Source organism: Salinimicrobium sp. WS361, from assembly GCF_050750585.1.
Taxonomy (GTDB): Bacteria; Bacteroidota; Bacteroidia; order Flavobacteriales; family Flavobacteriaceae; genus Salinimicrobium.
Genome location: NZ_JBOJLM010000021.1, coordinates 1 through 52,799 on the forward strand (window position 1 = coordinate 1; position 52,799 = coordinate 52,799).

Annotated in this window: 45 protein-coding genes; 19 read left to right on the forward strand and 26 right to left on the reverse strand. The window is 40.3% G+C overall.

What is annotated here, in order from left to right; genetic code table 11:
- Window positions 1-15: 15 nt before the first annotated feature.
- The 8 genes from ACQ93I_RS15490 to ACQ93I_RS15525 all read right to left on the reverse strand — a co-directional run bounded on the left by ACQ93I_RS15490 (window position 16) and on the right by ACQ93I_RS15525 (window position 7,432).
- Window positions 16-2,319, reverse strand: a complete 2,304-nt coding sequence (locus ACQ93I_RS15490; RefSeq protein WP_431699309.1) for a TonB-dependent receptor — start codon at window positions 2,317-2,319, stop codon at window positions 16-18.
- A gap of 46 nt (window positions 2,320-2,365) precedes the next feature.
- Complete coding sequence (locus ACQ93I_RS15495; RefSeq protein WP_431699310.1) at window positions 2,366-2,683, reverse strand: hypothetical protein; 318 nt, start codon at window positions 2,681-2,683, stop codon at window positions 2,366-2,368.
- 1 nt (window position 2,684) lies between these two features.
- Window positions 2,685-3,002, reverse strand: a complete 318-nt coding sequence (locus ACQ93I_RS15500; RefSeq protein WP_431699311.1) for a DUF6787 family protein — start codon at window positions 3,000-3,002, stop codon at window positions 2,685-2,687.
- A 63-nt stretch (window positions 3,003-3,065) separates the two neighbouring features.
- Window positions 3,066-3,491, reverse strand: coding sequence for a DUF6146 family protein (locus ACQ93I_RS15505; RefSeq protein ID WP_266068210.1), 426 nt, complete (start codon window positions 3,489-3,491; stop codon window positions 3,066-3,068).
- 3 nt (window positions 3,492-3,494) lie between these two features.
- Window positions 3,495-4,106 (reverse strand): DUF937 domain-containing protein, encoded by a 612-nt coding sequence (locus tag ACQ93I_RS15510; RefSeq protein ID WP_431699313.1) that lies wholly within the window; start codon window positions 4,104-4,106, stop codon window positions 3,495-3,497.
- Window positions 4,107-4,223: 117 nt separating this feature from the next.
- Window positions 4,224-5,174 carry a D-2-hydroxyacid dehydrogenase gene (locus tag ACQ93I_RS15515; RefSeq protein WP_431699314.1) on the reverse strand — a complete coding sequence of 317 codons (951 nt, stop codon included), beginning with the start codon at window positions 5,172-5,174 and terminating at the stop codon, window positions 4,224-4,226.
- Between the two features lie 15 nt (window positions 5,175-5,189).
- Complete coding sequence (gene serC / locus ACQ93I_RS15520; RefSeq protein WP_431699315.1) at window positions 5,190-6,254, reverse strand: 3-phosphoserine/phosphohydroxythreonine transaminase; 1,065 nt, start codon at window positions 6,252-6,254, stop codon at window positions 5,190-5,192.
- Window positions 6,255-6,352: 98 nt separating this feature from the next.
- Window positions 6,353-7,432: an acyl-CoA reductase gene (locus tag ACQ93I_RS15525; RefSeq protein WP_431699316.1), complete on the reverse strand. Its 1,080-nt coding sequence runs from the start codon at window positions 7,430-7,432 to the stop codon at window positions 6,353-6,355.
- A 64-nt stretch (window positions 7,433-7,496) separates the two neighbouring features.
- Here ACQ93I_RS15525 and ACQ93I_RS15530 point away from each other — a divergent pair, with 64 nt between their 5' ends.
- The gene (locus tag ACQ93I_RS15530) at window positions 7,497-7,847 is read left to right on the forward strand and encodes a 4Fe-4S dicluster domain-containing protein (RefSeq protein ID WP_266068215.1); all 351 of its coding nucleotides are present in this window, start codon (window positions 7,497-7,499) and stop codon (window positions 7,845-7,847) included.
- Between the two features lie 96 nt (window positions 7,848-7,943).
- On the opposite strand, the gene ACQ93I_RS15535 is transcribed toward ACQ93I_RS15530, so the two are convergent.
- Window positions 7,944-8,372, reverse strand: a complete 429-nt coding sequence (locus tag ACQ93I_RS15535) for an FKBP-type peptidyl-prolyl cis-trans isomerase (RefSeq protein ID WP_266068216.1) — start codon at window positions 8,370-8,372, stop codon at window positions 7,944-7,946.
- Window positions 8,373-8,661: 289 nt separating this feature from the next.
- On the opposite strand from ACQ93I_RS15535, the gene ACQ93I_RS15540 reads away from it, so the two are divergent.
- The 3 genes from ACQ93I_RS15540 (at window position 8,662) to ACQ93I_RS15550 (ending at window position 10,589) form a co-directional block, all read left to right on the forward strand.
- Window positions 8,662-9,111 (forward strand): 3D domain-containing protein, encoded by a 450-nt coding sequence (locus ACQ93I_RS15540; protein ID WP_431699317.1) that lies wholly within the window; start codon window positions 8,662-8,664, stop codon window positions 9,109-9,111.
- An 11-nt stretch (window positions 9,112-9,122) separates the two neighbouring features.
- Complete coding sequence (locus ACQ93I_RS15545; RefSeq protein WP_431699318.1) at window positions 9,123-9,890, forward strand: phosphatase PAP2 family protein; 768 nt, start codon at window positions 9,123-9,125, stop codon at window positions 9,888-9,890.
- A gap of 66 nt (window positions 9,891-9,956) precedes the next feature.
- The gene (locus ACQ93I_RS15550) at window positions 9,957-10,589 is read left to right on the forward strand and encodes a CPBP family intramembrane glutamic endopeptidase (protein ID WP_431699319.1); all 633 of its coding nucleotides are present in this window, start codon (window positions 9,957-9,959) and stop codon (window positions 10,587-10,589) included.
- Between the two features lie 12 nt (window positions 10,590-10,601).
- Here the strand turns inward: ACQ93I_RS15550 and ACQ93I_RS15555 are convergent, their stop codons facing one another.
- A complete protein-coding gene (locus tag ACQ93I_RS15555; protein ID WP_255702456.1) occupies window positions 10,602-10,736 on the reverse strand; it encodes a hypothetical protein in 135 nt (44 codons plus the stop codon).
- A gap of 123 nt (window positions 10,737-10,859) precedes the next feature.
- On the opposite strand from ACQ93I_RS15555, the gene ACQ93I_RS15560 reads away from it, so the two are divergent.
- Window positions 10,860-11,690: an SMP-30/gluconolactonase/LRE family protein gene (locus tag ACQ93I_RS15560; RefSeq protein WP_431699320.1), complete on the forward strand. Its 831-nt coding sequence runs from the start codon at window positions 10,860-10,862 to the stop codon at window positions 11,688-11,690.
- On the opposite strand, the gene ACQ93I_RS15565 is transcribed toward ACQ93I_RS15560, so the two are convergent.
- The gene (locus ACQ93I_RS15565) at window positions 11,691-12,338 is read right to left on the reverse strand and encodes a hypothetical protein (protein WP_266068221.1); all 648 of its coding nucleotides are present in this window, start codon (window positions 12,336-12,338) and stop codon (window positions 11,691-11,693) included.
- 98 nt (window positions 12,339-12,436) lie between these two features.
- Between ACQ93I_RS15565 and ACQ93I_RS15570 the strand changes: the two genes are divergently transcribed.
- Window positions 12,437-13,765, forward strand: coding sequence for an aspartate kinase (locus ACQ93I_RS15570; RefSeq protein ID WP_431699321.1), 1,329 nt, complete (start codon window positions 12,437-12,439; stop codon window positions 13,763-13,765).
- Window positions 13,766-13,813: 48 nt separating this feature from the next.
- On the opposite strand, the gene ACQ93I_RS15575 is transcribed toward ACQ93I_RS15570, so the two are convergent.
- A complete protein-coding gene (locus ACQ93I_RS15575; RefSeq protein WP_431699323.1) occupies window positions 13,814-15,058 on the reverse strand; it encodes a glycosyltransferase in 1,245 nt (414 codons plus the stop codon).
- 75 nt (window positions 15,059-15,133) lie between these two features.
- On the opposite strand from ACQ93I_RS15575, the gene ACQ93I_RS15580 reads away from it, so the two are divergent.
- Entirely contained in the window at window positions 15,134-15,646 is a 513-nt protein-coding gene (locus ACQ93I_RS15580; protein WP_431699324.1) for a GreA/GreB family elongation factor, read from the forward strand.
- 104 nt (window positions 15,647-15,750) lie between these two features.
- Here the strand turns inward: ACQ93I_RS15580 and ACQ93I_RS15585 are convergent, their stop codons facing one another.
- The 8 genes from ACQ93I_RS15585 to ACQ93I_RS15620 form a co-directional block, all read right to left on the reverse strand.
- The gene (locus ACQ93I_RS15585; RefSeq protein ID WP_431699325.1) at window positions 15,751-18,321 is read right to left on the reverse strand and encodes a hypothetical protein; all 2,571 of its coding nucleotides are present in this window, start codon (window positions 18,319-18,321) and stop codon (window positions 15,751-15,753) included.
- A 13-nt stretch (window positions 18,322-18,334) separates the two neighbouring features.
- On the reverse strand, window positions 18,335-18,838 hold the full coding sequence (locus tag ACQ93I_RS15590) for a DUF4402 domain-containing protein (RefSeq protein WP_431699326.1): 504 nt from the start codon (window positions 18,836-18,838) through the stop codon (window positions 18,335-18,337).
- 3 nt (window positions 18,839-18,841) lie between these two features.
- Window positions 18,842-23,095, reverse strand: coding sequence for a PA14 domain-containing protein (locus ACQ93I_RS15595; RefSeq protein ID WP_431699327.1), 4,254 nt, complete (start codon window positions 23,093-23,095; stop codon window positions 18,842-18,844).
- Window positions 23,096-23,139: 44 nt separating this feature from the next.
- Complete coding sequence (locus tag ACQ93I_RS15600; protein ID WP_431699328.1) at window positions 23,140-23,955, reverse strand: molecular chaperone; 816 nt, start codon at window positions 23,953-23,955, stop codon at window positions 23,140-23,142.
- Between the two features lie 79 nt (window positions 23,956-24,034).
- Window positions 24,035-24,529, reverse strand: a complete 495-nt coding sequence (locus tag ACQ93I_RS15605; protein ID WP_431699329.1) for a DUF4402 domain-containing protein — start codon at window positions 24,527-24,529, stop codon at window positions 24,035-24,037.
- Between the two features lie 101 nt (window positions 24,530-24,630).
- The gene (locus ACQ93I_RS15610) at window positions 24,631-25,116 is read right to left on the reverse strand and encodes a DUF4402 domain-containing protein (protein ID WP_431699330.1); all 486 of its coding nucleotides are present in this window, start codon (window positions 25,114-25,116) and stop codon (window positions 24,631-24,633) included.
- Window positions 25,117-25,794: 678 nt separating this feature from the next.
- Window positions 25,795-26,292: a DUF4402 domain-containing protein gene (locus ACQ93I_RS15615; protein ID WP_431699331.1), complete on the reverse strand. Its 498-nt coding sequence runs from the start codon at window positions 26,290-26,292 to the stop codon at window positions 25,795-25,797.
- Window positions 26,293-26,847: 555 nt separating this feature from the next.
- A complete protein-coding gene (locus tag ACQ93I_RS15620; RefSeq protein ID WP_266068233.1) occupies window positions 26,848-27,708 on the reverse strand; it encodes an OmpA/MotB family protein in 861 nt (286 codons plus the stop codon).
- A gap of 323 nt (window positions 27,709-28,031) precedes the next feature.
- On the opposite strand from ACQ93I_RS15620, the gene ACQ93I_RS15625 reads away from it, so the two are divergent.
- Window positions 28,032-33,137, forward strand: a complete 5,106-nt coding sequence (locus tag ACQ93I_RS15625) for a translocation/assembly module TamB domain-containing protein (protein WP_431699332.1) — start codon at window positions 28,032-28,034, stop codon at window positions 33,135-33,137.
- 3 nt (window positions 33,138-33,140) lie between these two features.
- Complete coding sequence (locus ACQ93I_RS15630; RefSeq protein ID WP_431699333.1) at window positions 33,141-35,453, forward strand: BamA/TamA family outer membrane protein; 2,313 nt, start codon at window positions 33,141-33,143, stop codon at window positions 35,451-35,453.
- Here ACQ93I_RS15630 and upp read toward each other — a convergent pair.
- A complete protein-coding gene (upp, locus tag ACQ93I_RS15635) occupies window positions 35,450-36,109 on the reverse strand; it encodes a uracil phosphoribosyltransferase (RefSeq protein WP_431699348.1) in 660 nt (219 codons plus the stop codon). The genes ACQ93I_RS15630 and upp overlap by 4 nt on opposite strands.
- Before the next feature lie 253 nt (window positions 36,110-36,362).
- Between upp and ACQ93I_RS15640 the strand changes: the two genes are divergently transcribed.
- Window positions 36,363-36,752, forward strand: coding sequence for a nuclear transport factor 2 family protein (locus ACQ93I_RS15640; RefSeq protein ID WP_431699334.1), 390 nt, complete (start codon window positions 36,363-36,365; stop codon window positions 36,750-36,752).
- Between the two features lie 134 nt (window positions 36,753-36,886).
- On the opposite strand, the gene ACQ93I_RS15645 is transcribed toward ACQ93I_RS15640, so the two are convergent.
- Window positions 36,887-37,270, reverse strand: coding sequence for a hypothetical protein (locus ACQ93I_RS15645; RefSeq protein WP_423819016.1), 384 nt, complete (start codon window positions 37,268-37,270; stop codon window positions 36,887-36,889).
- A 159-nt stretch (window positions 37,271-37,429) separates the two neighbouring features.
- Between ACQ93I_RS15645 and ACQ93I_RS15650 the strand changes: the two genes are divergently transcribed.
- On the forward strand, window positions 37,430-38,095 hold the full coding sequence (locus ACQ93I_RS15650; RefSeq protein ID WP_431699335.1) for a hypothetical protein: 666 nt from the start codon (window positions 37,430-37,432) through the stop codon (window positions 38,093-38,095).
- 6 nt (window positions 38,096-38,101) lie between these two features.
- On the opposite strand, the gene ACQ93I_RS15655 is transcribed toward ACQ93I_RS15650, so the two are convergent.
- On the reverse strand, window positions 38,102-39,388 hold the full coding sequence (locus tag ACQ93I_RS15655; RefSeq protein WP_431699336.1) for an APC family permease: 1,287 nt from the start codon (window positions 39,386-39,388) through the stop codon (window positions 38,102-38,104).
- Between the two features lie 144 nt (window positions 39,389-39,532).
- Between ACQ93I_RS15655 and ACQ93I_RS15660 the strand changes: the two genes are divergently transcribed.
- Complete coding sequence (locus ACQ93I_RS15660) at window positions 39,533-40,000, forward strand: universal stress protein (protein WP_431699337.1); 468 nt, start codon at window positions 39,533-39,535, stop codon at window positions 39,998-40,000.
- 177 nt (window positions 40,001-40,177) lie between these two features.
- Entirely contained in the window at window positions 40,178-40,621 is a 444-nt protein-coding gene (locus ACQ93I_RS15665) for a cold-shock protein (protein WP_431699338.1), read from the forward strand.
- A gap of 65 nt (window positions 40,622-40,686) precedes the next feature.
- On the opposite strand, the gene ACQ93I_RS15670 is transcribed toward ACQ93I_RS15665, so the two are convergent.
- A complete protein-coding gene (locus ACQ93I_RS15670; protein ID WP_431699339.1) occupies window positions 40,687-42,558 on the reverse strand; it encodes a peptidase M61 in 1,872 nt (623 codons plus the stop codon).
- 301 nt (window positions 42,559-42,859) lie between these two features.
- Between ACQ93I_RS15670 and ACQ93I_RS15675 the strand changes: the two genes are divergently transcribed.
- Together ACQ93I_RS15675 and ACQ93I_RS15680 are read left to right on the forward strand one after the other, a co-directional pair.
- On the forward strand, window positions 42,860-44,974 hold the full coding sequence (locus tag ACQ93I_RS15675) for an elongation factor G (RefSeq protein WP_431699340.1): 2,115 nt from the start codon (window positions 42,860-42,862) through the stop codon (window positions 44,972-44,974).
- Between the two features lie 237 nt (window positions 44,975-45,211).
- On the forward strand, window positions 45,212-45,685 hold the full coding sequence (locus ACQ93I_RS15680; RefSeq protein WP_431699341.1) for a DUF1569 domain-containing protein: 474 nt from the start codon (window positions 45,212-45,214) through the stop codon (window positions 45,683-45,685).
- A gap of 89 nt (window positions 45,686-45,774) precedes the next feature.
- Here ACQ93I_RS15680 and ACQ93I_RS15685 read toward each other — a convergent pair whose 3' ends face one another.
- Complete coding sequence (locus ACQ93I_RS15685; RefSeq protein WP_431699342.1) at window positions 45,775-48,051, reverse strand: prolyl oligopeptidase family serine peptidase; 2,277 nt, start codon at window positions 48,049-48,051, stop codon at window positions 45,775-45,777.
- Between the two features lie 456 nt (window positions 48,052-48,507).
- Between ACQ93I_RS15685 and ACQ93I_RS15690 the strand changes: the two genes are divergently transcribed.
- The 3 genes from ACQ93I_RS15690 to ACQ93I_RS15700 all read left to right on the forward strand — a co-directional run bounded on the left by ACQ93I_RS15690 (window position 48,508) and on the right by ACQ93I_RS15700 (window position 51,250).
- Window positions 48,508-50,637, forward strand: coding sequence for a response regulator (locus tag ACQ93I_RS15690; RefSeq protein WP_431699343.1), 2,130 nt, complete (start codon window positions 48,508-48,510; stop codon window positions 50,635-50,637).
- A gap of 141 nt (window positions 50,638-50,778) precedes the next feature.
- Entirely contained in the window at window positions 50,779-50,967 is a 189-nt protein-coding gene (locus ACQ93I_RS15695; protein WP_431699344.1) for a hypothetical protein, read from the forward strand.
- 49 nt (window positions 50,968-51,016) lie between these two features.
- A complete protein-coding gene (locus ACQ93I_RS15700) occupies window positions 51,017-51,250 on the forward strand; it encodes a hypothetical protein (RefSeq protein ID WP_431699345.1) in 234 nt (77 codons plus the stop codon).
- 277 nt (window positions 51,251-51,527) lie between these two features.
- Here the strand turns inward: ACQ93I_RS15700 and ACQ93I_RS15705 are convergent, their stop codons facing one another.
- Entirely contained in the window at window positions 51,528-52,028 is a 501-nt protein-coding gene (locus ACQ93I_RS15705; RefSeq protein ID WP_431699346.1) for a DUF4251 domain-containing protein, read from the reverse strand.
- A gap of 198 nt (window positions 52,029-52,226) precedes the next feature.
- Between ACQ93I_RS15705 and ACQ93I_RS15710 the strand changes: the two genes are divergently transcribed.
- Window positions 52,227-52,793 (forward strand): 3-hydroxyacyl-CoA dehydrogenase NAD-binding domain-containing protein, encoded by a 567-nt coding sequence (locus ACQ93I_RS15710; protein ID WP_431699347.1) that lies wholly within the window; start codon window positions 52,227-52,229, stop codon window positions 52,791-52,793.
- Window positions 52,794-52,799: the final 6 nt, after the last annotated feature.

A 52,799-nucleotide genomic window follows, 5' to 3' on the forward strand; every position in this document is an offset into this window, starting at 1 on the left:
TTTTTTTGCTGGATTTTAAAATTGAAATCCTACTCCCAAAGATATATTTCTTCCCATGTTGGGTATACCATCAGGTTTTAATCTCGAAAGATGAGAGATGTAGGTTTTGTCCAGAAGGTTTGTTCCTGCCAGTTTCACCTGCAGCTCTACAGAATTTAAGGCTATAGAAGTCCCTATTCCCGCATTTAAAAGAGAATAACCAGCAGTTTCAGTCTCGAAAAGTCCGGTTCTGCTCTGATCAAAGACTGACTTTAAGCTAAGGCTTACATAAGCATCTTTAAATGTTTCTCCATCAGTAAGTTCTGCCCAAATTGTATTTTGAATAGATTGCGCCGGAATAAGAGGAAGATAATCCCCGTTATCCTGTTCTCCAATGACAAGCTCGTAATTACTTTCAAGGTGCAGCCAGTCGAGAGGGTGTGGATGAATATGCAATCCTACTTCTCCACCATAAAGTTTTGCATCGTGCTGCAGGTACTCAAAAACAGGATTTTCATCAATAAATTCTCCTGTGGGGTTTAAGAAAATGTAATTATTGATAGCATTGTAGAACCCGTTAGCCGAAACTTCAAAGTGCTGATTCCTGAATTCGAGCGCAAGATCTATCTGATAGTTCTGTTCGTTCTCCAAATCTGAATTTCCAATCTCGAACCTGTTGGTGCCGTGATGACTCCCATAAGAGGTGAGCTCGGCCAGGTTTGGAGCTCTGAATCCGGTGGCAAGGTTAAGCCTGGAGGTAAAATTAGAAGTGATATCCATCTTTACTCCCAAAGCACCATTATAACTGTTGAATTCCCTTTCTAAAGCCGGTACTTCAGTTTCGGTATCATGATTTTCATAAGCTTCAGAAGAAATTTTTCTGAAGTCGTACCGCAAGCCTGCCTGAAAATCTAATTTTTCAAGGTGGTAATGTGTGGTAGCGAGTACGCCGGCATCTGTGGTGCGGGCATCGGGGATCAGGATCTCCTCAGCCATGTTCTTGTTTGACTGGAACATCCCCTGCACCCCTACAATGGTCTCAAATTTTCCATGGGCCGGGAAATGATATTTTACATCATAATTAAGGGTTTCAAGGTGCATTTCGAGGGCTGGTTCTCCTTCTGCATGTCCTTCATGCTCTTCATGCTCTTCATGTTCCTCATGTTCCTCATGTTCCTCATGTTCATGATCTTCTTCATGCCCGTGCTCTTCATGGTGAGCATCTTCAAACTCTTTTCTGTTGTTAAAGAGGTAACCTATCTTCACATCCAGGCTTGACTCGTCAAAATAAAAAGAGTTGTCAAGGCTTAAAATATAGTTATCTATCTTCTGGTAAGGCAGCATTTTACTTTTTGAAGTGCTTTGAATTCCTATTTCTTCAGGAATTCCCGCAGTGCTGCTGTTGATGTTATAGCGAAGATCTCCTTTATAATTTTCATCCCGGTATCCTACACCACCTTTAAGATCGTATTCCGTAAAGCGGGTATTGGTGACTCTTCTGCCGTCTCCTGTTTCATAGTCGCTGTGCGTGGCAAGATTTCCACGAAGCAGGAATTTGAATTTTTCAGCCGATGTTTTCACACCTGCGTTAGCTTCAAAACCTTCGGTATTAGAATAATAAGCGGTTTCAGCATCAAATTCGGTTTCCCCCTGTGGGGCAAAACGTTCAGGATTCAAATACAAAACGCCGCCCAGGGCATCGCTTCCGTAGAGAAGGGAAGCAGGGCCTTTTATTACTTCTACGCTTTCAATACCCGAACTGCTCAAGCCCAGGCCATGTTCATCTCCAAACTGTTGGTTCTCCAGGCGTACTCCCTGCGCATAGACCAGCACCCGATTAGAGCTTAAACCGCGAATAACGGGCTTCCCTATAGAAGTACCTGTAGTAATGGTTTCAACGCCTGCAATCTCGCTTATGCCTTCGGTAAGACTGCTGGTTCCCGAACGTTCCAGACTTTCACGCGTTATCCGCTCTACTTTCATGACATTCTCGCTTTGCAGTTGATGAAAAGGAGTAGAGACAATGATTTCTTCCATCTCTATTGCAGTAGGAAAAAGCTTGATTTTAAGCTCCCCGGCACCCGGAAGTTCAAATTGGTAGGTTTGGGTACCATATCCCAGGGAAGAAATAACTAGAGAATAGTTGCCCGCTGTCAAATTATTTAATGTGAATTCTCCGGAAAGGCTGGTAATGGTACTTCGTTCTGGCTTTTGAAGCTGAATGGCAGCTCCTATTACAGGTTGCTCTGTATTTGCATCTATGACAATGCCTTTGGCTGAATATTGACTATAGCCGGTAGTGACTGCTAATAACAGCAGCCCAAAAATGATATTTTTCATGGGTATTTTAAATACGTTGTTAATTCAAAAAATGCTTCAGTAAATTTTACGCAAGGGCCGGGGGTGCTCTTAACGAGAAATGAAGTTTTTGAAACGTACTTAAATAGAGATACTCCTTCTTTAAGTGAAGGTTTTTTACTTGGGGTTCATACAATGACCACGCGACAGCAGGAGGGAAGGAGAAAGGATTTTGCTGAAAGTGAAATATATCACAATCTACAGTATCCTGATGTATATGAGATTCGGCGTAATGATTACAGGTATAATGCTGGTGGCCCGCAAAAATATGCGCTAGATCTACTGCCGAAGGGAAGAGGATCAACCCGGTAAACAGGACCAGTGATATTTTTTGCCACAGCTTCATGTTACTTCAGAATTCTGCCTAAGCCCATTCGGGAAAGCATATTTTTTTCAAATTGCCAGAAAAATCTGAATTGTCCAAAAAGCCAGCCATACAGTACCAGTAAAACCTGGTAAACCGGAAATATCATGAGAATGCGTAAGGCGTAATAACTAATTGCACCTATAAGATCTGCTGGAAAGCTCATGCGATTGAGCCCTATGAACTCCAAAACCGGTCGCGCTACGAACAGGGATGAGGAACCCGTAAGACCGAAAACGATGAAAATAATTAAAATTTGCCAGTTGGAAGAAATCCCCCAACGTTGCTTCAATTTGTTCATGCGGCAAATATAAAAAAGAATATTAATAAGTACGGCCCCGGGTGAGGTTTATACATATCTGGCTCACAATCTTGTAGGCACAGAAAACCGCTGATTGTATTTTTGGGAGAGGTAAACAAAGTAATTATACAGCTTGTAATTCACCTCGTAGCCGTAATTAATATCGGGGTCATAATTGATTTCCATCTCGTAAATATTCGGATTGTAAAGCTGAGGGCTGCGAACCCTACTGTTATAATCGGTAACCAGAAATTGGTTCTTGTTTTCGAGATAGCTAAGGGAGTGGTAACCTTCGGGCCGTGCCACAGAATTTAGAAAATAGGAATAGCCCGGATCAATTATAATGATCTCATATTCGAGACTATCATTGGCTATTCGCACTGTATCGTTTTGAACCCCGGCTTCTTCAGCGCCAAAGTTCCTGTTCTTCGTAGAAGAGCAGCTATAAATAACAAGTCCGGCAAAAAGTATGTACAGGAGGTTTTTCATGTCTTATCCTTTAAAGAAATCGCCCAATCCTTTGGACTTATCTTTACTACCAAAGATCTTGCCAGCAACGTCTTTAGCAATTTTTCCGCCTTTATCGGAATCCATAAAAGTCTCGAGCATAGATTGATCATGTGAGGAGTTAGTTCCCAGTACAGAACCCACAAGACTGGCCACGCCGCTACTGCTTTCAATATTGTCTTTCCTCTTTTGTTTCCCCAGGATACCCATGATCACAGGTGCAGCCATTTGCAGAAGTTTATTCACTTTAGCCGAATCCATTCCTATTGCTGAACCTACAGCCGAAGCTATTTTAGACTGGCTGCCGCCAAGTACATGACCCAGAATCCCCGATCCTTCTCCCAACAAACCTGAAAGTCCGCCACTGCCAATCTTATCGAGTACAGAGCCGTCATGTTTGTCTTTATTCAATTCTTTATTCAGGTTTTCTGCACCTTCCGAAGAACTTGTATTCTTTTTTAAGGCACCCATGATCATTGGTAGTGCCATACCAAGAGCCGATTTCACCTTATCTGGTGATTCATTTACTTCTTCACTGGATTTCTGAATAAATTCCTTTCCTTTTTCAGTGTCTAAAAAATCTAATATTGAAGCCATCTTTTTCTTTTTAATTTACGAAAAATAAGATGCGCTTCTAAACGGAAGCTGAGTTTTAACCAAAAAAAAATGCTTCCTTTAACAGAAGCATTTTAGATATTTATACTTAATAATCAGTTATTTGAGCATCTTTATGATCTCATCGGCCAGTTCATAGCCAATTCTTTCCTGGGCTTCTTTTGTAGCCGCACCAATATGAGGGCTAAGAGAAACGTTACCATTCATAAGTACTTTAATTGCCGGGCTCGGCTCCTGCTCAAAAGTATCGAGGCCAGCAAAAGCCAATTTTCCGCTTTCTAATGCTTCTATAAGTGCCACTTCATCTACTACGCCACCCCTGGATGCATTTATAATTCCGACACCATCTTTCATTTGTTCAAACTCTTCTCTTCCAAGAACAGGCTCCTTTTGGGCCGGTACATGAAGTGTTATAAAGTCTGAATCCTTTATAAGCTGGTCTACTGGCTCGGTCTTGATAGGAATTTTTATTTCCTGATGGTTATAAAATTCCAGGGTGATCTCTGCTTCCCCTTCGGTACTATCGCTGGCGATGACCTTCATCCCAATACCCAGAGCGATCTTTGCAACCTCTCTGCCTATTCGTCCAAAACCAATGATTCCAAGGGTCTTTCCGCGTAATTCGCGACCACCGGCATAGCTTTTCTTGAGTTCCTTAAAACGGGAATCTCCTTCGAGCGGCATATTCCGGTTGGAGTCGTATAAAAATCGCACTCCGCCGTAAAGGTGAGCAAACACCAACTCGGCTACAGAAGCCGAAGAAGCTGCAGGGGTATTAAACACATGCACTCCCTTGCTGCGGGCGTATTCAACATCAATGTTATCCATTCCCACGCCTGCACGGCCAATGATCTTCAAATTAGGGCAGGCATTGATGAGCTCCTTGCGCACCTTGGTGGCACTGCGAACTATGAGACCCGAGATTTCTTTTTCATTAAGGAAATTAGCCAGTTGCTCCTGGGCTACTTTGGTTGTTATAACTTCAAATCCGGCTTCTTCGAGTTGTTTTTTACCCCCCGAAGCAATACCGTCGTTTGCTAAAATTTTCATTTAAAAGATTTATTTTTAAGCTTTTCTTTCCAGTTCGCTCATCACGTCTACCAGCACCTGTACACTCTCAAGCGGAAGAGCATTGTACATTGAGGCGCGGTAACCTCCAACACTGCGATGCCCGTTAAGACCATTAATTCCTGCCTCTTTCCACATAGTGTCAAAAGTTTCCTTAAGGTCGTCGTTTACCAGGTTAAAAGTAGCGTTCATATTTGAACGGTCTGCCTTCTCTGCATACCCTTCAAAAAGGGGATTTATATCGATCTCTGAATAGAGAAGGTTTGCTTTCTTTTCATTTTGTTCTTCAACTCCGGCAATACCTCCATTGTTCTTAAGCCATCTTAAGGTGAGCATAGAAACATACACCGCATAAACTGCAGGAGTATTGAACATACTGGCTTTATTGAGGTGTACGCGATAATCCATCATAGAAGGGACTGACCTGTCTACCTTACCAAGAATATCTTCTTTTATCACCACAAGGGTAGTACCTGCAGGCCCCATATTTTTTTGTGCCCCTGCATAAATGAGGTCAAATTTAGAAAAGTCCATTTGCCGTGAGAAAATATCACTGCTCATGTCACACACAATAGGCTTCGGAGTATTCGGAAATTCCTTTATCTGCGTACCGTAGATCGTGTTGTTGCTGGTGCAGTGAAAATAATCTACATCTGAAGGTATAAAATAACCCTTTGGGATATATTTAAAATCTCTGTCGGCCGATGATGCCACTTCGGCAACCTCTCCAAAGAATTTAGCTTCTTTAATGGCTTTTGTACTCCAGGTACCCGTATTGAGATAAGCTGCTTTTGTTTTCAGCAGGTTATATGGAGTCATAAGAAACTGCAGACTTGCACCGCCCTGGAGAAAAAGGGCTTTGTATCCTTTGCCTTCCAGCCCCAGCAATTCTAAGGCCAGGTTGCGAGCTTCTTCCATTACATCAACGAAGTCTTTACTTCGATGTGAGATCTCGAGAATGGATAAGCCTGAGTTATTAAAATTTAATATTGCCTGTGATGCCTCCTCAAAAACTTCCTGTGGAAGAATGCAGGGTCCGGCACTATAATTATGTTTTTTCATACTTGTGTTTTAACAGTTACAAATATGAGAAAATCAAAAGCAATTTCCTGTTATTGAAATGATAATTTAGGACAACTTACAGCCGAAGATCGGGCTTTTTAGACTTCTTCGGTTAAAAAGTGGAGGGTGTCAACATTATCTGCATAATCCCAAAGTTGTGGATGCTGGGTATTGCCAAAACTTACTTCATTTTCAACAACTTCTCTTCCAACTACACATTGTATTTCTTCTTTGCGACTATCAAGTTCTTTTCTTACAGCTTCAAAGTCTTCATAAGTTTCATAGAACAGTGTGGCGATAGGGGAGTTCAGGGACTCGTCTTCTTTAAGAATAAGAAACCCGTTCTCCAGTAACTTGAACTGGCTCATTAAATATACTGCCTTGTTATAATCATAGTTGTTGGCATATTTCGCCTGATTTATAATAGGGTTCCAGCTGTATACAGCCTCAAAAAAGGCATTAAAGTCATAGTTTTTTGGAACATATAATTTGGAAACGTTTCTGCAGCCCAAACCGTAATACCTGAAAATATCTTCAGCCAGGGCCGAAAGTTCTTCGGAAGTTTCATTCCCGGTAAGCACAGCTACCGAATTGCGGTTCTTCCTGATGATGGAAGGCTTTCCGGCGAAATAATATTCAAAATAACGTGCGGTATTATTACTTCCTGTGGCAATAATTGCATCGAAATTTGTCATTTTTGACGCCCCATCAGCAGAATCGGGGAGAAGTTCAATCTTTTCCTGCCATTCAGGAGCAATTGTTTTGAGATAATCGGCTATTATGGGCAAAAGCAACTTATCGTTAGAAGATTGTTTCACCAGCACCTTGTGGCCGCTCACCAGCACCGAAATAAAATCATGAAATCCCACGAGTGGGATGTTCCCGGCCATAATTATTCCCACAGTTTTTGGCTCCACCTTAGAAAAATCATAACGGGAGAGCCATTTTTGAAGGTTATTTGAAGTGAGTGCCTCGCTCCATTGCTCTAAGCTAAAAAGCACATTTTCAAGGGTGAACCAGCCGTTGTGATGCACGGCTCCTTCTATCTTTTCCTTCAGCAGTTCAAAATAAGGATCATTATTTGGCACATTTGCATCCTTCTCAATTCCCTGTCTTTTAAACTGGTTTAAAAAACGTCCCAGGCTTTCCAACTTTTCTCTACGTTGCTCGATTGTCATCTCCTTATTTGTTTAAGAACGGATTTGGCTTTAAATTTGTGCAAATTTAGAACAAAAATAAGCTATGGCAATTATTATAACCGACGAATGCATTAACTGTGGCGCTTGTGAACCTGAATGCCCAAACACGGCTATTTATGAGGGTGCAGATGACTGGAGATATGCAGACGGAACAGATCTTAACGGAGACGTTGTTTTACCCAGTGGTAAGGCAGCAAACGCCAATGAAGCAAATGAACCGCTTAGCGATGAGATATATTATATAGTACCCGATAAATGTACCGAGTGTGTTGGTTTTCACGATGAACCCCAATGTGCGGCTGTGTGCCCGGTAGATTGTTGTGTACCCGATCCTGCTAATGAAGAATCACAGGAGCACCTTATGGCAAAGCAAAAATTTATGCACCACGATTAATTTTTAAACAATCGAGAAAGAGTCTGGAAGAAAGACTTGGTAAAAACAAAAAAGCCCGCAATATGCAGGCTTTTTTTATTTCTAATAGAAAGGTGATTATTTGATCTCTACTACTTCAAGATCAAAGATAAGATCTTTCCCTGCCAGTGGATGGTTTCCATCTACAACAATAGAATTCTCTTTTACTTCTTTCACCACAAGATTCATTTCACGGCCATCAGGGCTTTTAGAAACAAGTCCCATTCCGGGTTCCGGCTTAATTTCGTCAGGTAACTGGCTTTTGTCAACTTCCTGAATCAATTCCTCTCTTGGAGCACCATAAGCTTCTTCAGAAGGAATTTCAATTGTTTTCTTTTCACTCACTTTCATGTCGAGCAAACCATTCTCAAACCCGGGAATTAACTGTCCCTGTCCCATGGTAAATTCGATTGGTTCTCTTTCCAAAGAACTGTCGAAAACCTGGCCATCGGTAAGTTTTCCGGTGTAGTGTACTCTTACAGTGTCATTTGCTTTAACCTGACTCATAATAAATGTTTATTTTTTCAATTAAATATTCGGGAAATGGAAATTAAACAGAAAATAAAAAGGAAGGACCTTTACAGTGCTGAGGAATAACTCATTTCAAAAAAACAAAGATACCATTAATAAGATGGACGACCAAAGAAAGACCCTTTTAGTCCTTTTCTTCTGAAAAAAATGTGCAGCAGCTGAAAATAATCAGCAAAAAAATGAGTTTAGATACTTAATTTTAAAATCTCTCTTAAAAGAGGGTTAAGACTGAAGCCTTGAATTGTTTAATGCCTTATTTTTTATTATGTTGGTAACTATGTTCTCTGTAAAGCTTATTTTAAAGTTTCTGTTGCTGCCTGTAACGATGATGGTTGCGCTGGGAAGCTGTGAGGAAACTGAAGATGAAAAGCTCAATTTTGATGACTGGCAGAAAATTACAGTGACAGCCTCTGCCTATAATTCGTCAAAGCACCAGGGAGAAGGCAATCCTTTGATCACTGCCTGGGGCGATACTTTGAACCCTGAAGTGCAATCTATCGCCGTGTCACGAGATCTTATGAAAAAAGGGCTCGATTATCAGACTCCGGTAAAAATCGAAGGTTTTGACGGAGTATTTATAGTGAACGATAAAATGCACCCAAGATGGAGAAATAAAATCGACATCTATATGGGAGCCAATAAAGAAAAGGCCCTTAAGTGGGGTAGAAGAAAAGTAGAAATCGCTTTTCCCGCCAAAGATGAGCCGGGAGGATAAAAACAACTCTAATGGTACAGGTAACAAAAAAGTACATCAATGAATTTGTTGAATTTTTTAAAAAACGTGTTACCAGGAGTAATCCGGATTTTCCATTTTACCTCTTAATTTTTATTGCCTTTCTTGTCTTCGTTCTTGGTACAAACCTCTTTGTTGAACTGACCGAAGAAGTGCAGGGTGAAACTATAGATCACTTTGACAGCCGGGTTACAGATTATGTGACCTCCTTTAGGACTCCCGCTTTAAATCAATTTTTTCAATTCGTGACCGACCTTGGTGATGTATATGCTTATATAGTCGCCACTACCATTGCCGCTATTTTCTTCTTTTTTAAACTCCGGAACAAGAAATTCATATTTCAGCTTTTAGGGGTGCTTATATTATCAGCCCTGGCCAATATTGCTTTAAAGGAAGCTTTTGACCGTGCCCGCCCCACTATAGAGCACATGGTAGTAGTAGAGACTCTTAGCTATCCTAGCGGCCATGCCATGAGTGCAATGGCCTTTTACGGTTTCCTTACGTACCTGGTTTTTCAAATTAAAATGAGCAGGATACTTCGGGTATTCCTGGCCGTATTATTCATCTCCCTTGTCCTCCTTATTGGTCTAAGCAGAATCTATCTTGGAGTTCATTTCCCTTCTGATGTTATTGGAGGTTTTGTTGCCGGACTTATATGGGTGGCATTTTGTGTTATTCTTTTCAATATTATAGACCTTTTACGTCAAAAAAAGATGCGTAGAAATAAAGCTGAAGAAGAGGAAAATCTCGAAACCGGGTGATTAATTTCTGATTGATTAGGATTATAAATTTCACCTCAGTTTTTCTCTCTTTCATCCCATCTCTAAATGAGCCCAAAGATCATATACAATTCTACGCCCTACATGGTGGCAGAATTTATTGTTTTTTACGTCTTTTTCCCCTTCCTGGCTACCGCCTTTCTCGACGGTTGGTACAAGATCATTCCCCTGGTGCTCATCGCGCTACTTTTCCTATTTCTACTACTCAAAGATCCCACTTTTGACAGGAAGGTACTTACTACATTTAACAGGAAGTATTTAGGTAAGAGTTTTGGCAGGATGATCATTATCACCATACTTCTGGTGTGGTTTACTTTCTGGATCTTTCCAGATTTATTTTTAGTATATCCTGTAGAGAATTTCCAGAGCTATGTGATCACCTTCTTTTTATATCCCCTGGCATCAGTTTTTCCGCAGGAGATCATTTATCGGGTGTATTTTTTTCACAGGTACCATGAAGTAGTACCCGAAAAATACCTTTTAATGCTTAGTAATGCCATTGTATTTGGCCTGGCACATTTTATCTACGCCAACTGGGTAGCGCCCATCGCTACTTTTTTAGCCGGCTGGATCTTTATCTACAATTACTACCAAACACGAAGCCTGCTTAACGTGAGTCTGGAACATTATTTATATGGGCTTATCATGTTCACCATTGGGTTTGGTTACTTTTTTCAGTAGAAAAAAAAGGGCTTAGATCCCAAGGTTTGAAAGGAGCCACCATAAGATAATAAACACTATTATAGTTCCAAAACATCCACATCCGGTCTTTCCTCCCAGCTTTTTTGCTCCCCATCCGGCCAACAGGGCTCTAATGATCTTTCTCATAGCAATTCATATTTTAATTAAAAGTAGTAGGAAACTTACTTTGCAACGGCATGTTTAAGAAATTTTTAGTGACCTATAGTTTAAATGTATAAAAACAAAAATCACTATCTTGAAAAGAAAAAGATGAGACATTTCTTATTATTGATCCTTCTTTTCGGAATCACCGCGACAGCACAGGAACAGAACAAAACTCCCGAAATTAAACTAACAGGATTTAGCCATCCCGAATCAATAATCTTTGATGAAGGAACGGCGTATTTTTATGTTTCGAACATGGCCGACAAAGCAGAAGGTGACGGATTTATTTCAAGGATCTCCAGGAAATGGCAAGAACAGGAGCACAATTGGATCACAGGACTAAATGACCCTAAAGGACTTCTTATTTACGGCGACCGACTCTATGTAACCGACGTAACCACCATTGTTGAAATGGATCTGCATACAGGAGAGATCATAAGACGGATCCCTGTGGAAGGCGCAAAATCGCTGAATGATCTTGCAATAGATGAAGATGGAAATATCTTCTTTTCAGATCTTGCCGGGAACAGCATATATAAGATGAATCAAGCCGGGGAGGTAGAGCAGTGGCTTAACAGTCCCGACCTGGAGAGACCTAACGGACTATTTGTAACACCAGATAATATCCTGGTTGCTGCCTGGGGTGAAAACCAGAATGGTAATATTTTGAAAGTAGATCGTGGCACGAAAGAGATCAGTAAAATAACTGGAAACGGAATTGGTAATATGGATGGAATACAGTCCGCAGCTACCGGGAAATATTATATCTCAGATTGGGCAACGGGCAACATCTATAGTATAGATATGCAAGGAAATCTCACGAAAGAGTTTACTTCAGAAAAAAGCTCGGGAGATATTTTATATCTCGAAAATGACAAAAAAATGTATCTCCCAATGAACCATCAGAATGAAGTGTGGATCTACAACATGAAATGATCAGGAGGTTTTTATCTCGTTCATCAGCAAAAATGCCTGATTTACATATTCCTTCTCAAGGAAAATAGTGAAATAGTTAGATGTAGAAATAATTTCATAGACAGGAATTCCTTCATAAGCCAGAAGCTTAAAAATGTAAAAATAAAGTCCTACGGTCTTCGTGTTCTTTTCGGGCAGGGCAATGGTGATAGAAGAGAGTTCTTCAGAGATACTCACCAGCTGTTCTTCTTTAAAGATCTTCTCAATCACGGGCTGCAGGCTCGTAGACACCAAGAAATTACTTTCCTGAAAGTTACTTGAGTAGTTCAAAAATATCCCGGTTTGATCTTTAATAGCGTGTAGCAACTCAGCTTTTCGGGCAATAATGTTTTGAGAGTTCAGGTAGGTGTATTCCGTGATCCCCGAACGCACAATCATGTCGCCCAGCTCCCTGAAATTTTTGGTAGTAAACTTGCTCCTTTTGGGGTGGTACCGCCGTAGTGCCATAATTATAGAACCTTGCTTCACCGGTTTTCTCATTTCTTTTTCTACCTGTGGCTGCAAATCGGCAGCCAGAGAACTGAAATTAATGATGTTACGGGCAAGGGCATCATCCAAAAAAGGCTGATGCTTTATGATGTCATGGACACAGGTACTTATGGTTTTCATTGTTAAATAATATACAATTTGTACAAAGGTATGAAAAAGAAGTCATTTTTTTTAATCTGGCTTTTCCATCTAGTAATTATGCAGTCTGAAGTTAAGATATGAAAGTTTTAAAATTTGGAGGGACTTCTGTCGGCTCTGCGGAAAGCATTCGCAATGTAAAAAATATTATTCAGGGTCAAAAAGGCCGGAAGATTATTGTGGTCTCAGCCATGTCTGGGGTCACCAATATGCTGGTAGAATTATGTGAAACCAGGAAGAACGGTAAGCCTGAACAGGCTGAAGCCATCCTGCTGGAACTTAAACTGAAGCACCTGCAGCTTATTGAAGAGCTTATCGTTTCTCATGAAGCAAAACGCATGGCCGAAAATCAATTCCTCGAGTTGTATGAACAACTCGAAGAGGCGCTTCAGCAAAACCCTTTTTCAGATGCTGTTATCGTCACATTTGGGGAAACATTTTTGAGCCTTATTTTCTCGCATTACCTTGAAGAAGAGAGCGTGTTTAATACCCTCCTGGATGCCAAGAACTTCATGCATATCTCAAATGTGGAGAATCCAGAGATTGCCACTGTTCAAAAACTTATAAGGCAGAGCCTGCAAAGGGAAGTTACCAATGAAATTTATGTAACCCAGGGTTTCGTTAGAATTGATCGCAACAGGAACATAAGTACCCTAAACCGGGGAGGAAGTGATTATACGGCGACCATAATTGGAGCTGCTGTAAATGCTACCGAAGTACAGATCTGGACCGATATTGACGGATTTCACAATAATGATCCGCGTTACGTGTCCGAAACTTCGGCACTCACGAACCTTACTTTTGAAGAAGCTGCCGAGCTGGCCTATTTTGGCGCAAAGATCCTTCATCCACAAACGGTTTCTCCGGTAAAGGAAAAAGGCATTCCCATTTACCTGAAGAATACCTTTACCCCCGAAGCACCAGGAACCTGTATTTCAGATAAATATCACACTTTAGGACTTAAAGCTATTTCGGCAAAAGACGGTATCACAGCCATCAAGATCAAGTCTAATCGTATGCTTATGGCTCATGGTTTTCTTAGAAAGATCTTTGATGTCTTTGACAAGCATGAGACGTCTATAGACATGATCACGACTTCAGAAATCGCAATTTCCCTTACCATAGATAATCCCATAAACCTGGAAAAGATCCTTTCTGAACTCGACGAATACGGCGAGATCACCGTAGATTCAAATCACAGCATTATTTGTGTTGTGGGAGAAGGTGTGATCAATGACCATGAGACCTTCAGGCTGTTTGAAATCCTTAATGATCTTCCCGTGAGGATGATCTCCTACGGCGGTAGCAGCAACAACATTTCGCTGCTTGTAGATACTCAGAACAAAGTCAAGGCGTTGCAGCTTTTACACCAGAAACTTTTTGAAGAAAAGACATTAAAAGTAACCTAGTCGCTCAATTCGAGTTGTTAGTTTATTTGTTTGGAAGGAGTCGCCCGTTTACGGGCGATTCCTATTTTTGGCCTCTATATATTTTGAAAGATATTTTGTGCTATTCAAAGAATGATGCTGTAACATGAGTCCGGTGAAATTCGAATTTCTATGCTGCTGAAGTCTGCCGTTTAGCTCCTGAAGCCTTTCTTTAAACCTGCTGCGATGTTCTTCTTCTGAAAATTTTTCATTTAAGATCCTGAACCCTTTTTCCTGTGCTTCTTGCCAAATCATCTCGTTTTCATGAAGATTTACAGCCGCATTGGCAAATTCTGAAGGATCATCGCTTATAAAGCCATTCCAGGGAAGATCTCCGGCCATGCTTTCTGCTCCAACAGAGGTTGTGACCGTGGGCGTTCCCACCTGCATAGCATCTGTAAATTTCCCTTTTATACCCGCCCCAAACCTGATAGGCGCCAGGAGAACCCGTGCTTTCTCAATTTCTGTCTTTGCTGAAGTTGCCCGCCCATGTACAATAAAACCTTCTTTCTCGTTATGGAATTCCAGGATTTGCTGCGGAATATAGGCCCCAAAAATGTGGAGTTTTGCTTCCTTTAATTTATTTCTGATCAGTGGCCATATTTCAGTTTTTAAACGAACTACAGCATCCCGGTTGGGTTCGTGAAGAAAATTCCCGATGCTCACAAAGTCCTGCCGCTCCTGAAAATGATGAAGATCCGCTTTCTTTTCTTCGGAAATCTGTTTCAGCATAAATGGCAAATACAGCAATAGCTGCTGTGGCACTCCAAAAGTATGTTGAAGTAGATCCATCTCTGCTTCTGAAATGATAAGGCTTAGATCACATCTATAGATACTGGCAATTTCCCTTTTTGCCACATCAGTAAATAATGCTGAAGGAGAGAGGTCTTTTCCGGTTTTTGTGGCTTCCTGCCTCGCCTTGCGCAAAAAGTGCAGATCTTCGGTATCGAGGATCCTTATGGCTTCAGGACATACTTCAGCCACCCTCCAGCCAAATTGTTCTTCCATCATAAACCTGTCAAAAATGACAATTTCAGGAGATATTTTTGAAACAAATGCGTCGAAGCTCTTGTTGTTGAGCTCAATTTTTTCCGAAGCAATTCCGAAGGAAGAAAGATCGGCCATAAAATCGGTTTTTGCAGCCGTGGTAGCAAAGGTTACAGCATAACCTTCAGCAAGAAAAAATTCCAGCAACTGCATCATTCTGGCGCCCGCAGCCGAGGATTTTGGTTCGGGCCAAACGTAGCCAATGACTAAAAGGTGTTTTTGTGACATGCTCCAAAATTAACAGGTTTTAATAGACTTTTTGAATTGTGCCGTTAATTTGTGACCTTTAAGAAAAACAGAACAATGAGCCGCGGATTTGTAAAAGAAGAAGACCAGGAAGAAGCACCGTTTATACCCCCAAGAGCATCTTTGCCTGCGGGAGTGACCAATTACGTGACGCCACAGGGCCACAAACAGCTCCTGCAAGAGCGGGAATCCCTCGAAAATGAGAGAAAAGGACTTAATATTAGCAGCGATAAAGAGCGACGCCACGCCAAAGCAGTGATTGACGGAAAATTAAACCTGCTAAACGAGCGGCTTGCTTCTGCAAGAATCCTGGAACCACAGGATCAACCTGAAAATGAGGTGAGATTTGGTGCTACGGTCACTTTTAAGCCGCTAACTGGCCCGCTACATGGAAAAGAGCAGGTTTTTACTGTTGTGGGAGTAGATGAGGCAGATATTAAGCAGCGAAAAATAGCATTTTTGGCACCTCTTGCACGGGCACTGACCGGAAAAAAAGTGGGCGAGAAGGCGCAGGTGCAAATGGGTGGTGCGATGCAGGAACTTGAGATCATCAACATCACTTACTCGTAAACTAATTTCTCTTCTGAAAGGCTTATCCAAAACTTTGGTGAAAATTACCTTCCTAAAATGCCATTTTTGACACCCTAAGATTTCCAGCTTTCTGTAAGAATTAATTATTCGGCAGGAGAGAGGATGAATTCCAGCGTATCTTCAATATCGCCGTATTCATCAATTTCGATTTCAAAGTCAATTTTGTCGGGAGCCGCTTTATAGTTGAGGGTTTCGAGCTGTTGTGCATCAATTTCAGCAGTATATTTTCCGGGAGCAAGCCCCAGGTAGCTGAAATATCCGTCACCCTCACTTAATAATTCCGCAGCTTTATTTCCGTTTGAATCGATGATGTTTATAAGGATACGGCCCTGTCCGCGAAGGGAATTGCCGTTTTTGAAGTAGACCATACCACCAACTTCACCCATGACCTGTACCGGCACATAGATCTCTTTGAAGTGGTTGGGCTGCGTCTTCACCAGGATCTTGGGATTTGGGATCTTCCAGGCGATATTGTCGAGACTAAGAGGATCTAGTTCAATCATAAGGTCGATATAAGGCTGCAGCTCGGTAATTCGCAATACCGTTTCATCGTCGTTATAACTCACCCTGCCACTGCGGTTTTTAAGTCCAAGCCCTGCAACTCCCGGTTCCATAGGATCTTTTATCCCGTTTTGGTTGAAGTCCAGGAAGGGAATGATGCTGACTGCTGCACGAGACATTGCGGTACGGTTGCTGGCCGCGATATAGCCGGTATTGTCATCGAGCATGAGGCTACCCCTGGCCGATTGTACGAAAGAAGAATTTCTGTTCCCTATGCGTGAGGTGGCCGAAGTCTGAGCAAAATTAAATGCATAGCGCAAACCTACTTCAAAGATATGGGCATCTCTCAAAAAATTGTTTTCGTATGCAAGGTTAAGAAAGCCTTGTTTGAACATAGGTCGTTCCAGTTCGACAATCAGGTTATTGAACCTGTCCCTGCTAAAGTCATACTGAAGTTGAGGAGACAACAGGAACTTATAGGGTATGCGATAGGTTTGTGATAAAGAGCTGTAGATGGTTGGCTCTTTCATCCTGTCGTTATACAGACCATAAGATGTAAAGTTGGTACTCACGCCAAAAACCGCTCCCGATAACAGGAGCTGTGCAGTGGTGAACTCGGTGGTGGGCATTATGATCTGGTTCACACTAAAACGGCTAAACAAAGAAAAATGTTTTGTGCGAATAGGCGTAGAGAAGCTGAGTTTTCTTTCTTCCAGGTAATTGAAATTTACTGCGGTTTGATCTTCGTCGTAATTAATATAATTCAAATCTACCTGGAAGTTGCGCGGAGACTGATAGCTCAATAAAGCCTCTCCTTTAACGCCATACATATATTCACCAGAGAACAGCAGGCCTGAAGCAATTCTTGCTGAAGAGTTGACAAATGGCATTACTTCGCCACTTTCTACTTCCGAAAGATATTCTACCCCGCCGCCAATGGTTATGGCATTGTTTAAACCATAATTGAGATTAAGGCGGCTAAAGCGGTTCCAGTCGTCACTTTCTACAACCCCGGCGCTAAGGGTGTATTCCAGCTCATTTTTAGGCACAAAATTGTAAGGGATGTTAATCACCCGGTCTTCGGTCCTTTCTTCTCCCCATGGGCCATAAAACCGTAGATTCACAGCGGTATTACCATACATGAGCGGCACTTCAAAACTGTAAAACCCCGAAGCATCTGCCTCTGTAAATGATACGAGCACATTGTTAACATAAAGTTCAACCGTCCATCGCGGTTCAGTATAATCGCTGAGGAAATAAGTACCAAAGGACCTGCGGTTTTGGAGCGGACTATTAGTGAATTGCACCCCCGAAACCGGTGCAAAAAGGGAAGAAGTGGCCCGGCTAAAGATCCTCCCGGCGGTGACCTGGGACAGGTACTTGTTATCGGTATTTACATAGCGCCACTGGTAAAACTGGTTACGTGAGGAAAACGGCAGCCTGCTGGAATAATTGAGCATAAGATTGGTTTCCCCACCAAGAAACATGGTACCCAGCCCCAACGTAAGGCGATTGTCATTCTCGAAGTTGGTTTGCTGAGTAGTCACCACTCCCCAGTCTAAAGTACCGGGTTTAAAGAAGGGATAGCGGGCAGGTATAAGTGTATCTGGAACTACCACGCCCTTTACCCGGTCAAGATTTTCCCTCATCTTTTGAAGGCGCATTTCCTTCATCACCGGGAGCTCCTTATCAGTTTCAAGTTTTAGAGAAAGGCTTCGGAAGGAGAATTGGGTATCGAGGCCAAAAATGCTTCCGAAGAAAGCTGATTTAAGATACCTTACGGAAGGAGTGATCAAAACGTCATTTTTGGAGAGGCTGAAGCTTTCTCCTTTATATGTGATTTGTGGCTGCTCCCAGTTAATAGTATAGGTAGAATCGGGGTGAATGATGAATCCGCTTAGAATATTTCCATCGATTTCGTGCTTTATGTTTAGAATATCAAACAGCGTGGTAACCGGCAAAAATGCATCTTCCCCTTTTATCGCGATAGGAATTTCATAGGTGCCCAACCTGGGAATGTTCATTTCTACCGAAAGTTCGTCGTAATCGGGATAATCTTCTTGGGCGAATGCAGTGCCAAGGCCCAGGAATAACATGAGGGTTAGCCACAACTTCAGAACTTCAGAAAGAGAAAGACGAAAAGGAGAAAGCATTGTGGTTGGCTTGCTATTCGTGAATGAAGGTTAGGGTAAAAGTACCGTTGTAATTTCCTGCCGGGCCGGCCTCCCCACTGGGGATATTCAATTTTCCGCCTACAATAACTTCATGAGGATTACTGGTGGTAACAAAAGTTTGGCCTGTGCTAATATCAAAAAAAGGATCAATATTTAAGGTGACGTTGCTGCCTGCGGGTCCCGAAAGTAATATTTCACTTACAGGCTGAATTTGCAGAAGTGTTCCCGGATTGGCATAGACGTCAAAAATGGCATAATGAGGGCTGTTTCCCAGGTTAAGTAAATACACATCGGTATCGGCCGAACGATCGCCGTTTGGAGTGAGGATGACGTTGCCACCGGCATCTCCCACAATAAAAGCCCCAAAGTTAAGTCCCTGGGCATTTCTCACCTCTACACTCACGGGAATAGGCGGATGCTCCTGGGCAACTGCTTTGTGAAAGGGGATAATTAGCAGGCTGAAGCTAATGAATAAGAAGAAGCTTTTTCCCGTCATTTTCTACTCTTTAAAGATTACTTTTTTGGTTTGGCTTTCTTGTTCTGTTTCGAGCGTCACCAGGTAAATTCCGGCTGCCATGCCACTAAAGGTAAGTACATCTTTGCCCGAGCCTCTCTTGGCTTGAAGCACCTGGCCTGCCATGCTGCTAAGAATCACTTTTCCTTCAGCATTGTTAGGCAAATTCAGGTGTACCAATACCTGCTCATTTTTGGTGTATACGGTAAAATCTTCCATCGCAAGTTCCATTTGTGCAGGCGATAATTTTTCCGAAGAAAACATTAGTATAAACCTGTCGTTAATTTCTCCTTTTTGAGAGGTAAAAGTATAGCTGCGATCTTTATCAAGGTCTTTTAGGACATTCTTCTGGATATCTTTCAGATAAATATAAACAGAAGGAAAAAGATTGGTAGTTTCAGCAAGAGAAAGGCGCATTTCACCCGATCTTTCTGCTGAAATTCCCAACGGAATTTCCATAGTTTCAATAGAAGTTCCCGAAACTGCATTAATAGACAGTTTTTCCTGAAGTGCGGTTAAGCTGTAAACACTGGGAACATTAACGGCAGTATTCAGCAGTTTTTGGGCATCCATTTCCTTTTCAAATCCTGGGGTTGCGCCATTCTTAAAATAGATCACCGTGGCATCTGCCATTTCCTCTCCTTTAAAACCAGCCATTAATTTGATTTGAGGTACTTCAGCTTTATTTTTTGCCCTGTAATAGTTCGGTTCTGATTGATTGCCTACTCTATAAGCATTTTTGAACTGCAAGCTTGCTGTTGCGGGATAAACGCCATTGGCAGGATCACTCACCCTCACAAAAAAGCCCTGCATTGAAGGAATGACACTAGACGAACGCCCATCTGTAGAGATACCATCTATGTATGAAGTGTAAGTGCCGGTATACCTGTCGTCACTTCCAGCGGTAAAAAAGTGAATTGCATTGTCTATGCCGTTGAGACGGCCCACAATCAAATTCCAGTCAATAGGAGAAGGGTAGGGGTTGCCGACTAAATTAAAGCCATTGGTGTAGGTCCCATCGTTGTTTTCAAGGTCTACAGTTACAGCTCCATTATTAACCGTTCCCGAAAGTTGCAGGGTCAAAGATACTGCATTTCCCTTCGGATTAATTGCATAGCCAAATCCTGGATTGATCACGGTAGTAGCATCCAGATATTTCTCCCAGCCTGTAAGATCATTGCCCGAACCGTCTTGTCTATTTTCCAGGTATTGATAAAGATGTGGAAATCCGGTTGTGGCATCCTGAAGTTCGAAATTTGCAGCCAAATCTTCTACAGAAGAATTTTGAAAAGGACTGCTGAAGTATTTATAGCCAAAAGCGTTGGCGAGGTAACGCTGCATAGTGACACTGCCTGAAACAGAACCTGTACCACTTCCATCAATATATGCCGTTCCTGCTTCGTTAGAAACCAGCAGCAAGGCGTTACCAGTATTAAAATTACCCTGCTCTACCTTCAAAGAATTTAGGATCCTGATGTTTGCATTGGAGGTCACACCCGCGGGATTTTTAATATTTAGATTGAGAACATTGTCATTTTGAAAAGCTCCTGAAGAAATCTGCTGAGCAGTAGTGCCTTCAAACGAGACGCTGCCATTCTCTACGTTAAAATCACCGGAATTTACCAGGTCTCCGGCCATTCTTATCCAGTTACCATTGACAAGTACAGAAGCCCCAGACTCAATAGTAAGGTTTCGGGCAAGTGCATTCTGCCCGGTATTTACCTTAGGGTAATTTTGGAGTCCGTTGGGAATAAGGACGTCTGTCTTCAAAGTTGGTAGCGTATTACAGCTCCAGTTGGCTTTGTTGTTCCAGTTAGTATCTTCGGCACCGGTCCACACATTTTCTTGTGACACGCTTATGGTAATGGAGTGAACCTCATTATTGGTACATCCATTGGCATCGGTGATACTGGTTATTTTTACCGTAGTGTTTACAGTAGGAGAAAAGGGATAGGAAAGCGAAGGAGAGGACGAAGAGACTGAAAAAGCTGCTCCATTAATAGTTCCTCTTACCATCCACGGCGCTGTTCCTGAAAGTATTCCACTTAAGTTTACTGTTTGTCCTAAACAAATGGTAGTGTCTCCACTGGTAGGAGTTAAATTGGGACGCGGGTTAACATTCACCTCTACAACATTTGAGGTACTTGCCCCACAAACCCCAGAATTTACAACTCTTCTAAACCAGGTAGTTTTAGTAAGATTTCCTGGATTGTAATCTAAAGTGTTGTTAGTACCGGTAGCCGGGGAAAAACCACTTTCGGGTCCTGTTGTACTACTTTCCCATAAATAGGAATAAGTGCCACTTCCTCCTGCAGGTTGCGAACCATGTATTTGAGAAGCAGTACTGGCTGAACAAATATTACGTGTTTCTCCTGAATAATTAATGCTATTATTAGATATACTTAAAGGTTGTGGATTAATAACAACATTTGCTGTAGCAGAAGACACACATCCACTTGAATTTGTAACGGTATAGTTATAGTTACCGGGTACGAGTCCGGTTATTGTTTTATCAGTTCCCGATCCAGAAATTCCTCCCGGATTGATGGTCCATGATCCTGAAGGTAAACCGCTTAAGCTTACACTACCAGTTGCTGTTGTACAGGTGGGTTGGGTTACAGGGCCTACTACGGGTGCAGAGGGAGTTGCTGGTTGTGAGTTAATTACAACAGGTTCAGAAGAAAAGGAGGTGCATTTGCCGGTCTCAGAAAATAATTGAGATTGTGGAACGATTTGTTCTCTCTGGTTTCTACTGGTGGACCAGTAAAGTTCAGCTACTGCACCACCACCATTTTCATAGTACTCCAGAACAATGTCATATTTTACACCAGCAGTAAGACTTATAGTACCTTCATTAAAAGTGGCTGAATGGTCAGTCCAGTTATTAATAATTCGTATTCCATTTATCCATAACCTAATGCCGTCGTCACTTCTTGTTTTAAATGTGTAATTCTCGCTGTATAAAGGTTGAATTTTGCCCGACCACCTTACCGAAAAATTATCGCTATTGATAGGAGAACCAGGATTTCCACTTCCCCAGTCAAAGTTAACAGTAGCATCTGTACGTGTTAGAGAAGGAGTACCTGAGAGATACCTATTGTTAAAATATTCTGCTTTTAAACCAGTTGTAGTATTTGGAACATCAACAGTGTAAGTATAATTTCCGGGGGTAAGACCGGTAATGGTTTTAGTAGTTCCTGATCCTGTAATTCCTCCCGGATTAATCGTCCAGTTTCCTGAAGGCAAACCGCTTAGGGTTACGCTACCTGTGGCTGTTGAACATGTAGGCTGAATCACAGAGGACACTATTGGTGGAGGAGGGTTAGGAGGTGTATCAATTGTCACATTTGCTGAAGCAGGAGAAGTACAACCAGTTTCATTGGTCACTGTAAATGTATGCGTGCCGGCACTAAGTCCGGTAAAAGTTGTGTTTGTACCTGTTCCGGTCTTTGTTATTCCGCCCGGTGATTCTGCTATTGTCCAGTTTCCTGAGGGTAAGCCTTTTAATACAGCACTCCCTGTAGGTATTATACATGTAGGCTGTGAGATATTTTCAATAATTGGTGCAGCAGGTACTGTAGGTGGCGGATTAATAACCACATTAGCCGAAGCAGAAGAGGTACACCCATTGGCATTCATAACATTAAAGGTATGGGTGCCGGAAGTAAGTCCTGTGAAAGTTGTGCTGGTACCTGTCCCTGTCTTTGTTAGCCCCCCTGGAGATTCAGTTATTGTCCAGCTTCCTGTCACCGGTAAGCCATTCAATATAACACTTCCTGTTGATGTTGAGCATGTTGGTTGTGAAATGCTGCCAATGGCAGGAGATATAGGCCCGGCATAAATAGTGAAAGGATCAGAAGCTACTGAAGGTACGTCAGGATTTGTAGATCGAACACCTATTGTATAACCAGATCCAGGCGGAAATGCAGCAGGAGGAGTGATTTTCGCATTTAAAGTAATAGTCCATTCTCCAAAAAAACTTGTGCTTTTATCCGATTTAAACAGAGTATCATAAACAATCTTTCCTGACTTTTGTAACTCTATGTGATAATTAGTATTTGAATCAAAATTTCCAAAAATAACAGCTTTTGTAGCATCGAAAGTCACTTCTAATTGATCACTACACACAGGTGAACCTGTTACAATAGGCTTACTAATACTCTGCCCCTGCACCAAATAACTTCCCAGCATGAACAGGCATAAGAACAGAATGCGAACAGGGGGAGCCGATGTATTCATTATAGCAGAGAAAAATTGTATTTTATAGAAGTATCAAAGATATTTTATAACTCATATTCCTTTTTTGCGAGCGTTTTCCCATCTTCTTCAAAATAGGAAACTTCCAGTTTTCCCTGACTCAAATCAACCTCTCCGGCATTCCGTAATTCAAAAGAAAAGTTCCTTTTAGCGTTGGGCGTATAGACAGAGACGCCTTTTACCATTCCTATCTCTGTTGTCTTTCCTTTTGGGGAAACATGATCTACTTTAATATTGCCGTAAACCGACATATTTCCGCTGCGGTTTAACACCAATGATAACTGTGGAGTTTCAGCGTCTTTTTCAAATTGAATATTGGTTATATCAAGTTGAGTGGTAGATTCTCCCTGCTGAATTATTATAGGAATACTTATTCCAAAGACAGTTTTGATATTAATGGAAATCCCTTCGCTTTCTGCATCTTCTTCTGTTCCCAGGGCAGTTTGTTCTTCTACAGCTCTAAAATACATGTGAGAACGATATTCTCCCTGTTCCAGGTTTCCGGTGCGGGTGAGCTGCACTCTGATAGTCTGGGCTTCATTGGGAGCCAAAGTGATTTGTCGTGGAAAATACCTGAGAAAACCTTCAGCAAAACGCTGACCTTCCGTAGGAGTTTCCACCTGCTCAAAACTACCACTTTCAGTCATGTTGTAGTTAACGAAAGAAACCGCATAAACAGCAGTATCACTTCCCGTATTCGCAAGATTAATCTCCTGCGATCTTTGAGAACCGTCAAAAACAAGCCTTTTAGGCATGATCATTAGATCTCCCTGCCCAAAAAAGTTTTGAGGAAGTAAAAAAAGAGAAAGTAGGAGTAAAGTTAAGTGTAGTTTTATCTTCATGCGGGTTGAATTCTGTTGAAAATTTTACCTGCAACAAATGTAAGTAAAAGAAGACAAGAAAGTTAAGGAATTCCTAAAATTAATTATAGGAAACCGTTACATTAAACCCGGAAGAGTTGGTATAGAAACCGGATGCCTGATTGGCCTCAAGATGCAAGGTTGCTCCAATTTTTATAATGTCCGAAATTGTGCCTTCATCAGGTAGAACCACAAAGTTGCTAATTGAGAGTTGCTGATCGGGGTTTTGGCTATTGTATAAGATAAAAGATTCAGGTAGCGTAATAGCGTAATTATTATTACCATGAATAACCACTGCCTCTGCCGGATTTACAGTACCGGGAAAATTGCTCGATATCTGTACGCCCTGAGCAGTTCTTGAACCATCCGGGGATAAAATGACACTTCCGGGGGTGTAGGCGCTTATTACATTTCCAAAATCAAGATCTACAGTCTTGTCGATTTGGATAGGATCAATAACCGTAGCCCTGCTCGTGACTTTCGCAGAAGCCGATGCCTGACTAAAAGCCTGGGAAGACAACAGTAAAAGAAATAATATTAAAACTATTCTGTTCATTTGTGTCTGTAAAAACAGGTGCTTTATTATTGATACTTATCTTTATAATGAAAAAAACGCCGCCACAAGGGCGGCGTTTTTCTAAACTATATTTGTTTGTCTTATTCGTAAGCTACGGTAACTTCAACTTTTCCAGTATAATCTCCTTCAGCCTGGCTAGAGTTGACAGTTATTTTACCTCCAACATTTAATGTTTGATCTGCTCCGCTTCCCTGAACATTAGTGTTTCCTAAGCTACTAGTGAATTCAACCGGCATTACATCCCCAGCTCCAGTCAATTCAATTGAAGGAATGGTAATTTTATAATTGTAACCCTCTGCAGCTTTTACTGTGAACGAAGCTGCCTGAACACCTGTACTAGGAGCTAAAAGCTCATCATTACTTGCTGTTCTTTCATTATCTGTTGCAACAGTCACTGTACCTCCAGCTGAATTTCCAATAATTCGTCCAAAATTTAAGTCAGTTCCATCAGTTATGGAAATAGGACTTACAATTTCAGCATTAACTGTAGCTGTTCCTGAAGCCTTAGATTGTGCAAAAGTAGTTCCAGTGATAAGAGCGAATAAAATAAAAGTAATTTTTTTCATGATGTAGGTTTTTTTGGGTATTATAAATTTAATTTGGGGTTTCATTTATTTAACGATGCAAACTTACTCCCTAAAGAAAGCTCCTACAAAAAAAATCGATGACAGTGACAGAAACTCGTTGAAATACACTAATTATGATCCAAATCATATTTGGGATATATGCTGTAAAAGAGCCTATACAGCGGCTTACAATACTTAATTATTCTGAGAACCAGAAAATTAACTAGTGTTTCCCCCAAAATCTGATATATTAGTATTTTTTTGATGTTTTAACCCCAAATCAGTTTAAAGTTGATTTGCATAGGTCACATCAATTACTACCTGGACCAGAATTACAGTCACTACTATTATAAGGGTATAAAAAACTGTTCTGGCAATGTTCCCGATCGATTGTTTGGATAAATGTTTCACTTTTGGATAGATATACTTAATAATCTCTTTTTCTTTTGACGCAATAGCATAGTTGATCAAGCCAAACTGGCTCAATCTATGTGTAGGGATTATGTAAGTAGGGATTGTGATCTATATACAATAACTATAGATCAATACAAAGATGCACTAAATTGGAGAGCTATAAAATAATAATCGGTAGTTGGATAGAAAACTCGTTCAACTACGCAACCAAAATATTCCTGGGAAAATTCCTCCTTATTAGTTAGCAGGCGAGAAAAAAAAAGATTAATTGTAGTTAACCGTAACGTTCATAGGAGCCTTACTGTTGTAAACTCCCGGAGTTTGATGAGGATTAACAGCCAGGGTAGCACCCACGGTTATCATCTTAGCTCCTCCATCAAAATTTCCGTTTTCAGCTAAACTACTTGTAAAGTCTTTAATGATCATACTTTCTGTACCGTTGGCCAGTACATATTCTCCTTCAGGCAGGGTGAGAGAAAAAGCAAAACCGTTTTCTCCTGTCACTTCAAAAGCAGCAGCAGAGACATTGGCTTCACTGTCTAATGAAACATTTCCGGTGGTAAGCCTGGTGCTATTGGGCGCAAGGATAACTTCTCCTCCGGTACCGGCATCCAGGTTTGCAAAATTCATGTGTGATGTAGTAGTAATTCCAATAGGCTGAATAATCGTAGCCGAAGCAGTAAATGAGGCAGTCGCACTGGCCTGGCCAAATGCAAATGCCCCGAAAAGGGAAAATAATATGAAACTAAATAAACTTTTCACCGCTTTTTTTCTTACTTCAATATTAAGAAAATTTTTTGATTCAACCAGATTAAGTGACTAAAAATATCGATGAAATACACAGTTAGGCTTACTACAACGATGTCGCTAGAATTCAATTATTTATACAGCTTATTGGTGAGTTAACGATCTTGGTTCACCGGGATATTCAACTTTTTTCATCTCAGATACCGGGAATTTTTAAAAAAATCTTCTAGTTCTGACTTCTGAGGCCATAAAAAGAAATCACAGCACAAGGCTTGTGATACAGTTTAGAATGAAATATCTACTCTTAAAATCCAGAGGAAAGAAAAGCTCTTGAGTAGAAATGTACTGTACCAGGATATTTTTGAAATCATCGTATCAGTTTTAATGATATAGAATTTTTATTCCAGCTTTTGGCTGACCAGCTTCCAAAGTAGGATTTGGATCAGTTTTTCTCCTATATACAATGAGGTATAGCGAATTCAGCAACTTCTTTATTGGCAGGTATTTCGAATTAAAGCACAAAAAAAGAGGCCGTGTGGCCCCTTTTTAATATTAAAAGTGATTTTATTCTTAGTTATTGGAAGAATCTACCGGCTGTGCAGGGGATTGTTCTGAATCTAAAAGTGCAAGGAATTTATCAAGGTTTGGCAGGATAACAATTCTTGTTCTTCTATTTAATGCCCTGTCTTCTTTGGTCTCGTTTCCGGCTACAGGTTTGTAGCTGCTGCGGCCTGCTGCAATTAACTTTTCGGGCTCTACATTAAAACGGTCCTGCAATACTCTCACGATCGCAGTAGCACGTCTTACACTCAATTCCCAGTTGTCCTGAATATAGGAATTTTCTACCATTGTTTGAGAATCTGTGTGACCTTCTACCATTACTTCCATAGCTGGTTCAGATTTAATTACTTCAGCAAGCTTCTCTAAAAGGGGATATGCATCTCTGCTTACTCTGTGACTCCCGCTTCTAAAAAGTAATTTATCAGATACATTGATCATCACTACAGTTTTGTCTACAGTAATGTCAACATCGTCTGAGCTTCCGCTGCTTATCTGGCTTTCCAGGTTATGAGCTACGGCCAGGTTAATAGAATCTTCTAAAGTTTCGGCTCCTGCAAGTTTTTCGGGATCAACATTTCTTAATGTTTCCCGCATTTTACGCTTATTGGCATTAGACATTGCCGTAAGCTGGTTCATTTCCAGTTTCTGGTCATTCTCTTCTGTGAGTGAGTTGATCTTTGAATTGTAATCTGCCACTCTTTCTTCTATGGCATTTAATCGTTCTTCAAGTCTTTCTTTTTCTACCTGAGTTTCCTGAAGATTACTTCGGGTGTTGTTATAATCTTCCTCAAGGGCTACATACTTCTTTTTTGAAACACAAGAAGTCAGCACTGTCGCTGCAAGTACCGTTACGGTAAGAGCTTTTTTCATAATTTTTGGTTTTTTGTTTAAAGTTCAAGTTCTTTTTAGAGCTTCGAAACTTCAAACGGGTTATAGCTGCCGAAATTATATAAAAGGCTTTTTCAGGTGTCTTGTTTTAACGAAAGATTATTAGTTAGCAGTCGTTGTTGCTAAATTATTCCTAAGAAAATAGCCACTTCAGGAGAAATTTTTATCTTTTTCGCGTAATATTTCCGTAGAAAATCTCTCGTGAAAATGCCATTTTTAGAAGGTGTTGTTTTCCAGAGATTTAATTCCAGGAATTTTAAGATTTACATTAAAAGGAATAAATTAGAGCAATAGACCGTCAATACTTGGAAACAGACAAAAATAAAAAGGAAAAGAAACCAAAGGGATCAGGGATTAAGTTGTTCTTTAAAATTATTCTTGGCATTTTCATTTTCATTTTCCTTCTCATACTTTTCATCCGCAGTCCCTGGGGCCAGGGCATTATTGTAGATAAGCTTGTAAATTATATTGAGAACAAGACAAACACTGCAGTAGAGGTAGACAGACTCTTCATTACTTTTGGAGGTGATCTTAGCGTAGAAGGGCTCTTTCTTGAAGATGAAAAAGGTGACACCCTTTTATATTCGCGGGAACTTGAAGCCGACATTTCACTGTTTCCCCTTATTAAAGGTAAAGGTTTTTATCTCAACAGCCTTGATTGGAATGGGGGAGTGGCCAATATTGAGCGGACAGATACTATTGAAGGTTTTAACTTCCAGTTTCTTACTGAAGCTTTTGCCACGGCCGATACTACTGCTACTACCACGCCCGCCGATACTACTGCCCAGGCTATGGAAATTAAGTTGGGCGATCTCAACCTTCAACACCTGAAACTTAATTACAACGATCAATATTTAGGTATTGATACCAAAATCAGGTTGGGAAAGCTGGTAGTAGAAATGCAGAAATTTAATCTGGACAGTATGGAATTTGCTGCGGGTGACCTTATTTTGGAAAATACCCGTTTTAAATACGCCCAAACTAAACCAGCTCCCGAATCAGAAGAGGAAAATGAAACCCCAATGCCCCGATTTTCTGTGGAGAACCTGGAAATTTTGGACGTGGCCGGTTCATATACATCTGTTCCCGGCGGAATGGTTGCCGATATAGATCTATCTCAACTCTTACTGGAATTGCCAGAAGCCGATCTTGCTAATAATACTGTAGTAGTCGACAGATTTGCCCTCAAAAATTCCAAAATTTACATAAACAATACAGCTTCTTCCACTCCCGCGGCAAAAGATACTACTGCCGTTGCCGTTGCTGAAGAATATCAGCCTTTTGAATGGCCTCAATGGACGGTTAATGCTAAAAATCTAAATCTGAAGAATAATAACTTCAGGTATTGGGTGAATAACAACACCCCCAAAAAAGGCATTTTTAACCCTGAAGCAGTAGGCCTTCGTAATTTGAATCTCGAAATTCCTGAACTGGTATTGGCTAATGAGACTTTAGAGGCCCGCGTAGCAGTTCTGAATTTTGAAGAAGCATCGGGTCTCCTGCTTAACAAAACCCAATTTGCACTTTCGATCAATGAAGAGAGGGCACTACTGGAAGATCTTCTGCTTCGGCTGAATGGGAACCTCATAGAAGGAAGTTTACTGGTTAATTACAGGTCGCTCGATTCTTTTATAAATAACCCGGAGAACGCCACGGTAGATTTGAACCTTCCGCAGTTTAACCTTGACCTACAGGATCTCTACAGATTCCAACCCGATTTACGGCAGAACAACTACTTCGCTACACTTGCCAAAAAAGGCATTTCGGGCAGTCTTTCTGCCGAAGGGGAACTTTCCGCAGTAAAAATTGAGCGGGCAAATATTGACTGGGGCGGCAACACCTCTCTTGTGGCTACCGGAACTATTTACAACACTACCGATGTTGAAAACCTGAGGTTTGATATTCCGCAGCTAAGGCTTCGGTCTTCACGGGCCGATCTCCACGCTTTTATCGAGGAACAGAACCTGGGAATTGAGCTTCCAAAAACTTTAAATCTGGCAGGTAGCTTCAGTGGTAGTCCTGAAGATATTACTATTGATGCCATTTTGAATTCTTCCGCAGGAAAAGTAAGTGTAGAAGGACGTTTTGTAACCGCTCCAAAAATAGCATTTAGCACAGACCTTAAAGTAACCGAACTGGAAGTTGGCCAATTGCTACAAAATAAGTCACTCGGTGCGGTTAGTCTCGATATACAAGCCAGGGGCAGCGGGGAAGACATTAATTCCCTGGACGCTGTAGTTGATGGTACAATTGGCCGTTTTGAATACAATCAATACGTCTTTAACGATATCAATATTTTTGCTGAATTAGAAGACGGCGAGGGTTTTGCCAAGATGGCCTACAAAGATCAAAACCTGAACATGGAACTGGAGAGCTTTGTGCTACTCGATTCAATAGCGCCTGAAGTGAACCTGACTCTTGATATTATAGGTGCCGATCTACAGGCTCTTGGTCTTGCTGCAAAACCTGTGAATGCGGCAATGGAATTAAAAGGGACTTTTGAAGGGAATACCGATAAATTTGATGTTACTGCGACAGTAGATAATGGTGTTTTTGTGTATGACAATGAATCTTACCTTTTAGGTGACCTTGATCTTCTTGCTCATGTAACACCCGATACTACGTCCATGCAAATTGAAAATAGAATTCTGGACCTCAAGCTGTTTTCTAACGCCGGGCCGCAGGATTTTATAAGTGCTCTAAGCCGCCATTACGACAGCTACTTCAGCAACGAACAGGTATTAGATACAGTGGGGAACCCGGTAATTATTGACATGGCAGCTACAGTCGCACCATCTCCAATCCTCGAGGAAGTATTTCTTCCGCAGCTGGAAGCTTTTGATACCATTGCCGTGAAGGTTGATTTTAACGAGCGGGAAAAGACACTGGTAGGAAGTGTAGAGATCCCTTACCTAAACTACTTCGGAAGTGAGATTGACAGTCTTGACTTTTTTGTAGATTCAAACCCGGAAGAACTATTTTTCAGCTTCGGACTTCAAAGTCTTGATGCAGGCCCGCTGGCCATTAAAAAAACCAGTCTTGAAGGGGTGTTGGTAGATGAAGAACTCAACCTTGATTTTCTTTCCATTTATCAAGACCAGCCCCTAATGAAAATTCAATCTTCTATAACCAGGAGCAATGATATTGTAAGGGTGAATATAGCTTCAGATAGCCTTATTCTTAATTCCAACAGCTGGCAAATTGATCCTGAAAACGAAATTCTCATTGGCGACAGCGCCTATAATTTCAACAACTTCAGGCTTTCGAGAAATAATCAGGAGTTAAAAGTAACCAATGATCTGGCCCAGGTTCAAAAAGAGCATATTGCAATACAATTTCAGAATTTTAACCTGGCGGCCTTGTTCTCCTACCTCAACCCCGAAGCCGTATTGGCCTCAGGAAATATCAATGGCGACTTTATTATTGAAGAACCCTTTGAAGATACGGGGCTACTTGCCGATCTCACTATAAATGATTTTGGGGTAATGGATGTTCCGCTGGGTGAACTTTCTCTTGACGCCGAAGCGGTTAGCTTTAATAAATATACTTTCGACCTGGCCGTGACTGGAAATGCCAACCTCCAACTTACCGGCTCGTATCTCGCCGATGAACAAGGCGGAAACCTTGATATGTTCCTCGACCTCGAGAGGATCCCTATGGAGGTGGTAGAAGGTTTTTCACTGGAAGAGATCAACAATACCAGCGGTAGTTTATCTGGAGAATTCACGGTAACCGGCGATCCTCTGGCACCTAATTATGACGGTGCGCTTAATTTTAATGATGCACAATTCACGGTGTCTATGTTAGATGCACCTTTCACCCTTAGGGATGAAACGCTGCGCATAGATACCACAGGCGTATACATGGATAATTTTGAAATGAGAGATGTGAATAACAATGCCTTTGTATTGAATGGCGCAGTACTCACCGAATCCCTCCTTAACCCTGAATTCGACTTAAGTTTTACAGCGAATAATTTCACAGCTCTAAGTTCCACCGAAGAAGATTTTGATCTTTTCTACGGAAAATTTGTGTTTGACGCCACAGGTTCTGTCACCGGAAATCTGGAGCTTCCTAACGTTGAAATTGATCTTGAAGTTTTGGAGGAAACAAACATCACTTACGTAATTCCTGAAGCCAGCGTAGAATTAGAGGAAAGAGAAGGGGTGGTTGTGTTTGTAAATAGAGAGAATCCAGACCGCATTCTCACCCGCAGGTCAACAGATGATGAAATTGTGGCTTTTTCGGGCTTCGCGCTGAATTCATATATTTCACTTCAGGAAGGGGCTACTTTTAGTGTTGTGATAAACGAAGAAACCGGAGACCACTTTCAGGCAACCGGAGACGGTGATATTCTTTACGACATCTCTCCCAATGGCCGAACTACAATGACCGGGAGGGTAGAATTAAGTGATGGATATTATGAAATGAGTCTCTATAACCTGGTAACCCGAAGATTTGACATTATGGATGGGAGCACCGTGGTGTGGGCAGGAAATCCGCTTGATGCCGATCTTAATATTACCGCTGTATATGAAGTGGAAGCTGCCGCCGCCGGACTTATGGCTTCACAGCTGCAGGGTGCCGATCTAAGTGATAAGGATCAATACAGGCAGGAACTGGACTTTTTGGTGTATCTAAAAATAGGAGGGGAGATCTCTGCACCAAAACTTTCTTTTGGGCTTGATATGCCCGAAGGAGAACAGGGATCTTTAGGAGGCCAAGTATATGGAAGGGTACAGCAAATAAATCAACAGGAAAATGAGCTCAATAAGCAGGTTTTCTCACTTTTAGTACTCAACAGGTTCTTTCCTACAACCGGTAGTGACGGCTCTGGAGGAGGTACTCTTTCCTTTGCCCGTGATAATCTCAATGAAGCCCTTTCTGACCAACTCAACATATTCTCTGACCGCCTGCTGGGAGAAACGGGTGTTGATCTCAATTTTGGCCTTGACACCTTTACCGACTATCAGGGAGAAAGTCCCGAAGAAAGAACCCAGCTGGATATCACAGCCCAAAAGAGTTTTATGGATGACAGGCTGGTAGTAAGCGTGGGAAGTGAAGTAGATGTACAGGGCAGCAGCCCGGTTGAAGAAAGTACACCTCTTATTGGAAATGTGAGCCTGGAATACCTGCTTACTCCAAATGGGAGATTCAGACTTATGGCCTTTAGGAGAAGTAGCTATGAAAACGTAATTGACGGGCAATTAATAGTAAGTGGGCTGGCTTTGATCTTTACTCAGGAATTCAACAAGTTCCGGGAACTGTGGAACGAGGTTGCCAAAAGCGATAAAAAGGCAAAAGAAAAATCTGGTAAAGACCAAGCAGTAGAAGAAAAACCCGGAAAGGGCAAATTAGAAGAAGAACATTCGGGAGATGGAAATTCTGAAGAAACTCAACCCCAGGAATAAAAAATGAAGTATAGGATAGAAACCATTATCGTCACTCTTTCAATTCTGCTATTCCTGCAAGGGTGTAGTGTGAAAAAATTTATTCCGGAAGACAAACTCTTATATACCGGTGCCGATCTGGAGTTACAGTCTGACGATCCTATCGAGCAGAAAAAGGATCTAAAGAACCAGCTTCAGGCATTGATAAGCCCAGATCCTAATTCAAAGATCCTTGGTTCGCGAATTGGCCTATACTTCTATTACAAGGGACAGAAAGAAAATCCAGGTTTCATCAACAGGTTTTTAAGCAAAAAGTTAGGACAGGAACCGGTATATCTTTCAGATGTTGACCCATTTCAAACAGAAAAACTCCTAAAGAACAGGCTGGAGAACAGGGGCTATTTTTACAGCCGTGTAAATCATTCTGTCAACGAAAATGAAAAAGACAAATTAGCTCACATAAAATATACTGCCGTACTTCCGGAGAACCCTTACATCCTGGAAAATTATCAGATGGATACTGATAGCCTCGAAATTTACAGGGAGATTAAAAACACCTTATCAGAATCTCTTCTGCAGTCGGGTGAAAAATTTAATCTTGCTCTCTTAAAAGCTGAACGGGAACGTATTGATGCCGCTCTAAAGCGCCAGGGCTATTACAATTTCAGTTCAAATTTTCTCATTTTTGAAGCCGATACAAATCAGTATGACCGCAAAAAATTCGATCTTTTCTTAAGGCTGAAAGAAGAAGTTCCACCGGCAGGAACAAAACCCTACATCATCAAAGATGTAAATGTATACCCCAATTACGTTATAGGAACAGATTCCCTGGAACGTGACACTACAAGATTTAATGAAAGAAGTTATATACAGGATAAGGTTTTCTTTAAACCCGAAAAGCTGGATCCTTTTATACTCCTTGACGAAGGAGAACTGTATTCTCCCGAACTTTCGGGTAAAACAAGCAGGAGACTAACTTCTTTAGGCACCTATAAATTTGTAAATATTCAGTACGACGAGATAGATTCTATCGCTACAGACAGTGTAGGATATTTAACTGCAAATATTTACCTCTCGCCAATGAACAAAAGGGCGATACGGGCAGAGTTACAGGCAGTGACCAAATCAAATAATTTTGCGGGTCCACATCTTGCTGTTACCTACACCAACAGGAATCTTTTTAAAGGAGGGGAAATATTAAATGTCACCGCAAAAGGAGGTTATGAATGGCAGCTTTCAAAACAAAACGATATAGGAAACAACAGTACCGTGCTAGGCCTGGAAACAGCCCTAATTAGTCCCAGGATGTTATTCCCTTTTATTAATATCAGGAGTAACTGGTTTGATTACTCTATTCCTAAAACCAAACTTGGTTTTGGGTTTGAATATCTAAACCGCAGTCAGCTTTTTAGCCTGTTTTCGGTGACAGGGAATTTTGGATATGTCTGGAAGGCCAACCGGTTCATTACTCATGAGCTCAATCCCTTATCTGTAAACTATTCCAATCTAAGCAACACTACTAAAACTTTCGACGACATACTCGGTGAAAACCCCTTTTTGAAGAGTAGTTTTGATCAGCAATTTATTGCGGGACTCACTTATTCTTTCACTTATAACGGAATGATCGATGAGCTGGAGACGCATCAGTTCTATCTAAATTCTAATCTTGAAGTAGCAGGAAATCTCCTTGATCTACTTAGCAGTGGAGCCACGCCAAGAAAATTTCTGGGTATGGAGTTTGCCCAGTTTTCTCGAATTGATGCTGATTTTAGATATCATTACAATTTCGCCCCGCAGCAAACACTTGCAGCAAGGTTGTACGGCGGAATTGGTATTCCCTACGGAAATTCGGAAGTCATGCCCTTCAGCCGACAGTTCTATTCAGGTGGGCCTTACAGTGTGAGGGCTTTCCAGATTAGAGGCCTCGGCCCCGGTTCTTACGACCCCGAAGGGGATGGAGTTCCCTATTATGACAGGATGGGAAACCTGCGGCTGGAAGCGAATGTAGAGTATCGTTTTCCTGTTTACCAATTCCTCAAAGGAGCTGTGTTTTTTGACGCCGGAAACGTTTGGAATACCGAAGACAATTATGTTGAGTTAGACGAAAAGCCCACAGAACAGCAGACCTTACTTCTTGAAAAAGGCGTTTTTGGGAGTGATTTTATCAGCGAGTTAGGTATAGGCACGGGGATAGGACTGAGAATAGATATTCAGAATTTTGTGATCAGGTTTGACCTGGCCGCACCGTTACATACACCATGGCTTGAGGAAGGAGAACGCTGGGACTTTAAAATCAGTGAACCCGTCTTCAACTTTGCGGTGGGATATCCTTTCTAATGTTGTTTCTTAGATCCAAAGCACAAGTCTCCCGCATCACCAAGTCCGGGAACTATGTATCCTTTTTCATCGAGATTTTCGTCAATAGTAGCTACCCACAGGTGAGAATTTTCAGGAAAACTTTTTTCTAAATATTCAATTCCTTCCCTTGCAGCTATGACAGATACCAGGTGGATTTGCTTCGGTTTTCCCATTTTTTCAAGTGCCTGCAAGACATTGACAAACGATCGGCCGGTAGCCAGCATCGGGTCGGCCAGGATCAATGTTTTTCCTTCAAGCGAAGGGGAGGCAAGATATTCCACCAGAATCTCAAATTCTTCATCATCATTAGGATGATGGCGATAAGCTGAAATAAAGGAATTATCTGCAGCATCAAAATAATTGAGAAGACCTGTATGAAGTGGCAGGCCAGCTCTAAGAATGGAGCAAATTACCAGCTCTTCCTTGTGCAGGGGCACATTGGCTTTTCCAAGAGGCGTTTGAATTTCCTCTTCCTGAAAATTCAGGTGCTTACTAAGTTCATATCCAAGGATTTCTCCTAATCTTTCAATATTTCTTCTGAAGCGAAGCCTGTCGGTTTGAATATTTACATTCCGAAGTTGAGCAACAAATGTATTGGCGATAGAATTCTTTTCGAGTAGATGATGAACGTGCATAAAATTAGTATCTGTATGAAGGAAGCCAAAGTTATAAATTTTTACACCAAATCCTTTCATTTTGTAAGGTTTCAAAAAGGGGATTTTGAGACATGATTTTTCTGCAACATTTTGTCTGAAGTCTTTTCTAATAAGCCATTGTTGACTTTTAAAGGCTACTGCATTTTTACCAGATTTAAACTCCGGTTTTTGTTGTATATTTAGATACATATTCCATTGATTTACAATCATTTTTAATTTAATAATATTTAAAATGACTGAAAAAGAGCAATTTTTAAGGGAGGTGAACAACGCCTACGAGAATGGGGATGAACAATTTTTCATGGAACGTATTACAGACGATATCTATTGGGAAATTGTGGGGGAGAAAGATATTTCGGGTAAAGCTGAATTTAAGGAAGTGCTTGATCGTATGAAAGAAATGCCCCCTGTAGAAATTGAGGTTCAAAATGTCTTTTTAGACAACCTACATGGAATTGTTAGGGGAGTGGTAGTGAGTAGAAACAGGCTGGGCCAGAAAAAACACTACGGATTTTGTGATATCTATAAATTTGCTGAAGGTGGGGAAAAACTTCGTCTTTCGGGCATTACCTCTTATGTGATAGATATAAGTAGGCATATACAATATAAAGAGAACTGTTAATAGAAGAAGCTGTCTAAAAAGTTATCTTTATACAACCGAAGTTTTTCAGGTGTCACTATATTTCAAAAGAAATAATAGATCCTGAAATAACTTCCGAAGCATGGAACAAGAACTTTTTAAACAGCCTTCCAACTTTACTTATCTGAATCGTTCCTTGTTTTTTTCGAAGGATCCTGGTACTTCTCGGCTTTTTCTCCTTTGTACACGGTATCGGTTTGTGATGCTATATTATCATTGGAATTGGCTGAATCCTTAGGCTTCCTTTCCTGTTCCACGTCCTGTGGTTTATTTGTTGTAGGGTTGAATTTTCGGTCATCCTCACCCGGAACGTCAAGATCTTCGCCTGCATAGTCTATTGGCTCTTCCCTGTCTTTAAAGTAATCTCCCTTCTTTTCATCCTGGCTCTGGTTGTTAAGCACATTTTTATCTTCCGGGGTAATGTCCGGGTTATAGTTACTTCCTTTATCCCGGGTCATATCTTCCCTGTTATTTTTAGGTTGTTCTTCTTTCTTTGTCATGATTATATTTTTATTTTAAATTACAGATAATCTTATTTTCACCCCATCTTTGGCGGTTAAAATGCCGTTAAATTTTTATGGGCACAATTATAGAAAGTTGATATCCTTCTATTTTTGGTTAAGTTTTTGATATTTGAATGCTGAAGAATATAACCGGAGATGAAAAAACTATTATTACTTATTTTCTGTCTGGCCTTTCATGTGAGTCAGGCTCAAATTGACAATCCTACAGCTCCCACAAAAGCTCCGGGAGAACTTATGGCTCCCAAAACCGGAAGTGAATCATCGTCTTTAAAAAGATCTTCAGGAAATCACAGCCTTAGCTCAAAAAAGGGAATTCTGGCAACCGAAAGTGAAGCCATGAAATTGGAAAAAAAAGAAGAAAAATCCTTTAGCATGAGAACAGATCAAAATGGACTCATGACCTTTAAGGGCAAAGATTTTACTCCCAAAGCCTTTACTAAAGACAAAGAGGCTCTTGAAGAATTCCGAAGAGATCAATATTTGGGAGATTTTAAAACTACAGGAGTTTTTGTTGAACTATACTGCCGTGACCATGAATATGTAGACGGTGACAAGGTTAAGATCTCTGTGAATGGGGTAGTGATTAATAGGAACATGTCTCTTGGCGCGACTTACACCCCAATCATGGTAAAACTGGACAGCGGTCTCAACAATATTGAATTTGAAGCTCTTAATCAGGGTACAAGTGGTCCAAACACCGCCGAGCTCCGCGTCTATGACGATCAGGGGAAGGAAGTGATAAGAAAGGAATGGAATCTTCTTACAGGTTCCAAAGCAAACCTGGTGGTAGTAAAGCAATAGTCCTTCTTAAAGATTTCCCTGAAATAGGTTGTAAATGTTGAAACCAAACAGTACCAGGATAGAGATAAGGGCTAAGACTGTAGGGATTGGAATATTTTTTACGTTGAATTTTATATAGAACGGGGGTTTTTGATCCTTCTCTTTTCGTTTTTTATGCCTTAGGTTCAATAAGGCAATATTCACCATTGCGAAAACAACAAAAATAAAGATATTGCTAATGCTGGCAACCACCTTGAGGTTTCCAATCAATCCAAATCCTATGGCCACTAAACTAATGGCTATAATTGCATAATTTGGGGCATTCCCAATTCCCGAAATAGTGGTGAACTTTTTGAGCCAGGATTTATCACTGTCTCTGGCCACGTCGTAAAGCAGCCTTGACGTACCCAGTATATTACTTAAAATAGTCTTACTGGTTGCAAAAAGCGCTATGATCACCAGAGAAGTTGCGGCCCATGCTCCCAATTTTGCTTCAATAACTGCGGCCAAAGGTCCGTTAGAATTAGATAACTGCTTCCAGTCAAGAACGCTTACAGAGCTAATTGCAATCAAAACGTAAACCAGGAGTACAATAAGGCCGCTCATGATCACAGCCTTTGGCATATTCTCCTTCGGGTTCTTTGTCTCTTCGGCCATTTTCACAAGGTCCTCAAAACCTATATAGCTAAAAAATATGAGGGCACCACCGGCAAAAAGGCTGGTCCACTCACCGTCGTTGGTTTCCAGGAGAGGAGTAGTGCCAAATTCAGGAATACTCACCACCACCACTGCTGCCAATCCTATTAAGGTTACTATTGTGGCAAATGCATTGAAATAGGAACTGTATTTTGCACCAATTATGTTGAAAACCCCCATTAGGAGTATAATGCCTATCACCAGGATCCAATTTGGAACATCTATAAGTCGGCTTAAATAATCTGCAAAACTTATGGCTATGGCTGCAGCAGCCACAATTCCTGTAAACACTATAAATATAGACATCGAAAAAGCCGTTTTTTTCCCCAGTCCCTGTTTCATGTATTCAAAACTTCCACCAGAATCGGGATATCTACTTACAAATTCGGCGTAAGAGAGTCCAGTGAGCAGCGCCACTGTGGCTGCTATTACAAAGCTAAGCCACAACATATTGCCACTAAGACCGGCAGCTTTACCAATTATTGCATAAATCCCTGCACCTACAATTCCTCCCACGCCAAACATGAGTACATCCCAAAATCCCAGACTTCTCTTTAGTTCTTTTTCTGCCATTGTGTTCTTTAAATTTTTCAGGTAGTACCTAATATAATTTTTCATTTATACTGGCCTTCAGGTTTAACACGAACTAAACAAAAACCTAACAAACTTTAAGCTGAAGCAGCAATTATACAGGCTATTACAAAGAAATAAGGAACAAAATGAATAGTATTTTTTTGTAAATTAGAGAGAAAATCAACTACTATGAAAAAAGTTCTTATTGCGATAGATTATAATCCCGTCTCAGAGAAAGTAGCACAAAAAGGATATGAACTGGCACAAAATCTCAATGCCGAAGTATGTTTATTACATGTACTTGATGACGTAGGTTTCTACGGAACACAGTATCCTACTTTTATGGGATACGACGGCTATTCAGGAATGGGGCCTGACCTTGATGTGGCGATGGAAATGAAAAACATAGCAGAAGAATTTATGAACAGTGCGAAGAAGCATTTAAACGACCAGCAGGTGAAAACCCATATCACTGAAGGTCCCACGGCTAAAACTATTCTTAGTTACGCCGAAGAATGGGGAGCCAGTTTACTGGTTATGGGCACTCACAGCCATTCGGTTCTTGAAAAACTTTTTCTGGGCACAGTAGCCGAAAAGATACTGGAGAAAACAAAGATCCCGGTTTACCTGGTACCGGTAAAGGAGAAAGCTAATTGAGAAATCTAAGACTTTGAATTATTTCTTATGCTAAAAAAACAAAAAGAAATGATAACTTTGTGTCCTAGTGCGAGTTTTGAAAAATACTGGTAATCTTCTTCTCCAATTTTTCCAATTTTGTTTTTAAACTTCACCTAAAAATTTTATATTCAATTTTAAAATCCAATTAAACCGCTAATGGCAAAATCACAACAGACGTACAACAAGATCGAAAAAGAAAAGAAACGCTTGAAAAAGCGCGAAGAGAAAAAGAAAAAGAAGGAAGAGAGAAAAGCAAGTGGAGATTCTGTCTCTGAATTTGCGTATGTAGATGAATTTGGAAATCTAACGGAGACCCCGCCAGATCCTTCTCAAAAAGTCGAAGTTGACGCTGAAAGCATTGAAATTGGAATTCCGAAGAAAGAAGATTCAGACGAAGAAAACGATTTTAGTAAAGAAGGAAAAGTTTCTTTCTTTGATCACTCCAAAGGCTTTGGTTTTATTCTTGACAGCACCACCCAGGAAAAATATTTTGTACACGTTACCGGTCTTATAGATGAGATCGACGAAAATGACAAAGTAACTTTTGAACTGGAAAAAGGACCAAGAGGAATGAATGCTGTAAGAGTGAAAAAGATCTAAAAAAATCCCTTTTTTGGAAGGTATAAAAGAGCGACAGTAATTATTTACTGCCGCTCTTTCTGTTTTTATGATTTTAACCAGCTGTGTCGTAACTCCATTTGTTCCCCGTTAGGGTTCATAATCTCTACAAGGCGTTTACCTGTAGACATAGGTTCCACTACTTTACCTTCAATTTTCAGTTCTTCATCACCACCTCGTTCCACCACAAACTCTACAGGATCACCAACAGACCATTTTGCAGCATCTCCAATAAGATCATATACGTTTTGAACATTATAGGTCTTCCCGTTGACAGATTTTATCACATCACCGCCCATAAGATCCAGTTCTTTGAAAAAGGTGCTTAACTCCACATCATCACGTAGTACAATCTCTCCATTCTCATTCACTGTAATAAATGGGGTAGAAGGATCTTTTAAGAAATAATCTACAGCAACCTGTCCCTGCCGCATTTCCAGGCCTACTCTTGTAAAGAATTGATTGTAGGGAATAGGCGTGGTACCACTCACATAAGTGTTCAGGAATTCTCCAATTTCGGGGTAAGTAAGTTCAGTAATAACCGGGAATAGTTCTTCATCTTCAAAAGGTTTATCCTTTCCATACATTGCCGTAAGTTGCTTCATAAGGTCAAGCAGCCCCATTTCTCCATTGCTCAATTCACGCAACCTGATATCCAGGGCCATTCCAATAAGAGCTCCTTTTTGATAAACGTTATAATAGCTGTCCTTATATTCATCTTCCAGGATATTACGACTCATCTCAGTAAAAGACATACTATCATCAAACCTTTGAGATATCGCTATCTTTTCCTGTATCCTGTCGTAGAAATCCTGATTTGAGATAAGCCCCTGCTTAACCTGGAAAAGGTTTGCAAAGTACTCGGTAACCCCTTCGTAAAGCCAAAGATGCCTCGACATTTGAGGGTCGTTGTAATCAAAATAATGAACTTCTTTAGAATGTACTCCCAGCGGAGTCAAAATATGGAAGAATTCATGAGAAACTATATCTTTAAGAGATTCGTCAAGGCTTTCTTTTTCCATTTCTTCAGGCATGACCACAACAGTAGAAGTGTGGTGTTCAAGCGCTCCAAACCTGGCAGCATCGCCGTCACCAGGGGTGGCTGAAAGATAAAGGAGTATCGCATACTTGTTAGTATTATCAATCTCTCCTAAAAAATCTTTTTGAGCCGTGATCATTTTTTCCATTCCAGGTTTAAAATCCTGCGCATTAAACTTTTTTGTAGGCGAATACACGTGCAGCAACACATCCATTTGATCTACTTTAAAACTTACTGTATCTGGTGCCGCATACATGATAGGATTATCGGTCACTTCAAAATACCGGCTGGCACGAAAGATATCTTTAGTTACTCCCGGCTTAATTTCTGAAGATTGAGCAAGATCAAAAGCACTCCCTGCATAAAGGTCGTTTGCTCTAATGATCTCCAGTTGATAAGGTTCTTCGGTAAGATCATTGAAGTATCCTACAAAGCCATGAAGATTCAGAAGAAAGTTTTTTCCTTCATTGATGTTTGTTCCGGCCATAGAATATATGCCGCCTTCTCCTGAAACATCAAAAGTATCATTCATCCAGTAGGTTACTTTATCAAGCCTGGTGGCATTTGAAATCCCCCAGCTATTCTCGTCATAAACCGTTACAGGCAATTCGTCCCCTTTGTAATCGTATGCTTTGAGATCTTCGGCATAGGCGCCGTAATTGGAAGTAGAGTAGGTGCCGGGCACCGTTTTAGGAATGTAGAAAATTATGGTTTCGGTATTTATTTTGCCGGGATCTACGGTCACCATGACCTTGTCATCTTTAACATTAACCAGGTCTAAAGTGGCAAGAACAGGTTCTTTTTCAGAAATGGTAGATTGTGAAGTTTTGCATCCCAGGGCGGTGGCTATTATGGCCAGAGCATAGATTGTTTTTTTCATTAAGATTTTAATTTATAAATAAGACTTGTCATTTAGTGAAACGTTACAAAGAAGAAGGAATTGCTAAAACTACTCAATTATAGGTTCAGGCTTAATAAAGACCATTATTTATGATATTTATCATGTAAAAGCTAAAAAACTCATTTTTTCTAAAAAAATAAGACAGGAAAACAATAAATTTAAAGGAGTAAATTTTAGTATCGAAATCCGGGACAAATGTGTAATCGTCATGCTCTTCTCCGAAAATTTTACCGGAATTCTCTCATTCTCTTTCCTTCTTGTTTCATTAAAATCTTAAAAGATGAAAATTTACGATGAAAAACACATCAAAAATGTAGTCCTTGTTGGCGCTCATAACAGCGGTAAGACTACTTTGGCAGAGACTATGTTATTTGAAGCCGGCTTAATAAACAGGCGGGGTACTGTGGAGGCTAAAAATACAATATCAGATTATCATGACATTGAACACGAAAAAGAGAATTCAATCTTTGCTACCCCGTTACATACCGAATGGCGTAACTACAAGATCAACATCATAGATACTCCGGGACTTGATGATTATATTGGGGAGATCATTTCTTCCATTAGAGTGGCCGATACCATAGTTACTGTTCTTAACGGCCAGTACGGTGTAGAAGTTGGCACAGAGATCATTTGGAACTACATTAAGGGCTACCACAAGCCAACTGTGTTTGTAATCAACCAGATTGACCATCCCGGGCTTAATTTTGAGAATAGCTTTAACAGCGTAAAAAGCCTGGTGGGTAATGGTGCTGTTAAGATCCAGTATCCGTTGATAAAAGACGGTGCTCAATGTATTGTTGACGTGCTCAAGATGAAGATGTATAAATTTTCTTCGGAAGGAGGAAAACCCGAAAAATTCCCTATTCCTGAAGATCAACAATCTACAGCTCTTGCCCTGCATAATGAATTAGTAGAAAAAGCAGCTGAAAATGACGAGGAATTAATGGAATTATTCTTTGAAAAGGGCACACTTAACGAAGATGAAATGCGAGAAGGAATAAGGGCCGGTATGCTTAATTATGACCTTTTCCCGGTCTTCTGCACCTCTGCATTAAATGATATGGGAAGTGGAAGGCTCATGGGCTTTATTGATAATGTGGCTCCCGCAGCAATAGATCTTAAACCTGAAATAAGTGTAGAAGGAAAAGAAATCTCTCCAAAAAGGGCAGATTCCCCTGTGCTTTTTGTTTTTAAAACAGTACATCAACCAAACCTGGGCCAGGTAACCTTTTTTAAAGTAAAAAGGGGGGAAGTAAAAGTAAATGATAAGCTGGTGAACTCCAGAAACGGAGAAACAGAAGTTCTCAACCAGCTTTTTATTATGGATGGTAAAGAAAGAAACCCTATTCAAAAACTGGTGGTAGGCGATATAGGAGCCACTTTAAAACTGAAGCATACCGAAACAAATGACACTCTTGCTGCTTCGGAAGAAGGAATTACTATAAAGCCGATAGACTACCCGCAACCGCGGATAAAGAGGGCAGTAGCGGCAGTAAATACAAAAGATGAGGAAAAGATGAGCGAGGCATTAAAAAAAATACACAGTCAGGATCCCACCGTAGATATTTCTTTTTCCAATGAATCCAGACAGTTGATACTGTCCTGCCAGGGCGAACTTCATCTAGCTACAATAGATTGGCTGCTTAAAAATATTTATGGTGTGGAAGCCAGTTTTGAAAAACCAAAAGTTGCATTTAGAGAGACCATTCAGCGTTCTTCGGCTTCAAACTACAGGCACAAGAAACAATCTGGTGGTTCTGGGCAGTTTGCAGAAGTACATCTAAAGATCGAACCCTGGGAGGAGAATATGCCCGAACCTGAAGGTTTTAACATCAGGGGAAAAGAAGAGATCGATCTTCCGTGGGGTGGAAAACTGGTATTCTATAACTGCATTGTTGGGGGAGTGATAGATCAACGGTATTTGCCATCGGTGATGAAAGGAATTATTGAAGTTATGGAAGAAGGGCCTTTAACCGGTTCATACATCAGGGATGTACGTGCTATGGTCTATGACGGAAAAATGCACAGTGTAGATTCCAATGATATTTCTTTTAAAATTGCAGGGGCTAATGCCTTTAAAAAGGCATTTTTGGATGCAGATCCCAAACTACTGGAACCTGCTCTTGATCTCACACTGAAGGTGCCCGAAGAAATGGTGGGCAATGTTATGACCGAGTTACAAAGCAGGCGTTCCATTATTCAGGGAATAGAAAGTGCAGACCATTATCAGGTTTTAAAATGCGTGGCGCCCGAAACTGAATTATTTGGGTTCTCAACCGAACTTAGATCCCTTACAAAAGGAAGAGCCACTTTTAGTACCAGTTTTAACGGATATCAGCCCGTTCCTGCTAACATTCAGGATCAATTGACCACAAAGGAACTGGTACAATAACAGTTTAAAAGTTATGAGGTGAATTTTAAATTTTAAAAACAATTTCTTTTTAAATTTCACATTTAACTAGCCTGAAAAACAAGGAACTACACCATGGTTTTATGTAACTTTCTGAAAAATATAAAAACTTATTTCAGAAGAAAAGGGAATAATAAAGGTTGATATTCTATTGAAAATGAGGGGTTATTAAGAGCCTCGGTAATTTTACTTACTTTTAAAAAATATAATGTACAATTAATGAAAGCAGAAGAATTACAGGGGCAATTAGAAGAAATGAAAACCTACATAGCGTTGAAGACTCAGCGTAATCCTGAAATTTCTAAAGCACCGGTAGGCTGGCACCTCGCACATAGTTTAAAAGTAATACATTCTATTCTTAGTTCCCTTGATATATCAGATCCTGCTCAATATAGAAAGACCTTCAGCTGGAAAAAGGAACTGGTTTATCTAACAGGAAAAATCCCCAGAGGGAAAGCCAGGGCTCCAAAAAAGGTAATTCCGGAAGATAATATTTCCGAAGAAGAGCTTCGGGATCAAATATTCAAAGTCAGCCGTAAAATCACCGGGATTTCAAAGCTGCCTAAAAAAGCCTTTTTTGAGCATCCATATTTTGGGCACATCAAAAGGGATGAAACGGCAAAGTTCCTGGTGATCCATACCGAACATCATCTTAAGATCATTAGGGATGTAGTTGGCAGCAAGACGAAATAATCTTCCCAGTGTAAAGTTTAACTTGAAAAAAAGCATCCTCTCAAAAATGCCTTTTTGAGAGGATGCTTTGTGAATAATTCTTACTATTCTTAATCCCTGAACTGCGGTTGCAATTCCTGATCTTTTAGATGCTTGGCATAAAAACCCATCATAGCTTCATAAAGGTCAATACGGTTTTCTTCTTTTCCGAAGCCGTGCCCTTCATCATATTTCACCATGTAGGGAACGTCTACGCCTTTAGCGCGTAACGCTCTCACAATTTGGTCAGATTCATCGATGTTCACCCGCGGGTCATTGGCACCCTGTACCACGAACAAAGGCTTCTTGATCTTGTCTATGTGGAACACGGGCGAAACTTCATCCATAATTGCTTTTTCTTCAGGAACATTTTCGTCATACCAGATTTCCCTCAGGATCTTCTCATAAGGCTTCCAGTAAGGCGGAATTGTTTCCATAAAAGTGAAAAGGTTAGAAACCCCAACATAATCCACACCCGCGGCGTAGAGATCCGGAGTTTTGGTAAGACCTCTTAACACAGCATATCCACCATGGCTACCGCCATAAATAGCGGCTTTATCGGGATCTACCCAGCCCTGTTCAATGACGTATTTTAATCCGTCTTCTACATCATCCATGGCTTTTCTTCCGATTTGTTTAAATCCTGATTCCATAAATTCACGACCGTAACCACCCGAGATTCTGAAGTTCACCTGCAGGGTTGCGTAGCCACGGCTGGCAAACAATTGCGCCTCGGGATTAAAGCCCCAGGAATCTCTTATTCCCTGCGGACCGCCATGAGGATTTACTATTACAGGCACCTTTTGACCGTCAACAGCAGCTTTTGGGAGCGTAATGTATCCATGTATTGTTTTTCCATCCCTGCTGGTAAAGGTAATTGGTCTCATTTCGGCCATATCTTCTGCCTTAAGCTGGGGCATCAGGTTGTACAGCAGTTCAAATTCATCTTGCGCTACATCATAAGACCAGTATTCACCATACAATTTATCACTTTGTAGAAAAACCAGATATTTTGATTCGTCATCGGTCTTGTCGGCAATAGAATACTGCTTATCAGGAAATTCGTTGGTGATTCGGTTATGCAGCTTTTTATAGTAGTCGCTAATAGGTACAATTTCCCGCTTTTCCCCTTCAAAAGTGTAGTAATCAAGTTCATAATCACGATGACGTGAAAGGGAAACTCCCGAAATATCATAATTGTCGTTGGTAAACAACTTTTTGATCACCTTATCTTCCTTCAGGTCGTACAGGTAAACCGTGTTTTTGTCGGTTTCAAGGTTTGAAACCACGTAGGCATCATGTTGATAATCTGTGGCGTAATTTAAAGACGGATTAAAAGTGTCTTTCCAGTTGATCTGCTTAACAATTTCAAAATCCTTACTGTCTACGTCTTTGTTGTAGTAAAGGTCCATATTAACACCTTCACGTAGACGTACAAAGCCTCTCAATGTGCCATCTTTATCAAAAAGGTAGTTCATGATAGGATTTGCGATATCGTCATTGCTGTAAAGCTTTTCAAGATCACCTGTTTCTATGTTAACCTTATAAGGTTCAAAAACCTGCGCATTTTCTTTGTTCATGGAGACTATGACGTAATTTTTGTCATCTTTTAAAAGATCCAGGATCTGGGTTTGAACTCCTTCAAAAGGGGTAAGATCCATCGTATTGGAGCCATCCACATCTGCGGCATACAAATGATAATTCTCGTTTCCGCCTTTATCCATCACATAAAGTAACCTGTCTTCATTAGCCCAGCCATAGCCCCGAACCAATTCATCCTTCTCAACAATCGCCCTTGTGATCTCATTAGTTTCCAGGTTTTTCACAAAGACATGGTTCTTCGCATTTTCATCCTTTTCCCGGTACGACATATACTTGCCATCGGGTGAAAACTGAAAAGAACTCGCCTTTGGTTTGGCAAAGTAATCTTTCACATCATATTTGTAGTTCCCCTGGTCGTAAGCCGACAGCTGCTCCAGTTCTTTTTCTGAGGAAGGCAGGGTAGGGTCCCCCGGAATTGTTTTTTCCACCTTGTTGAGCACCAGCGGAAATTCCTGTCCCGCCTGCTTAAAGGTACCATTGATAGTTTCCCCCTCAAGGGTTCCGGTATAAGTAGCCCCAATTTTTGAATAGGAGAGGACCACCTGATTATTTTCGAGCTCGACCTTATCGAGAGGTAAACCAAAAGCACCCTGTAAAGGACTATCCATAGTGCCCGATAGAGAGTCGTTTTCTTTTGTAATGTCAAATTTCAGGGGCAGTTCATTACCCTGAACATTTAATTTCCCTTCCCAGGTTCCGGTGATCTCCTGAGCCTTCACAAGGGTACTACTAAATAGTAAAATCATAAAAATTGAAAATTTAAAAAATATATGTTTCATTTTGGTTTAGGTTGGTTGGTTAATTCATGCATCTAATTGTTTTAAAATTAGGCTTTTATTTTATTTTTGTACACTTTGTATGAAATATTATTTATATGTTTTCTGCTATAGAATTTTTTTTCAGAAGAAATAATACAACATTTTTTTGACTTCAGAAATAGAGCTTTTTATAGATAGATATAAGAACAATATCATCACTTATTTTTAAAAATTCAGCAGGAATCACAAGCAATGGGAATAGGAAAACATAAAATATCTATTTACCAATTAATTCTTATATTTCGTAGTATATAAATCAGTGATACCCAACTAAAACAGTAAAACGAAAAATCTTGTAATCTTAATCCATATCACCTAATATACCATCAAGTTGATAAGGTTTTCAGCCCTAAAACAGATTTCCCCTATAACTCCCCTTAAAATATGGATTACTCTTATTTTTCTGGATTAATACAAAATGTTGCACTGCTACTGGTTTTCAGTTTTTTATATGCCACCCGGTGGATAGATTCTACCCATTCTAAAAAACTATGGCCCAATATTTTTGCCGGTTTTATTGTTGGTGGTATTGGCATTCTTCTCATGTTTACCCCATGGACGTATCAGCCGGGGCATTACTTTGACCTACGATCAATTTTATTAGCAGTGGCAGGCTTATATCTTGGAGCTGTACCTACCATCATAGCCATTATAATTACAGTAGTTTACCGCCTGTTTGTTGGTGGAGCTTTTGTAGTAACAGGAGTCAGTCTCATTATAATCTCCGGTTTGCTGGGTATAGGGTGGCGGTATTTTCAACAAAGACTAGGGGGCAAAAACAGTATCTTATCGTTGTATCTTTTCGGAGTGGTAGTGCATGTATGTATGATGCTCCTGCCCACATTGTTTCCCGCAGATGGATCCCTGGATATAAAATTAATGGCTATACCCATTTTGACCATATATCCTGTTATCACTGTACTCCTGGGACATTTGATGAACACCCAGTTGGAAAACTGGAGAAACCGAAAAGCCAAGGAGAGGTTATATGAATCTGAGCAGCGATTTACTAAAATGATGCTCGACATCAATATGATCTTTATAAATATTGATATCAACAGCAAGATCATTTTTTGCAATGAGTATTTACTTTCCATTACCGGGTATACCGAGGAAGAGCTTATTGGCAAAAACTCTGTTGATATTTTCGTACCTGTAGATGAAAAAGAAAATACAGAAAAAGGCCTTAGAGAATTATTTGAAAAGAACAGAGATTTGCATCATTTTGAGAGTAAGATACTTACAAAAGACAATAGAGAACTTTATGTCTCCTGGTATAACTCGGTTATTACTGATGATTATGGAAAAATAAAGGGTATAGCCAGTTTGGGCGAGAATATTACAGAAAAAAAAGCCACACTAGAAAATCTGAAAGAAACAAAGGAAAAAGCAGAAGAAAGCAATCGCCTAAAAAGTGTTTTTCTACAAAATGTGAGTCACGAAATTCGTACTCCCATTAATGCAATCATGGGCGCTATCAGCCTCTTAAAAGAATCTTCGGTAGGGAAAGAGATGCGGGAAAAGTATTATGAAGTATTACGATTAAGTGGTAACAGACTGCTTTCTACTGTCAATGATCTAATAGATATTTCCCAGGTAGAAACTCAGCAAATAAAGGTCAATAAATCTGACTTTAACCTTTCTGAAGTATTAACGAATCACGTAAATGTTGCGACCCCAATAGCCGGTAAAAAGAATAATAAGATAATATGTACCAGCAAATATCTTCATACAAACACAATCCTGCATACCGATAAAAATATGCTGAATGGCATTATTATCAATTTAATGAGTAATGCCAATAAATTTACCACAGACGGCATTATTGAAATGGGAAGTTTTGATGAGCATGGAAACATTGTTTTTTATATAAAAGATAACGGCATAGGGATTCCGGAAAATCGACTTGATGTCATTTTCGACCGATTTGTGCAGGCAGATTCCAGTTTAAGTCGGCCACATGAAGGCTCTGGTTTAGGGCTATCAATAGCCAAAGCTTATGCCGAAATGTTGGGAGGGAATATCTGGGTGGAATCTGAAGAAGGGAAGGGCAGCACCTTCTTTTTTAGCATTCCCAAAGATGAAGTCAAGCATACAATACCCAATGAAGGCAAGGTGGAAAATAAAATAGCCCCATTACCAAACCATAAGATTTTAATTGCTGAAGATGATAAATTGAATTACTTAATTCTGAAAAAGATCGTTGAAAATATGGGTATAACCAACATTCTACATGCACAAAATGGTGTCGAAGCAGTTGAAATGGTTAAGAATGATCCTGAAATCTCTTTGGTGCTCATGGATATAAAAATGCCGGAAATGAGCGGCGAAGAAGCAACGCAAAAAATAAGGATCTTTAATTCTACTATTCCCATTATTGCCCAAACTGCATTCGCCATGCCTGCCGACAGGAATAAATTTATTGAGATTGGGTGTAGTGATTATATCCCCAAACCCATTGACAAAGACGACTTAACAAAGCTCTTGCACAAGCATATCAATTCTACGCAGTAATTACAGTATTTACATAAATATAAGCTACTTGTAGCTACTAAGTTAAAACATATAGCTAAATATTAAATTATTGTGAAATTATTTTGCGTAATATTGAATATTGCTAAATGAATTTATAAATATGTAATTAGAGGGATTCAAATGAAAAAAATTATCTTTTTTTTCTTGCCGTTGATCCTTTTCTCCTGCAAGGAAGCCGAATCTTCTTCAACTGTAAAAGAGCAACAGGCAAACTTTGACTGGCTTTTAGGCGACTGGGAAAGACAGAATGAGCAGGAGAACAGGTCAACCTTTGAATCCTGGGCAAAATCGACTAACTCTGAAGTATAGTGGAATTGGATATACGTTACAGGACCGGGATACCATCTGGAAAGAAACTATGAAATTAGTTGAATTGAACAATACCTGGAACTTAGAAATTACAGGAAAAGGTGAATTAAAGCCAACTATCTTCAAAGTCACAAATATTGAAAAAGAACAATTCACCAGTGAAAATCCCAACAATGAGTTTCCAAAACTTATCAAATATGCTTTCGAGGATGAAATTTTAAAGGCCCGCATCTCTGGTGGAGAAATGGAAATTCCGTTTGAGTTTAAAAGAATTCAGAAATGATATTTATATAATTTACTGAAATGGAATGGGTATTAAGAACAATTATATGTATAGCGATGACCTTGGCTATGAATCATTTATAGTTAAGTTATTATTACATCTACTTGTGAACTATAATTTATATTATGTAAAATAGAATATTTAAGGAATAAGAACCTATTTATTCCAATACTCCCCTGGATGCTTTTAATATAACAGCTACCTGGTATTTATCCTCCTTCCTGAAATGCATTTAGATGAAATGATTATCTGAATAGCCATTTCAATAAGCCTCACTTTATTCAAGCTCTTTCCTTACAATCTTTCCGTTGTAGCTCATATGATCCCTTTGTGAAGATGTTACCGATGTATTTGTATTCCCATTCGGAAACACAATTACTCTGAAATTAAGGTTCTCACTCCCTTTATTTCCCTGAAAAGAGATCTGCACCTCATTATTCTCTGGTATTTCCTCGATTTTGAGATCTTTTAGATTGCCTTTATATTCAATTGCTCCGGCAGAACCATAGCCGCCACTAAATTGTCTTTCTCCAAAAAATGGTAAATACACTGCTACACTGTCCTCTTCAAAAGTAATATGGTTTGGATTCCCTATAAGATTTACACTGCTGTATCTAACAGGATTCGCCCAATTATTCTCAATCCTAAAATCGAGCTTTTGCACCTTCTCCAACATTTGCCTGTATTCAGCTGTATTTTTGACACTATTGTTCGCACTGCCACAGGAAAATAAGAATATTGGTAGAAATAACAGGAAGTAATACTGCCTTTTCATCATAAGTTGTTTTTAACCATGTCAAAATACAAAATTTTAGACATTGACAACTAAACTTTTATATTCTTCTTAATCTTTTTGTTTTAAAGTTAAAGTCCTCTCAAATCCGGTGAAATTAATATTCTCTTGACAGCATTTAAGAAATATAAACAGGACCTTAAGGTCTATAAACAGGTCCTTTAAGGGACAAATCGAACTGCTATGAAGATTGAAAAAGTGACTGTATTTGGGACCGGGAAGTTTGGAGCACGGTTAGCTTTCCACATTGCCTACCATAACGTTGATGTAACTGTATATGACCGGGATTATGGACTATTGGAAGAAGCCCGAACCCGGTTTCGGGAATTTGCCGATTATTATGAGCAAAACTTCGACGCCTCAAAAGAAAATGTAGAAGCTGCACTGGCCAATATTGCCTATTCTATGGATATTACAGAGGCAGCTGGTAACGCCCATTTAATCATAGAGGCTGTTGCTGAAGATCTTGCAGCCAAAAAGAACTTTTACCTGGAACTTCAAAAAACAGCTCCCAAAAATGCCATTTTTGTGACTACTTCTGAAGGTTTAGATCCCGAAATGCTGGCCAGGATTTCCGGCCGGCCAAATAAATTCCTAACCCTCCACTTCACAGGAAATTTAAAAGAAAATTTACGCATAGAAATTATTACCTTACCAAATACACGCGAAGACATCTTAAGGTTTGTAGTACAATTCTCTAAGGATATTGGTATGGAAGTGAATCTCCGGCATCTTGAACAACAGGATTAATTAAAA

Coding starts and splice junctions, on each gene's coding strand:
- ACQ93I_RS15580 (WP_431699324.1), top strand. CDS start 15,134: ATGAGCCGCGGATTTGTAAAAGAAGAAGACCAGGAAGAAGCACCGTTT.
- ACQ93I_RS15515 (WP_431699314.1), bottom strand. CDS start 5,174: ATGAAAATTTTAGCAAACGACGGTATTGCTTCGGGGGGTAAAAAACAA.
- ACQ93I_RS15545 (WP_431699318.1), top strand. CDS start 9,123: ATGGTACAGGTAACAAAAAAGTACATCAATGAATTTGTTGAATTTTTT.
- ACQ93I_RS15555 (WP_255702456.1), bottom strand. CDS start 10,736: ATGAGAAAGATCATTAGAGCCCTGTTGGCCGGATGGGGAGCAAAAAAG.
- ACQ93I_RS15630 (WP_431699333.1), top strand. CDS start 33,141: ATGAAGTATAGGATAGAAACCATTATCGTCACTCTTTCAATTCTGCTA.
- ACQ93I_RS15670 (WP_431699339.1), bottom strand. CDS start 42,558: ATGAAAAAAACAATCTATGCTCTGGCCATAATAGCCACCGCCCTGGGA.
- ACQ93I_RS15575 (WP_431699323.1), bottom strand. CDS start 15,058: ATGTCACAAAAACACCTTTTAGTCATTGGCTACGTTTGGCCCGAACCA.
- ACQ93I_RS15660 (WP_431699337.1), top strand. CDS start 39,533: ATGAAAAAAGTTCTTATTGCGATAGATTATAATCCCGTCTCAGAGAAA.
- ACQ93I_RS15685 (WP_431699342.1), bottom strand. CDS start 48,051: ATGATTTTACTATTTAGTAGTACCCTTGTGAAGGCTCAGGAGATCACC.
- serC (WP_431699315.1), bottom strand. CDS start 6,254: ATGAAAAAACATAATTATAGTGCCGGACCCTGCATTCTTCCACAGGAA.
- ACQ93I_RS15565 (WP_266068221.1), bottom strand. CDS start 12,338: ATGAAAACCATAAGTACCTGTGTCCATGACATCATAAAGCATCAGCCT.
- ACQ93I_RS15535 (WP_266068216.1), bottom strand. CDS start 8,372: ATGAGTCAGGTTAAAGCAAATGACACTGTAAGAGTACACTACACCGGA.
- ACQ93I_RS15510 (WP_431699313.1), bottom strand. CDS start 4,106: ATGGCTTCAATATTAGATTTTTTAGACACTGAAAAAGGAAAGGAATTT.
- ACQ93I_RS15620 (WP_266068233.1), bottom strand. CDS start 27,708: ATGAAAAAAGCTCTTACCGTAACGGTACTTGCAGCGACAGTGCTGACT.
- ACQ93I_RS15665 (WP_431699338.1), top strand. CDS start 40,178: ATGGCAAAATCACAACAGACGTACAACAAGATCGAAAAAGAAAAGAAA.
- ACQ93I_RS15710 (WP_431699347.1), top strand. CDS start 52,227: ATGAAGATTGAAAAAGTGACTGTATTTGGGACCGGGAAGTTTGGAGCA.
- ACQ93I_RS15605 (WP_431699329.1), bottom strand. CDS start 24,529: ATGAACAGAATAGTTTTAATATTATTTCTTTTACTGTTGTCTTCCCAG.
- ACQ93I_RS15540 (WP_431699317.1), top strand. CDS start 8,662: ATGTTGGTAACTATGTTCTCTGTAAAGCTTATTTTAAAGTTTCTGTTG.
- ACQ93I_RS15495 (WP_431699310.1), bottom strand. CDS start 2,683: ATGAAGCTGTGGCAAAAAATATCACTGGTCCTGTTTACCGGGTTGATC.
- ACQ93I_RS15505 (WP_266068210.1), bottom strand. CDS start 3,491: ATGAAAAACCTCCTGTACATACTTTTTGCCGGACTTGTTATTTATAGC.
- ACQ93I_RS15525 (WP_431699316.1), bottom strand. CDS start 7,432: ATGACAATCGAGCAACGTAGAGAAAAGTTGGAAAGCCTGGGACGTTTT.
- ACQ93I_RS15500 (WP_431699311.1), bottom strand. CDS start 3,002: ATGAACAAATTGAAGCAACGTTGGGGGATTTCTTCCAACTGGCAAATT.
- ACQ93I_RS15600 (WP_431699328.1), bottom strand. CDS start 23,955: ATGAAGATAAAACTACACTTAACTTTACTCCTACTTTCTCTTTTTTTA.
- ACQ93I_RS15650 (WP_431699335.1), top strand. CDS start 37,430: ATGAAAAAACTATTATTACTTATTTTCTGTCTGGCCTTTCATGTGAGT.
- upp (WP_431699348.1), bottom strand. CDS start 36,109: ATGCACGTTCATCATCTACTCGAAAAGAATTCTATCGCCAATACATTT.
- ACQ93I_RS15490 (WP_431699309.1), bottom strand. CDS start 2,319: ATGAAAAATATCATTTTTGGGCTGCTGTTATTAGCAGTCACTACCGGC.
- ACQ93I_RS15705 (WP_431699346.1), bottom strand. CDS start 52,028: ATGATGAAAAGGCAGTATTACTTCCTGTTATTTCTACCAATATTCTTA.
- ACQ93I_RS15680 (WP_431699341.1), top strand. CDS start 45,212: ATGAAAGCAGAAGAATTACAGGGGCAATTAGAAGAAATGAAAACCTAC.
- ACQ93I_RS15530 (WP_266068215.1), top strand. CDS start 7,497: ATGGCAATTATTATAACCGACGAATGCATTAACTGTGGCGCTTGTGAA.
- ACQ93I_RS15675 (WP_431699340.1), top strand. CDS start 42,860: ATGAAAATTTACGATGAAAAACACATCAAAAATGTAGTCCTTGTTGGC.
- ACQ93I_RS15690 (WP_431699343.1), top strand. CDS start 48,508: ATGGATTACTCTTATTTTTCTGGATTAATACAAAATGTTGCACTGCTA.
- ACQ93I_RS15645 (WP_423819016.1), bottom strand. CDS start 37,270: ATGACAAAGAAAGAAGAACAACCTAAAAATAACAGGGAAGATATGACC.
- ACQ93I_RS15640 (WP_431699334.1), top strand. CDS start 36,363: ATGACTGAAAAAGAGCAATTTTTAAGGGAGGTGAACAACGCCTACGAG.
- ACQ93I_RS15700 (WP_431699345.1), top strand. CDS start 51,017: ATGAAATTAGTTGAATTGAACAATACCTGGAACTTAGAAATTACAGGA.
- ACQ93I_RS15595 (WP_431699327.1), bottom strand. CDS start 23,095: ATGAATACATCGGCTCCCCCTGTTCGCATTCTGTTCTTATGCCTGTTC.
- ACQ93I_RS15695 (WP_431699344.1), top strand. CDS start 50,779: ATGAAAAAAATTATCTTTTTTTTCTTGCCGTTGATCCTTTTCTCCTGC.
- ACQ93I_RS15610 (WP_431699330.1), bottom strand. CDS start 25,116: ATGAAAAAAATTACTTTTATTTTATTCGCTCTTATCACTGGAACTACT.
- ACQ93I_RS15560 (WP_431699320.1), top strand. CDS start 10,860: ATGAGACATTTCTTATTATTGATCCTTCTTTTCGGAATCACCGCGACA.
- ACQ93I_RS15655 (WP_431699336.1), bottom strand. CDS start 39,388: ATGAAAAATTATATTAGGTACTACCTGAAAAATTTAAAGAACACAATG.
- ACQ93I_RS15570 (WP_431699321.1), top strand. CDS start 12,437: ATGAAAGTTTTAAAATTTGGAGGGACTTCTGTCGGCTCTGCGGAAAGC.
- ACQ93I_RS15590 (WP_431699326.1), bottom strand. CDS start 18,838: ATGACGGGAAAAAGCTTCTTCTTATTCATTAGCTTCAGCCTGCTAATT.
- ACQ93I_RS15585 (WP_431699325.1), bottom strand. CDS start 18,321: ATGCTTTCTCCTTTTCGTCTTTCTCTTTCTGAAGTTCTGAAGTTGTGG.
- ACQ93I_RS15550 (WP_431699319.1), top strand. CDS start 9,957: ATGAGCCCAAAGATCATATACAATTCTACGCCCTACATGGTGGCAGAA.